The organism is Streptomyces sp. NPDC107562 (assembly GCF_055657325.1).
On record NZ_JBVKBE010000004.1, the window covers coordinates 341467 to 399137 of the forward strand.

The following is a 57671-nucleotide window of genomic DNA, read 5'->3' on the forward strand; positions in this document are numbered from 1 at the left end:
GCGGGAGGCGTCGCAGATGCTGTCGGTCGTGGTGCCCGTCTGTCTCTCGAAGCTGGGCCCCGACCATCCCACCACCCTCACCAGCCAGTACTGGCAGGCCGTGTGCCTTGCCCGCCTGGGCGCCGGGGGAGAGGCGCTGGACCTCTTCTCCCGGGTCAACAAGCGGCTCGGCCGACGAACGGACGGAACCGATGACTGACCTGATCGTGGAGCTCGGGGACTCCTCGCAGGCCGAGGAAGACCTCCGCTCCCTGCGACGCTGGCTGCACGACGACGAGGTCGTCGACGGACACGCACGCGTGGCCGCCGGCGCGCCGCCCGCCCCGGGAGCCATGGGCGGCACCGGCTTCGACGCGCTCCAACTGGCCCTCGGCAGCGGCCTGTCCACCGCCTCGCTCGTCGTCTCGGTGCTGCAGTGGCAGACCTCCCGGCGCGGCGCCCCAGCCGTCACCCTGCGCCGCGGCGGGGTGGAGGTCCTGCTGACCAAGGAGATGGCGCGGGACCAGGAGACGGTGCGTGGCCTTGTCGAACTTCTCGACACGTCCGCACCGCCCGCCCCCGTCCCCGCCCCTCGGAGCGAGGAGACCGGGGGCGATGACGGCACTGCCTGATCCGGCCCGCTCGCGGGCCGTCCTGATCGGCACCGCGTCCTACCGGCACCTGCCGCAACTGCCGGCCGTGGAGGCGAACGTCGTGGACCTCGCCGCCGAACTCTGCGACGCCACGGTGTGGGGGCTGCCCGTACAGAACTGCGTGGTCGTCACGGACCCGCTGAGCCCGCACACCATCCTCGACCCGGTGCACCGGGCAGGCGAGGAGGCCACGGACACGCTGTTCGTCTACTTCGCCGGTCACGGCATGCGCGACGCCGACTCCGACGATCTGTACCTCGCCCTCGGTGACACTCGCGAGCACCTCGGCTACACCGCCGTCGCGTACCAGCACATGAGAGCGGCCCTGCGCACGGCCCGCGCCCGACGCAAGATCGTCGTTCTCGACTGCTGCTTCAGCGGACGCGCCGCCCGCGCACTCGCGGGTGAGGAGGTCCTGGCCGCTCAGGCAGCGGTCGACGGCGCCTACGTCCTGACCGCCTCACCCCGGGACCGGATCGCGCTGGCCCCCGACGGCGAGCGGTACACCGCCTTCACCGGGGAGCTGCTCGCCGTCCTGCGCGGTGGCATCAGGAACGGCCCCGAGCTCATCGACCTGGACACCCTCTACCGCGTCCTCGAAGAGCGCCTGCGCGCCAAGAACCGTCCGACCCCGCAACGCTCCCAGGAGAACAGCGTCGGGCGGCTCCCGCTGGCCCGCAACAAGGCACGGGCCTCCCGGCTCGCCCCCGCGGGCCCCGTCCTGGCCGCCGACGTGCGTGCGGCGATCGTCGCCACCGGCCTCGCCCTCGCCCGCATGCTGCGCGCCGCGGGCAACGCCCGGGACGCCCTGGCCGTACTGCGCCTCGCGCTCCAGGAACAGCAGACGGCCGGGGCCTACGGCGACCTCCTCGCCGTGCAACTGGAACTGTCGGAGCTGCTCACCGAGACGGGCCAGGTCAAAGACGCCATCGAGGTGCTGGAGCTCGCGTTCCAGCGCGTGCACAAGGTGTACGGACCCGAGGCGGTCCTGGTCTGCCGGCGGCTGGCCGATCTGCTCCAGGAGTCCGGCAATCATCTTCAGGCCTGCGAGGTCCTCAAGCACGCCCTGGACATCAGCGAGCGGGGCGGCCGGGACTGAGACCCGGCCGGGTGCGTCGGCGCGAACACGGCCCGGACACGACGACGGCCCGGTGATCTCGGGTGCGAGATCACCGGGCACGTACGAGCGGACGGGCGCTGAGGGTCAGCCGCCGAACTCCTGGAGACCCTTCAAGGCCTGGTCCAGGAGTGCCTGGCGGCCCTCCAGCTCACGCTCCAGCTTGTCGGCCTTGGCGTTGTTGCCCTGGCCGCGCGCCTGCTCGATCTGCTTCTGGAGCTTGTCGACCGCCGCCTGGAGCTGACCGGTCAGACCCTCGGCACGCGCGCGTGCCTCCGGGTTAGTCCGGCGCCACTCGGCCTCCTCGGCCTCCTGGATGGCCCGCTCCACGGCGTGCATCCGGCCCTCGACCTTCGGGCGGGCGTCGCGCGGGACATGCCCGATGGCCTCCCAGCGCTCGTTCACCGAGCGGAAGGCGGCTCGTGCGGCCTTCAGATCGCTGACCGGGAGGATCTTCTCGGCCTCCTCGGCTAGTTCCTCCTTGAGCTTGAGGTTCTCCGACTGCTCCGCGTCCCGCTCGGCGAAGACCCCGCTGCGGGCGGCGAAGAAGACGTCCTGGGCGCCGCGGAAGCGGTTCCACAGGTCGTCCTCGTGCTCGCGCTGGGCGCGGCCCGCCGCCTTCCACTCCGTCATCAGCTCGCGGTAGCGCGCGGCCGTCGGACCCCAGTCCGTCGAGCCCGACAGCCCCTCGGCCTCGGCGACCAGCCGCTCCTTGGTCTTGCGGGCGTCCTCGCGCTGCGCGTCCAGCTGCGCGAAGTGCGCCTTGCGGCGCTTGGAGAACGCCGACCTGGCGTGCGAGAAGCGGTGCCACAGCTCGTCGTCCGACTTGCGGTCCAGCCGCGGCAGCCCCTTCCAGGTGTCCACCAGGGCCCGCAGCCGCTCACCGGCGGCCCGCCACTGGTCGGACTGGGCGAGCTCCTCCGCCTCGGCGACCAGCGCCTCCTTGGAGTGCCGGGCCTCGTCGGTCTGCCGCGCCCGCTGCGCCTTGCGCTCCTCGCGGCGCGCCTCGACGGTCTGCACGAGCTTGTCCAGCCGGGTCCGCAGCGCGTCCAGATCACCGACGGCGTGGTGCGCGTCGACCTGCTCGCGCAGATGGTCGACGGCCGCCGTCGCGTCCTTCGCGGACAGGTCGGTGGTCTTGACTCGCTTCTCGAGGAGGCCGATCTCGACAACCAGGCCCTCGTACTTGCGCTCGAAGTAGGCCAACGCTTCCTCGGGGGAGCCGGCCTGCCAGGAACCGACGACCTGCTCGCCGTCGGCCGTACGCACGTACACGGTCCCCGTCTCGTCGACGCGGCCCCACGGGTCGCTGCTCACAGCGCCTCCTCCACATGATGCCTGCGGGGGGCCTCAGCTCCCCCGGGCATCGTCCACAGTTTCGTCACGGCCAACATAGGCGACCGGCGGGTTGCCTGTCCGCATCCCGCGCGACCGAAATTTCGCAGTTGGGGGTCAGGATTTCGTGACGGTTGCCTTGTTGACCACGACCGTCGCGTTGGGTGCTCCGTCACCGGCGCCGGTGTTCTCACCCGCTTCGGCGATCTTCTTCAGAACCGCCATACCGGCCTCGGAAACGGTACCGAACGGCGTGTAGCTGGGCGGCAACTGGCTGTCCTGGTAGACGAGGAAGAACTGGCTGCCGCCGGTGTTCGGCTGGCTGGTGTTCGCCATCGCCACGGTACCGGCGGGGTAGATGTTGTCCTTGAGGCTTTTGTCCTTCAGGTTCTCGTCCGGAATCGTGTACCCCGGGCCGCCGCTGCCGCTGCCCGTCGGGTCGCCGCACTGCAGGACGTAGATCCCGTTGGTCGTCAGCCGGTGGCACTTGGTGTGGTCGAAGTAGCCCTTGCCCGCGAGGAAGTTGAACGAGTTCACGGTGTGCGGGGCCGCCGACGTCTTCAGGGCGAGGTCTATGTCACCGCAGGTCGTCGCGAGCTTCATGGCGTAGTCGGCCGACTTGTCGATACTGATCGCCGGCTCCTTCTTCCAGGTCTGCGTCTTGACCTTGCCCGCGGCCGGCTTGTCGCACGGGTCCGGGGCCTTGGACGGCGACGCGCTCTCCGTGACCTCCGCGCCCGCGTTGGTCTTGCCGTCGTCCTTGAGGACACCGGTCGTGTACAGCGCGAGGCTGCCGATCAGGACCACGCCGAGCGCCGACGCGATCACGGCATTGCGCATGCGCGACTTGCGCCGGGCGTCGGTGCGCCGCTGCTGCTGCCGCAAGAACTTCTCCCGGGCGAGCTGACGCCGCCGCTGTTCCTGGCTGACCACCGGATCTACTCCTCATGCGTCTAGAACGTCGACCGGTACATGTGCGTCCTGTGGGCCGACCGCCTGCGTGTGCCCCGTACCGTATATGGGTTCGCTGAGGAATCGGCAGCGCCGGTAGGCTCTTGACGTCAGGCGCAGCCGTCGCCGAATCCGCCCGAATCGACACAACGAAGGACGATCGTGCTCATTGCCGGGTTCCCCGCCGGGGCCTGGGGGACGAACTGTTATCTCGTCGCCCCCGCCGCCGGTGAGGAGTGCGTGATCATCGACCCGGGCCACCAGGCGGCCCCCGGAGTCGAGGAAGCGCTGAAGAAGCATCGGCTCAAGCCCGTCGCCGTCGTCCTCAGCCACGGCCACATCGACCATGTGGCCTCGGTCGTCCCGGTCTGCGGAGCACACGACATACCGGCCTGGATCCACCCCGCGGACCGCTACATGATGAGCGACCCGGAGAAGGGTATCGGCCGGTCCGTCGGGATGCCGCTCATGGGCGAGCTCACCGTGGGGGAGCCGGACGACGTGAGGGAGCTGACCGACGGGGCGAAGCTGGAGCTGGCCGGACTGGAGTTCTCCGTCGCGCACGCGCCGGGCCATACCAAGGGGTCGGTGACCTTCCGGATGCCCGAGGCCGCGGACGTGCCGTCCGTGTTCTTCTCCGGGGATCTGCTGTTCGCCGGCTCCATCGGACGCACCGACCTGCCCGGTGGTGACATGGCCGAGATGCTCGACTCGCTGGCCCGCGTGTGCCTGCCGCTCGACGACTCGACCGTGGTGCTGTCCGGCCACGGCCCCCAGACCACCATCGGCCAGGAACGCGCCACCAACCCGTATCTGCGGCAGGTGGCCGCCGGCCAGGGAGTCCCCGGGACTCCCCGACGAGGAATGTGACGAGAGACTTCCCGTGAGCACCTTCAAGGCCCCCAAGGGCACGTACGACCTGATCCCGCCGGACAGCGCCAAGTTCCTGGCCGTCCGCGAGGCGATCGCCGCCCCGCTGCGCAACTCCGGCTACGGCTACATCGAGACGCCCGGCTTCGAGAACGTCGAGTTGTTCGCGCGCGGTGTCGGTGAGTCCACCGACATCGTCACCAAGGAGATGTACGCCTTCGAGACCAAGGGCGGCGACCGGCTCGCGCTGCGTCCCGAGGGCACGGCGTCGGTGCTGCGCGCCGCGCTGGAGGCCAACCTGCACAAGGCGGGCAACCTGCCGGTCAAGCTCTGGTATTCGGGCTCGTACTACCGCTACGAGCGCCCCCAGAAGGGCCGTTACCGCCACTTCTCCCAGGTCGGTGCCGAGGCGATCGGCGCGGAGGATCCCGCCCTGGACGCCGAGTTGATCATTCTGGCGGACCAGGCGTACCGGTCCCTCGGCCTGAGCGACTTCCGCATCCTGCTCAACAGCCTCGGCGACAAGGAGTGCCGCCCCGTCTACCGGGCGGCCCTCCAGGAGTTCCTGCGCGGCCTCGACCTCGACGAGGACACCCTGCGCCGGGCGGACATCAACCCGCTGCGCGTGCTGGACGACAAGCGCGAGTCGGTGCAGAAGCAGCTCGTGGGCGCCCCCCTGCTGCGCGACTACCTCTGCGACGCCTGCAAGACGTACCACGAGGAGGTCCGCGAGCTGATCACGGCGGCCGGCGTCGCCTTCGAGGACGACCCGAAGCTGGTGCGCGGCCTCGACTACTACACGCGGACCACCTTCGAGTTCGTCCACGACGGGCTCGGCTCGCAGTCCGCGGTGGGCGGCGGCGGCCGCTACGACGGCCTGTCCGAGATGATCGGCGGCCCCGCGCTGCCGTCCGTCGGCTGGGCCCTCGGCGTCGACCGCACGGTGCTCGCCCTGGAGGCGGAGGGCGTCGAGCTCGAACTGCCCGCCGTCACCAGCGTGTTCGCGGTGCCGCTCGGCGAGGAGGCACGCCGCGTGCTGTTCGCCAAGGTCACCGAGTTGCGCAAGCAGGGTGTCGCCGCCGACTTCTCCTACGGCGCCAAGGGCCTCAAGGGCGCGATGAAGAACGCCAACCGCAGTGGCGCCCGCTACACGATCGTGGCCGGCGAACGCGACCTCGCCGAGGGCGTCGTCCAGCTCAAGGACATGGAGTCCGGCGAGCAGACGGCCGTCGGCGTGGGAGAGATCGTGGCCGAACTCGAAGCCCGCCTGGGCTGATCACGGCGACGAGGGCGCCGCAGGTCCCACGGGGCCCGCGGCGCCCTCCCGCGTGTCCGGAACCGATCGGCGGGCGGTGGGTCCTTATGTGCAGCGAACGGTGGACATGCGCGCGCGTGCGGCACAATGTCCCCTGCCGGAAGCAGGCCCCCCACTCAAGTGACGGAATCGGCGTGATGAGCAAGACGACAGTCAAGGACGTCTCCAGCGAGCCGGAGCCGCGCGACGCGGCCGCCGAGCCGCGCACGGTCGGCGGCAGCCGGGCCTTCGCCCTGCTGCTGGTGATCACGGGCGCGGCGGGGCTGCTCGCCGCGTGGGTCATCACGCTCGACAAGTTCAAGATCCTGGAGGCCAAGGCCCGGGGCGAGACGTTCACGCCGAGCTGCAGTCTCAACCCGATCGTCTCCTGCGGCAGCGTCATGGAGAGCGCCCAGGCCTCCGTCTTCGGGTTCCCCAACCCGATGCTGGGCCTGGTCACCTACGGCATCGTGATCTGCGTCGGCGTGAGCCTGCTCGCCCGGGCCCGCTTCCCGCGCTGGTACTGGCTCACCTTCAACGCGGGCACGCTCTTCGGCGTCGTCTTCTGCGCCTGGTTGATGTTCCAGTCGCTGTACCGGATCAACGCGCTGTGCCTGTGGTGCTCGCTGGCCTGGGTCGCCACGATCGTCATGTTCTGGTACGTCACCTCGTTCAACGTCCGAAGCGGCTTCCTGCCGGCCCCGGACGGCCTCAAGCGCTTCTTCGCCGAGTTCACCTGGGTGCTGCCCGTCACGCACGTCGGGATCATCGTCATGCTGATCCTGACCCGCTGGGGCAGTCAGCTCTGGGCCTGAGCCCACGGGGGCGGGCGGCGCTGTCAGTGCCGTGATTTAGGGTTTCCAGCGTGGAGCCCGACCTGTTCACCGCCGCCGCCGAAGACCGCCAGGAGAAGGACCCGAGCGCGAGTCCCCTGGCGGTTCGGATGCGCCCCCGTACCCTCGACGAGGTGGTGGGCCAGCAGCACCTGCTGAAGCCCGGCTCACCCCTGCGCCGCCTGGTCGCCGCGGGCGCCGGGGGACCTGCGGGGCCCTCCTCGGTGATCCTCTGGGGCCCGCCCGGCACCGGCAAGACGACCCTGGCCTACGTCGTCTCCAAGGCGACCGACAAGCGGTTCGTGGAGCTGTCCGCGATCACCGCCGGCGTCAAGGAGGTCCGCGCGGTCATCGACGGCGCCCGCCGCGCCACCGGCGGCTTCGGCAAGGAGACCGTCCTCTTCCTGGACGAGATCCACCGCTTCAGCAAGGCCCAGCAGGACTCGCTCCTGCCGGCCGTCGAGAACCGCTGGGTCACGCTGATCGCGGCGACGACCGAGAACCCGTACTTCTCGATCATCTCGCCCCTGCTCTCCCGCTCCCTGCTGCTGACCCTGGAGCCCCTGACCGACGACGACGTGCGCGACCTGATCCGGCGCGCCCTCGCCGACGAGCGCGGTCTCGCCGGCGCCGTGGCCCTCCCAGAGGACACCGAGGCCCACCTCCTGCGGATCGCCGGCGGCGACGCCCGCCGTGCGCTGACCGCCCTGGAGGCCGCCGCCGGAGCCGCCCTCGACAAGGGGGAGGCCGAGATCGGCCTCACGACCCTGGAGGAGACCGTCGACCGCGCCGCGGTCACGTACGACCGCGACGGCGACCAGCACTACGACGTGGCCAGCGCCCTCATCAAGTCGATCCGCGGCTCCGACGTGGACGCCGCGCTGCACTACCTGGCCCGGATGATCGAGGCGGGCGAGGACCCCCGCTTCATCGCCCGCCGCCTGATGATCTCCGCCAGCGAGGACATCGGCCTGGCCGACCCGCAGGCCCTGCCGATCGCGGTCGCCGCCGCCCAGGCCGTCGCCATGATCGGCTTCCCCGAGGCCGCCCTCACCCTCAGCCACGCCACCATCGCGCTGGCCCTGGCGCCGAAGTCCAACGCCGCGACGACCGCGATCGGCGCCGCCCTGGAGGACGTACGCAAGGGGCACGCGGGGACGGTGCCCGCGCATCTGCGGGACTCGCACTACAAGGGCGCGGGCAAGCTGGGCCACGGGCAGGGCTATGTGTACCCGCACGACCTGCCCGAGGGCATCGCCGAGCAGCAGTACGCGCCGGACGCCCTCAAGGACCGGGAGTACTACACCCCGACCCGGCACGGCGCCGAGGCGCGGTACGCGGACGCCGTCGAGTGGACCAGGAAGCACCTCGGTCGTAAGCGGTCCTGAGCACCCTGTAGAATCCCTCGCAGTGCTGAGTCCCGTGCCGTCAGAGCGGGACAGCCAGTCGGAGATCCAGTCCCCCGTGGACTGACTCCAGGAGCGTCGCGCACCGTCGAATGGTGTCGCGGGCAGCCCACCACCACCCCAGCATGACGGGACCGGTCGGTGGGCCGTTCGTGTGCTGCACGTATGTGCCCAGACCAGGGGAGCGGCTGCCCAGTGGGTCCCTCGTGGACCTGGTGGGTTTCCCCGGCTGCGGATGCGACCTCCCTCGATCTGACAAGCCGGAAACCAGGAAAGAGAACACACAGTGGCGAACCAGTCCCGCCCCAAGGTCAAGAAGTCGCGTGCCCTCGGCATCGCGCTGACCCCGAAGGCCGTCAAGTACTTCGAGGCCCGCCCCTACCCGCCGGGTGAGCACGGCCGCGGCCGCAAGCAGAACTCGGACTACAAGGTCCGTCTGCTGGAGAAGCAGCGTCTGCGCGCGCAGTACGACGTGTCCGAGCGTCAGCTCGTCCGCGCCTACGAGCGTGCCTCCAAGGTTCAGGGCAAGACCGGTGAGGCCCTGATCATCGAGCTGGAGCGCCGTCTCGACGCCCTGGTCCTGCGTTCGGGCATCGCCCGCACGATCTACCAGGCCCGTCAGATGGTCGTCCACGGCCACATCGAGGTCAACGGCCAGAAGGTCGACAAGCCCTCGTTCCGCGTCCGTCCCGACGACGTCGTGATGGTCCGCGAGCGCAGCCGCGAGAAGACCCTCTTCTCCATCGCCCGTGAGGGCGGCTTCGCCCCCGACGGCGAGACCCCGCGCTACCTCCAGGTGAACCTCCGCGCCCTGGCCTTCCGCCTGGACCGCGAGCCGAACCGCAAGGAGATCCCGGTGATCTGCGACGAGCAGCTCGTCGTCGAGTACTACGCCCGCTGATCAGGACGTAGCACCACCGCGCATCAGCCCGTCGTCTCGCCGCCCTTCCGGGTGGGCGAGGCGGCGGGCTCTCGCATGTGCGCGACGCCCCGCGCCTGCCGCGCGGGCCCCCGCGGCTCCGGAACCACCGCGACCGGCCCCGGCCGGCCGAGCGCCAGAGCCACCGCCTCCTCCCGGCCGAGCCGCGCCCCTTGGCGTACGCACGCCTCGTACCGCTCGTCGCCGAGCAGTTGCCGGGCCGTCGCCTCGCACAGCTCGTGCGGGGTGTTGTAGTACGCCGAGCCGAACAGCGGCAGCCCCACCGACGGCCACATCCCTTGTGCCGCTCCCTGGAGCACCGCGGCCTCGGCCGGATCGCCGTCCGCCGTGGTCACCAGCGCGAGCAACTCGATCGCCAGCACCGAGCCGAGCAGATCGTGGAAGGCGTGGGCGCCGGACAGGCAGTCGGTGAGCAGGGCGCGGGCACCGGCCGGGTCGCCCTCGTTCCAGGCGGCGTACGCCAGGACGAACAGCGCGTAGCCCCGGGCCCAGCGCTCGCCGTGGTCCTCGCACACCCGGCGCACGTCGTCGCACAGTTTCACCGCGTCCGCCAGATCGCCCTGGAAGGCGCGCGCCATCGCCAGCTCCACCTGACCCATCAGGACGTTGCTGTTCAGCTCGCCGATCTCCTGGTAGCGGTCGAGCGCCGAGCGCAGCAGCGTTTCTGCGCGGGGCATGTCGTCCGTGACCAGCGCCAGACAACCGGTGCGGTGCTCCGCGTACGCCAGCGCCGTGTCGTTCCCGGAATGTTCCGCCTCCTCCCGGCACTCCTGGAGCGCGGCCAGCGCCGCGACCGGATCGCCCTGGAGGACGGCGACGTAACCGAGCACCCACAGCGCCTTCAGCCGCGAGTGCTCGTTCCCGGAGTCCAGTTGCAGGCCCCGCTCCAGCCAGTGCCGGCCCTCCGACAGCCGGCCGCAGCCCGCCCAGCAGAACCACAACGAGCCCGCCAGGTACTGGCCGAGGTGCGCCTCGTCCGGCTCGGTCAGGCAGTAGTCCAGGGCGGAGCGCAGATTCGGAAGTTCCACGTCGACGCGCGCCGCCACCTCGCCCTGGCGCGGCGAGAACCAGTCCAGCTCGCACCAGGTCGCCAGGCCCACGTACCAGTCGCGGTGCCGCCGGCGCAGCCGCGCCGCGTCCCCGGCCGCCGCCAGCCACTGGGTGCCGTACGCCCGGAGCGTGTCCAGCATCCGGTAGCGCAGCCCCGCCGCGGTCTCCTCGCGGGTGACCACGGACTGCTCGATCAGCGCGGTCAGCACGTCGAGGACGTCGTCCGCGTCCAGCCCGCCGCCGCTGCACACGTACTCGGCGGCCTCCAGGTCGAAGGCGCCCGCGAAGACCGACAGGCGCGCCCACAGCAGCCGCTCCCCGGGCGTGCACAGCTCATGGCTCCAGCCGATCGCGGTGCGCAGCGTCTGATGCCGGTGCGGCGCCTTTCGCCCGCCGCCGGTCAGCAGCCGGAACCGGTCGTCGAGCCGTTCCAGCAACTGCCCGGGGGACAGCGCCCGCAGCCGACCCGCCGCCAGCTCGATCGCCAGCGGGATCCCGTCCAGACGCCGGCACACCTCCCGTACGGCCACGTCGTCGTCGCACGCCGCCCCGTGCTGCGCGGCGCGCTCCGCGAACAGCTCGACCGCCTCCGGCTCGCCCAGCGGCGCCAGCGGGAAGAGCCGTTCGCCCGCCACCCCCAGCGGTCTGCGGCCCACCGCGAGCACCCGCAGCCCCGGGGCCCGCCGCAGCAGCTCCGTCACCAGCGCGGCACAGGCGTCCACCAGATGCTCGAACCCGTCCAGGAGCAGCAGGAGTTGGCGCTCGGCGAGTTGAGCGAGGAGGGTCTCGCGCGGCGGCCGCGTGGTGTGGTCGCTCAGCCCCAGCGCCTCCGCGACCGCGTGGTCGACCAGTTCCGGGTCGCACACCGGCTCCAGCTCCACGCGCCACACCCCGCCCGGCGCCGCGTACCCGGCGGCCGCCCGGGCCGCCAGCCGCGACTTGCCGACCCCGCCGGTGCCCGTCACGGTCACCAGCCGGGAGGAGTCCAGCGCCCGGGCCAGCCCGGCGAGTTCGGCCGACCGGCCCACGAACGCGTCCAGCTCCAGAGGAAGATTGCCGAGAGTGGGCCCGCCGTCGCGCTGAGGTGCTCGCATAGGACACGGAGCGTACTGAACCGTGTTCATTCCGTACAATCGCTTCGCGCAACCCGGCCGCGGCCGCGCCGTAATCCGGTACGGAGCGCGATCCCCGGCGCGATAGGCTCGGTGCACGACTTTTTCGATGTTCAGGCACGTTTAGGGAGCGGGTGCGCAGTGTCCGGTGGAGAGGTGGCCGGCATCCTGGTGGCCGTCTTCTGGGCGATCCTGGTCTCCTTCCTCGCCGTGGCTCTGGCGAGGCTGGCCCAGACGCTCAGGGCGACCACCAAGCTGGTGGCGGACGTGACCGACCAGGCGGTGCCGCTGCTGGCGGACGCCTCCTCGGCGGTGCGCTCCGCGCAGACCCAGATCGACCGGGTCGACGCCATCGCCTCGGACGTCCAGGAGGTCACGTCGAACGCGTCGGTGCTGTCCACGACCGTCGCCTCCACCTTCGGCGGCCCGCTGGTCAAGGTCGCCGCCTTCGGTTACGGCGTGCGCCGGGCCCTCGGCGGCCGCAAGGAGGACGCGCCCGCGAAGTCGTCGAGGCGTACCGTGATCGTGGGCCGGACCGTCCCGGCCGCGCGGCGGGCCAAGCGGAAGAAGGACTGAGGCCAGCGATGTTCCGCCGTACGTTCTGGTTCACCACGGGTGTCGCCACCGGCGTGTGGGCCACCACCAAGGTCAACCGCAAGCTGAAGCAGCTCACCCCCGAGAACCTCGCCGCCACGGCGGCGAACAAGGCGATCGAGGCGGGGCACCGGCTCAAGGACCGGGCGGTGGGCTTCGCGCTCGACGTCCGCGCCAACATGGCCCAGCGCGAGGCCGAACTCCAGGACGCACTGGGTCTGGACGCCGATCCGGAGCTGCCCCCCGCGCGGCGGTACGCCGCCATCGAGAACCGCACCAAGCCGAAGACGTACGTCATCGACCGCACGACGTACACGTACAACCGGAATGAGGACCACTGATGGAGTCGGCTGAGATCCGCCGCCGCTGGCTGAGCTTCTTCGAGGAGCGCGGGCACACCGTCGTCCCTTCGGCGTCGCTCATCGCGGACGACCCGACTCTGCTCCTCGTCCCCGCCGGCATGGTGCCCTTCAAGCCCTACTTCCTGGGCGAGGTCAAGCCGCCGTTCCCGCGCGCCACCAGCGTGCAGAAGTGCGTGCGCACCCCGGACATCGAAGAGGTCGGCAAGACCACCCGGCACGGCACCTTCTTCCAGATGTGCGGCAACTTCTCCTTCGGCGACTACTTCAAGGAAGGCGCCATCAAGTACGCCTGGGAGCTGCTCACCAGCCCCCAGGACAAGGGTGGTTACGGCCTGGAGCCGGAGAAGCTCTGGATCACCGTCTACCAGGACGACGACGAGGCCGAGCGCATCTGGCACGAGGTCGTCGGCGTGCCGAAGGAGCGCATCCAGCGCCTCGGCATGAAGGACAACTACTGGTCCATGGGCGTCCCCGGCCCCTGCGGCCCCTGCTCCGAGATCAACTACGACCGCGGCCCCGAGTTCGGCGCCGAGGGCGGCCCCGCCGTCAACGACGAGCGGTACGTGGAGATCTGGAACCTCGTCTTCATGCAGTACGAGCGGGGCGAGGGCATCGGCAAGGACAACTTCGAGATCCTCGGCGAACTGCCGAGCAAGAACATCGACACGGGCCTCGGCCTGGAGCGGCTCGCCATGATTCTGCAGGGCGTGCAGAACATGTACGAGATCGACACCTCGATGGCGGTCATCAAGAAGGCCACCGAGCTGACCGGCGTCGCCTACGGGGACGCCCACGGCTCGGACGTCTCGCTGCGCGTCGTCACCGACCACATGCGCACGTCCGTGATGCTGATCGGCGACGGCGTCACCCCCGGCAACGAGGGCCGCGGCTACGTGCTGCGCCGCATCATGCGCCGCGCCATCCGCAACATGCGCCTGCTCGGCGCCACCGGCCCGGTCGTCAAGGACCTGGTCGACACGGTCATCGCGATGATGGGCCGGCAGTACCCCGAGCTCGTCACCGACCGCGAGCGCATCGAGAAGGTCGCCGTCGCCGAGGAGAACGCCTTCCTCAAGACGCTGAAGGCCGGCACCAACATCCTCGACACCGCCGTCACCGAGACCAAGCGGTCCGGCGGCACCGTCCTCGCCGGCGACAAGGCGTTCCTGCTCCACGACACCTGGGGCTTCCCGATCGACCTCACCCTGGAGATGGCCGCCGAGCAGGGCCTGTCCGTGGACGAGGACGGGTTCCGGCGCCTGATGAAGGAGCAGCGGGAGCGCGCCAAGGCCGACGCCCAGGCCAAGAAGACCGGGCACGCCGACGTCGGCGCCTACCGCGAGATCGCCGACAGCGCCGGCGAGACCGACTTCATCGGCTACACCGACACCGAGGGCGAGAGCACCGTCGTCGGCATCCTCGTCGACGGCGTCTCCTCCCCGGCCGCCACCGAGGGCGACGAGGTCGAGATCGTTCTCGACCGCACCCCCTTCTACGCCGAGGGCGGCGGCCAGATCGGCGACACCGGCCGCATCAAGGTGGACTCCGGTGCCGTGATCGAGGTCCGCGACTGCCAGAAGCCGGTCCCGGGTGTCTACGTCCACAAGGGCGTCGTCCAGGTGGGCGAGGTGACCGTCGGCGCCAAGGCCCACGCCGCCATCGACGGCCGTCGCCGCACGGCCATCGCCCGCGCCCACTCGGCCACCCACCTCACCCACCAGGCCCTGCGCGACGCGCTCGGCCCGACGGCCGCCCAGGCCGGTTCCGAGAACCAGCCCGGACGCTTCCGCTTCGACTTCGGCTCGCCGTCCGCCGTCCCGACGGTCGTGATGACCGACGTCGAGCAGAAGATCAACGAGGTGCTCGCCCGCGACCTCGACGTGCACGCCGAGGTCATGGGCATCGACGAGGCCAAGAAGCAGGGCGCGATCGCGGAGTTCGGCGAGAAGTACGGCGAGCGCGTGCGCGTCGTGACCATCGGCGACTTCTCCAAGGAGCTGTGCGGTGGCACGCACGTCCACAACACCGCCCAGCTGGGTCTCGTGAAGCTGCTCGGCGAGTCCTCCATCGGCTCGGGTGTGCGCCGTATCGAGGCCCTGGTCGGCATGGACGCCTACCACTTCCTCGCCCGGGAGCACACGGTCGTCGCCCAGCTCCAGGAGCTGGTCAAGGGCCGCCCGGAGGAGCTTCCGGAGAAGATCTCCGCCATGCTCGGCAAGCTGAAGGACGCCGAGAAGGAGATCGAGAAGTTCCGCGCCGAGAAGGTGCTCCAGGCGGCGGCCGGTCTCGCCGGGTCCGCCCGGGACGTACAGGGTGTGGCCCTCGTGACCGGTCAGGTCCCCGACGGCACCAGCGCCGACGACCTGCGCAAGCTGGTGCTCGACGTGCGCGGGCGCATCCAGGGCGGCCGGGCCGCCGTGGTGGCCCTGTTCACGACCGTCGGCGGAAAGCCGCTGACCGTCATCGCCACCAACGAGGCCGCCCGTGAGCGCGGCCTCAAGGCCGGCGACCTGGTCCGCGCGGCCGCCAAGACCCTCGGCGGCGGCGGTGGCGGCAAGCCGGACGTCGCCCAGGGCGGCGGCCAGAACCCGGCGGCCGTCGGCGAGGCCGTCGACGCCGTCGAGCGGCTCGTGGCGGAGACGGCCAAGTAAGGGCTTGGTGAAGATGCGCAGAGGACGCCGTCTCGCGATCGACGTCGGGGACGCCCGGATCGGGGTCGCCTCGTGCGACCCCGACGGGATCCTCGCCACGCCCGTCGAGACGGTCCCCGGCCGGGACGTCCCCGCGGCGCACCGCCGGCTGCGGCAGATCGTCGTGGAGTACGAGCCGATCGAGGTCGTGGTCGGACTCCCTCGCTCCCTCAAGGGGGGCGAGGGCCCGGCCGCGGTGAAGGTCCGTGGCTTCGCCCAGGAGCTGGCCAAGGGCATCGCCCCGGTCCCGGTACGCCTCGTGGACGAGCGGATGACGACCGTGACGGCAGGTCAGAGCCTGCGGGCGTCCGGCATGAAGTCCAAGAAGGGCCGGGCGGTCATCGACCAGGCGGCCGCCGTCATCATTCTGCAGCAGGCGCTGGAATCCGAACGGGTGTCAGGTAAAGCCCCGGGCGAGGGCGTCGAAGTGGTCATCTGATCGCGATACGGTAACGTTCCGCGCGATGCGGCAGTGTTCGAACAGCCGCCGCACAGCAAGAGGCGGAACGGGAGCCGAGCCGGAAGCCACGCGACCCGCCGCCTCGCGGCTCTAGGGGATCGATGACTGAGTATGGCCGGGGCCAAGGCTCCGAACCGTGGCATCCGCAGGACCCGTTGTACGGGGACGGCGGATGGGGAGGACAGCAGGCCGGCCCGGGCCAGCAGTCCCCCTACGGCGGCCAGCCGCAGCACTATCCAGAGCAGCCGCAGCAGCCGCAGTACGGCGACTGGGGCACCGGCGAGCACCCCGGCTACGGCCAGGCGCAGCAGCACTACCAGCAGCAGTACGAGCAGCAGCAGTACGCCGCGCAGGCGCAGCAGTCGTACGGCACCCAGCAGCAGTACGACACGGGCGCCTGGGCCACCGGTGCGCAGCCGCATCTGCCCTACGGCGGCGACCCGACCGACCCCGTGTATCCCCAGCAGCAGGCGGCCTACGGGGGTGAGCAGCCCGACTTCTACGGCACTCCCGACGCCTACCCCCCGCCCGAGCCGCCCAGCCGGCGGCGCGCCGAACCGGAGCCCAGGACCGACTGGGACCCCGGCCCGGACCAGGGTGAGCACGCGTTCTTCTCGGGGGAGGACGAGGACGACGACGAGCCCGCGGACCGGCGCGGGCGCGGTGAGCGACGGGGCCGCGGCGGCAAGGGCAAGGGCAAGAAGAGCCGCAACGGATGTGCCTGCCTGGTGGTCGCCCTGGTGTTCGGTGGCGGTCTGGCCGGCGTCAGCTACTTCGGCTACCAGTTCTACCAGGATCGTTTCGGCGCGGCCCCGGACTACGCGGGCGAGGGCACGAGCGAGCAGGTGACCGTCGAGGTCCCCAAGGGCGCGAGCGGCGCCGAGATCGGACGTCGGCTGAAGGACGCCGGCGTCGTCAAGAGCGTCGACGCCTTCGTGGCCGCGCAGTCGCAGAACGCCGACGGCGAATCGATCCAGGCGGGCGCGTATCTGCTGAAGAAGCAGATGTCGGCGGCGAGCGCCGTCGAGATGATGCTCGACCCGAAGAGCCAGAACAACGTGATGGTCACCCCGGGCCAGCGCAACGGGGGCGTCTACAACGCCATCGACGAGAAGCTCGGCCTGGAGGCCGGCACCACCCAGGACGTCGCCGAGAAGCAGTACAAGAAGCTCGGCCTGCCCGCTTGGGCGAACAACGACCCCGACATCAAGGATCCGCTGGAGGGCTTCCTCTACCCGGGCACCTATCCCGCGGCCAAGGGCATGAAGCCCGAGGCGGTCCTGAAGGAAATGGTCGGCCAGGCGAGCCGCCAGTACTCCCAGTACGACCTCGCGGCCAAGGCCAAGGCGCTGGATCTGGAGGACCCGCTGCAGGTCATCACGGTCGCCAGCCTCGTCCAGGCCGAGGGCAAGACCGAGGACGACTTCCGCAAGATGGCCGAGGTGGTCTACAACCGCCTGAAGCCGGACAACACGGAGACCAACCAGCTCCTCCAGTTCGACTCGACCTTCAACTACCTGAAGGGCGAGAGCAACATCAACATCAGCGAAGCCGAGATCCAGAGCAACCAGGACCCGTTCAACACATACACCCAGAAGGGTCTGCCGCCCGGACCGATCGGCAACCCCGGCGCCGACGCGCTGAAGGCGACGCTGAACCCGACCGACGAGGGCTGGATGTACTTCGTGGCGACCGACGGCCGCCACAACACCGAGTTCGCCCGCACGCACGACGAGTTCCTGGAGCTCAAGGAAAAGTTCAATGAGAGCTCGGGCAACTGACGCCCGCCGGGCCGCCGTCCTCGGCTCGCCCATCGCCCACTCCCTGTCCCCGGTGCTGCACCGGGCGGCGTACCGGGAACTGGGGCTGACGGGCTGGACCTACGACCGGTTCGAGGTCGACGAGGAGGGGCTGCCGGGCTTCTTCGCGCAGCTCGGCCCCGAGTGGGCCGGGCTGTCGCTGACCATGCCGCTGAAGCGGGCCGTGATCCCGTTGCTCGACGAGATCAGCGACACCGCCGCCTCGGTCGAGGCGGTCAACACCGTCGTCCTCACCGACGACGGCCGCCGCCTCGGCGACAACACCGACATCCCCGGCATGGTCGCCGCCCTGCGCGAGCACGGCATCGAGCAGACCGGCACGGCCGCGATCCTCGGCGCCGGCGCCACCGCCTCGTCGGCGCTGGCCGCGCTCGCCCGGATCTGCACCGGCGAGGTCGTCGTCTATGTCCGCAGCGCCGCCCGGGCCGCCGAGATGCGCCGCTGGGGCGAGCGGCTGGAGGTCGACGTCCGGGTCGCCGACTGGGCGGACGCGGCCGAGGCCCTGCACCATCCGCTGGTCGTGGCGACCACACCGGCCGGTACCACCGACGCGCTCGCCGCCGCCGTGCCGGAGCGGCCCGCGACGCTCTTCGACGTGCTGTACGACCCGTGGCCGACCGTGCTGGCGGCGCGCTGGGCCGCGTACGGCGGTGCCGTCGTCAGCGGGCTCGACCTGCTGGTCCACCAGGCGGTGCTCCAGGTCGAGCAGGTGACGGGTTGTGCGCCCGCGCCGCTGGAGGCGATGCGCAAGGCCGGCGAGCACGCCCTGACCGGTCGCTAGGACGCCCGGCTCGGGTACGGCACGGGGCACGACCCGTGGCCGACCGTGCTGGCGGCGCGCTGGTCGGCGTACGGCGGGGCCGTCGTCAGCGGGCTTCACCTGCTGGTCCACCAGGCCGTGCTTCAGGTCGAGCAGGTGACGGGCCGTGCGCCCGCGCCGCTGGAGGCGATGCGCAAGGCCGGCGAGCACGCCCTGACCGGTCGCTAGGACGCCGCGCTCGGGTACGGCACCGGACACGCCCCGTGACCACCCGCTGACACGGTCCGTCCGACTGCTGGACCGGCGGCCTGACCGGATGCCGGGACGTGGGAGGATCGAACGTGGCGGGCCAGGGCCGCGCACCCGGGTCGCGCCACCGCGCTACGCGAGCAGACGCGTACGCCGGTCGGTAACGGGCGCGAGCACAGAGGAGCACCGTTGAGCAGGTTGCGCTGGCTGACCGCGGGGGAGTCCCACGGCCCCGCACTCGTCGCGACGCTGGAGGGCCTTCCCGCCGGCGTGCCGATCACCACGGAGATGGTGGCGGACCACCTGGCGAGGCGGCGGCTCGGCTATGGACGCGGCGCGCGCATGAAGTTCGAGCGGGACGAGGTCACCTTCCTCGGTGGGGTCCGGCACGGGCTGACCCTGGGTTCGCCGGTCGCGGTCATGGTCGGCAACACCGAGTGGCCCAAGTGGGAGAAGGTCATGGCGGCCGACCCCGTGGACCCGGACGAGCTGGCCGCGCTGGCCCGCAACGCGCCGCTGACCCGCCCCCGGCCCGGCCACGCCGACCTCGCCGGCATGCAGAAGTACGGCTTCGACGAGGCCCGCCCGATCCTGGAGCGGGCCTCGGCCCGGGAGACCGCGGCCCGGGTGGCGCTGGGCGCGGTCGCGCGGTCGTACCTGAAGGAGACCGCGGGCATCGAGATCGTCAGCCATGTCGTGGAGCTCGCGGCGGCCAAGGCCCCCTACGGCGTCCACCCCACCCCGGCCGACGTCGAGAAGCTGGACGCCGACCCGGTGCGCTGCCTGGACGCCGACGCGTCGAAGGCGATGGTCGCGGAGATCGACCAGGCCCACAAGGACGGCGACACCCTCGGCGGGGTCGTCGAGGTGCTCGCGTACGGGGTGCCGGTGGGCCTCGGCTCGCACGTGCACTGGGACCGCCGCCTCGACGCCCGGCTGGCCGCCGCGCTGATGGGCATCCAGGCGATCAAGGGCGTCGAGGTCGGCGACGGCTTCGAGCTGGCCCGGGTGCCGGGCTCCAAGGCGCACGACGAGATCGTCACCACGGACGACGGCATCCGGCGCGCCACCGGCCGCTCCGGCGGCACCGAGGGCGGGCTGACCACCGGTGAGCTGCTGCGGGTGCGCGCGGCGATGAAGCCGATCGCGACCGTGCCGCGCGCGCTGCGCACGGTGGACGTCGTGACCGGCGAGACCACCCAGGCCCACCACCAGCGCTCGGACGTGTGCGCGGTCCCGGCCGCCGGCATCGTCGCCGAGGCGATGGTGGCGCTGGTCCTAGCGGACGCGGTCGCGGAGAAGTTCGGCGGCGACAGCGTGACCGAGACCGCCCGCAACGTGCGCTCCTACCTCGACAACCTGGCGATCCGATGAGCGGGCCGCTGGCCGTGCTCGTCGGCCCCATGGGTGTCGGCAAGTCCACCGTCGGCCATCTGCTGGCCGAGCGGCTCGACGTCGGCTTCCGGGACACCGACGACGACATCGTCGCGCAGCAGGGCCGTACCGTCGCCGACATCTTCGTCGAGGACGGCGAGGCCGCCTTCCGCGCGCTGGAGAAGCAGGCGGTGCGCACGGCGCTGGCCGAGCACACCGGCGTGCTGGCGCTGGGCGGCGGGGCCGTCCTCGACGCCGGCTCGCGCGAGCTGCTCGCCGGACACCAGGTCGTGTACCTCTCGATGGACGTCGAGGAGGCGGCCCGCCGCACCGGTCTGAACGCGGCCCGGCCGCTGCTGGCCGTCAACCCGCGCAAGCAGTGGCGGGAGCTGATGGAGGCGCGGCGGCACCTGTACGAGGAAGTGGCGCGCTCGGTGGTGGCCACCGACGACCGTACGCCCGAAGAGGTCACCCAAGAGGTGCTGGACGCCCTGGAGTTGAAGGAAGCATGAGCGAGTCAGTGACGCGGATCCAGGTCGGCGGCACCGCGGGCAGTGAGCCGTACGAGGTCCTGGTGGGCCGTCAACTGCTCGGGGAACTCGGCGCCCTGATCGGCGACCGGGCCAAGCGGGTCGCCGTCATCCACCCCGAGGCCCTGGCCGAGACCGGCGAGGCGCTGCGCGCCGACCTGGCCGAGCAGGGCTTCGAGGCGGTCGCCATCCAGGTGCCGAACGCGGAGGAGGCCAAGACGGCCGAGGTCGCCGCGTACTGCTGGAAGGCGCTCGGCCAGTCCGGCTTCACCCGCACCGACGTCGTCGTGGGCGTCGGCGGCGGCGCGACCACCGACCTCGCCGGCTTCGTGGCCGCGACCTGGCTGCGCGGGGTGCGCTGGATCGCGATCCCCACCACGGTCCTCGCCATGGTCGACGCGGCCGTCGGCGGCAAGACCGGCATCAACACGGCCGAGGGCAAGAACCTGGTCGGCGCCTTCCATCCGCCCGTCGGTGTCCTGTGCGACCTCGCCGCCCTGGACTCGCTGCCGGTCAACGACTACGTCTCCGGGCTCGCCGAGGTCATCAAGGCGGGCTTCATCGCCGACCCCGCGATCCTGGAGCTCATCGAGTCCGACCCGGAAGCGGCGCGCACCCCGGCCGGTCCGCACACGGCGGAGCTGGTCGAGCGCTCCATCCGCGTCAAGGCCGAGGTCGTCTCCTCCGACCTGAGGGAGTCGGGGCTGCGCGAGATCCTCAACTACGGGCACACCCTCGGCCACGCCATCGAGAAGAACGAGCGCTACCAGTGGCGGCACGGCGCCGCGGTCTCCGTGGGCATGCACTTCGCCGCCGAGCTGGGCCGGCTCGCGGGCCGACTGGACGACGCCACGGCCGACCGGCACCGCACGGTCCTGGAGGCGGTCGGGCTGCCGCTGCACTACCGCTACGACCAGTGGCCCAAGCTGCTGCAGACGATGAAGGTCGACAAGAAGTCGCGCGGCGACATGCTGCGCTTCATCGTCCTGGACGGCCTCGCCAAGCCGACGGTCCTGGAGGGACCCGACCCGGCGATGCTGCTGGCGGCGTACGGCGAGGTCGGCCAGTAGATCCGGCGCGGGGTCCGGTACGTCCCGCAGAGCCCCTTCCGTCCGATTCCCCTTGCCCCGCCGGGCACTTCGGGCCGCCCCCCGGCGTTCACCAAAGGACGACGGGGGACGGTACCGTTCGGTAGCGAGCGCCAATTGCCTGTACGAGACGGAGTGGCACCGGATGCAGCACGCAGTGGGGTCTCCGCTGCCGCCGCCCCACCAGCCGGGGCAGGGACCGGCCGACGGCTGGTCGCCGGCCGCACAACACCCGGGTCCGGGTCCGCACCCCCAGGGACCCGCGCCCGTCCCGCCGGGGCCCATGCCCCTCCCGCAGGGCTCCGCTCCCGTGCCGCCGCCCCCCGGCTTCTCCGGCCCCCCGCCCTCGGCTCCGCACCATCCGCCGACGGCCCCGCCGCCCCCGGACACCACAGGTCACGTCCGGCTGCCACCCGGCGGTCCGGTGACGATGCCCACCGCACCGGCCACCACCACCGTCCCCGACCCGGGGGCCACCACCCTCGCGGTGCTGCTCATCGGCCCGGCGGGCGCGGGCAAGACCAGCGTGGCCAAGTACTGGGCGGACCACCGCCGGGTGCCCACGGCCCACATCAGCCTCGACGACGTGCGCGAATGGGTCCGCTCGGGCTTCGCCGACCCCCAGTCGGGCTGGAACGACAGCTCCGAGGCCCAGTACCGGCTGGCCCGCCGTACCTGCGGCTTCGCCGCGCGCAACTTCCTGGCCAACGGCATCTCGTGCATTCTCGACGACGCGGTCTTCCCCGACCGTCCCGTCGTGGGCCTGGGCGGCTGGAAGCGCCATGTGGGCCCCGGCCTGCTGCCCGTCGTCCTCCTCCCCGGCCTGGACATCGTCCTGGAACGCAACGCGGAACGCTCGGGCAACCGACGCCTCACCGACGAGGAGGTGGCCCGCATCCACGGCCGCATGGCCGGCTGGTACGGCTCGGGCCTGCCCATCATCGACAACTCCCAGTTGGACGTCCCCGCCACGGCCCGCGTCCTGGACGAGGTCCTCACCCGCTCCATAGCGAGCCCTCCGGCCTGGTGACCCGGCAAGAACCGGGGGAGTGAACGCCCGCCGCCCGGGTCCCGGCGGACAACCGGCCGGTCCACGTCGGGACGCGCCGCGCCGCTCAGGGGCGCGGGGAACGGCGCGCCGCCCCCGGCCGTCAGCCGTGGCAGACACCCCTCGGGGCCCGTCGCGGGGAATTGTCCACGCCGGGCCCGGCAGCACCTTTCAGGGGCGCGGGGAACTGCGCGATCAGCCCCACCGGCCCTCAGCCCTTCAAGACAGCGCCCTTCAAGACAGCCGACACCCCTCCCTGGCGGACTCCACGCCCGGGCACCGCCACGAACGGGCCGCGCGGGCCGCGCGACCCCCTCCTGCCCACGGCGGGCCGCCACGGCGCCCCCGCCGCCCACTCGGCCTCCCCGAGCGGCGCCCCCGGCCCAAAGCTCTTACGCTCGGCACATGTCAGAGGTGTACGCGACCCGCCGGACCCGGCTACGGGAGCGCTGCAACGCGGCCGGCAGCGCGGCGGCGCTGATCTCCCGGCCCGCCAACGTGCGCTACCTCGCGGGCGCGGCCCCCAAGGGCGCCGTACTGCTGCTGGGCAAGCAAGAGGACCTGCTGGTCAGCCCAGGTCCCCCGGACGACCGCCCCACCGAGGGCCGGCTGGACGAGACCCTGCCGCTGCGCACGCTGCCCGCCCCCGGCGGCGACTCCGCCGTCGCCGCCGCCGACCTCGCCACCGACCAGGGCGCCGACTCCCTCGCCGTGGAGGAGCACCACCTCACGGTCGCCCGCCACCGGGCCATCGGCTCGGCCGCCCCCGCCCTGCGCCTCGCCGATCTCGGCAACGCCGTCGAGCAGCTCAGGGTCGTCAAGGACGAGGAAGAGATCTCCTGCCTGCGCATCGGAGCCGAGATCGCCGACCAGGCCCTCGGTGAGCTGCTGGAGTCGATTCTCGTGGGCCGCACCGAGCGCCACCTCGCCCTGGAACTCGAACGCCGCCTCGTCGACCACGGCGCCGACGGCCCCGCCTTCGCCACCTCGGTCGCCACCGGCGCCAACGCCGGCCGACGCGGCCACCGCCCCACGGACCGCCGCGTCGAGGAGGGCGACTTCCTCTCCGTCTGCCTGGGCGCCACCTACCGCGGCTACCGCTGCGAGATCGGCCGTACGTTCGTCATCGGCACCTCCCCGGCGGACTGGCAGATCGAGCTCTACGACCTGGTCTTCGCCGCCCAACGGGCCGGCCGCGAGATGCTCGCCCCCGGCTCCGCCTACCGCGACGTGGACCGCGCGGCGCGCCAGGTCCTGGACTCCGCCGGGTACGGGCAGGGTCTCCCGGAGCTGATCGGTCACGGTGTGGGGCTCGAAATCGACGAGGACCCGCAGCTGGCCCCCACGGCCATGGGTAAACTGGACGCTTGCGTGCCGGTCACCGTCGAACCGGGGGTCCACCTCCCGGGCCGGGGCGGTGTCCGGATCGATGACACGCTCGTCGTGCGCCCTGAGGCGGACGGCGGACCCGAGCTACTCACCATCACGACCAAGGAGCTGCTCGCGCTCTAGCCTCAGAGCTGTCGCGCCTGCCCCCGGGTCGTCCACGTAAGTCCAGGAGATTGAAGCAACCGTGGCTTCCACGAACGACCTCAAGAACGGCATGGTGCTCAAGCTCGACGGCGGCCAGCTCTGGTCCGTCGTCGAGTTCCAGCACGTCAAGCCCGGCAAGGGCCCGGCCTTCGTGCGCACCAAGCTCAAGAACGTGCTCTCGGGCAAGGTCGTCGACAAGACCTTCAACGCCGGCGTGAAGGTCGAGACGGCCACCGTCGACAAGCGCGACATGCAGTTCTCCTACATGGACGGCGACTACTTCGTCTTCATGGACATGGAGACCTACGACCAGCTGATGGTCGACCGCAAGGCCGTCAGCGACGCCGCCAACTTCCTGATCGAGGGCTTCACCGCCACCGTCGCGCAGCACGAGGGCGAGGTGCTCTTCGTCGAGCTGCCGGCCGCCGTCGAGCTCGTCGTCCAGGAGACCGAGCCGGGCGTGCAGGGCGACCGTTCCACCGGCGGCACCAAGCCCGCCACCCTGGAGACCGGTCACCAGATCCAGGTCCCGCTCTTCATCACCACCGGTGAGAAGATCAAGGTCGACACCCGCACCAGCGACTACCTCGGCCGGGTGAACAGCTAACCGTGGCTGCCCGCAACACGGCCCGCAAGCGCGCCTTCCAGATCCTCTTCGAGGCCGACCAGCGCGGTGTCGACGTCCTGACGGTGCTCGCCGACTGGATCCGGCTCTCGCGGACCGACACCCGGCAGCCGCCGGTGAGCGAGTACACGATGGAGCTGGTCGAGGGCTACGCGGGGCACGCGACGCGCATCGACGAGCTGATCGCCCAGTACTCGGTCGGCTGGACGCTCGACCGGATGCCGGTGGTCGACCGCAACATCCTGCGGCTCGGCGCGTACGAGCTGATCTGGGTCGACGACACCCCGGACGCGGTCGTGCTGGACGAGATGGTGCAGCTCGCGAAGGAGTTCTCGACGGACGAGTCGCCCTCGTTCGTCAACGGCCTGCTCGGCCGGCTGAAGGACCTGAAGCCCTCGCTGCGGCGTACCGCCGAGGACTGAACGCCCGAGAACGCCGGAGGGCCGCAGCCCGCGCTGCGGCCCTCCGGCCTTCTCATACGACCGGGGTGCCGGAGGGACGTCCGGGACCCACGAGGCGCTCAGAAAGCCGCCGGGGTGGCCGGAACCATGAAGTTCCGGCCACCCCGGCGGCACGTTTCTGCTGAAGCGGTGAGGGGCTCAGGCCTCCTCGTGCGACGCCACCGCGCGACGCGCGTCCGCGTCCAGCACACCCCAGCCGATCAGCTGCTCGGTCAGGACCGAGGGCGACTGGTCGTAGATGACGGCGAGGGTGCGCAGGTCGTCCTGGCGGATCGAGAGCACCTTGCCGTTGTAGTCACCGCGCTGCGACTGGATCGTGGCCGCGTAGCGCTGCAGGGGGCCCGCCTTCTCGGCCGGCACCGTGGCCAGCCGCTCCAGGTCAAGGACCAGCTTCGGCGGCGGCTCGGCGGCGCCACCCGGGGTCGTGCCCGGAAGCAGCTCCTGCACGGGAACGCCGTAGAAGTCCGCCAGCTCGGCGAGGCGCTGCACGGTCACGGCGCGGTCGCCGCGCTCGTACGACCCGACCACGACCGCCTTCCAGCGCCCCTGTGACTTCTCCTCGACACCGTGGAGGGAAAGGCCCTGCTGGGTGCGGATGGCCCGGAGCTTGGCCCCGAGCTGTTTGGCGTATTCGCTGGACATATGGCTCCCCGGACACTGTGTCGACGCGACTGGTGTGGTTCCAGGCCGCGCGGCTGGTAACTCACTGTGAGGTTACGCAGCGTTACTCTCCTGCGTCAAGCCGAATGGTCCGCACCGACTCTTCCGTGCTATCGGCCGCCGCTTGGGCCGATCGGGTGATTCCGTGACCCCGTGGGGGGTGATCTGGGGTGTCGCCGGGGGCTGCTACGGTGGATGGCGCAATCCCGACGTCCTTTAAGGTCCGTCCCGTGAGGCGGAGAAGGAGGTCCGTTTCGTATGGACACGCAAGAGTCCGATGCGCGGCCCGTGCTCGAAGGCCCCGACATCGCGCGGGTGCTGACCCGCATCGCCCACGAGATCGTCGAGCGCGCCAAGGGCGCCGACGACGTGGTGCTCCTCGGCATTCCGACCCGGGGCGTCTTCCTCGCCCAGCGGCTCGCGGTCAAGCTGGAGGAGATCACCGAGCGCAAAGTGCCGTGCGGTTCGCTGGACATCACCATGTACCGCGACGACCTGCGCATGCACCCACCGCGCGCGTTGGCCCGCACCGACATCCCCGGTGACGGCATCGACGGCAAGCTGGTCGTCCTCGTCGACGACGTGCTCTTCTCCGGCCGTACCATCCGCGCCGCCCTCGACGCCCTGAACGACATCGGGCGCCCCCGCGCGGTCCAACTCGCGGTCCTCGTCGACCGGGGCCACCGCGAACTGCCCATCCGCGCCGACTACGTCGGCAAGAACCTCCCCACGTCGTTGCGGGAGACGGTCAAGGTCCAGCTCGCCGAGGAGGACGGTCGCGACACCGTGCTGCTCGGTGTGAAGCAGACCGCCCAGTAGCAACGGAAGGCGTACGGCCGCCGCCGTACGCCGGCTCGGCACGCCCCGGCGTGCTCCTGGTTGCCCGAATCCTCCCGAATGAACTGCCTTACGGAGCCTGAAAGATGCAGCGCCATCTCATCTCGGCCGCCGACCTCACCCGCGACGACGCCGTCCTGATCCTCGACACCGCCGAGGAGATGTCCCGGGTCGCCGACCGGCCGATCAAGAAGCTGCCGACCCTGCGCGGCCGCACCGTGGTCAACCTCTTCTTCGAGGACTCGACCCGCACCCGGATCTCCTTCGAGGCCGCCGAGAAGCGGCTGTCGGCGGACGTCATCAACTTCACCGCCAAGGGATCCTCGGTCTCCAAGGGCGAGTCCCTGAAGGACACCGCGCAGACCCTGGAGGCCATGGGCGTCGACGCGGTCGTCATCCGGCACGGCGCCTCCGGGGCCCCGTACCGGCTGGCGAACTCCGGCTGGATCGACGCGGCCGTCATCAACGCCGGCGACGGCACCCACCAACACCCCACCCAGGCGCTGCTCGACGCCTTCACCATGCGCCGCCGCCTGGTCGGCCGGGACGCCGGGCTCGGCCACGACCTGGCCGGCAAGCGGGTCACCCTCGTCGGCGACGTCCTGCACAGCCGGGTCGCCCGCTCCAACGTCGACCTGCTCCACACCCTCGGCGCCGAGGTCACCCTCGTCGCCCCGCCCACCCTGCTGCCGGTCGGCATCGAGACCTGGCCCTGTCAGGTCTCCTACGACCTCGACAGCACGTTGCCCAAGTCGGACGCCGTGATGCTGCTGCGCGTGCAGCGCGAGCGCATGAACGCCGCGTTCTTCCCGACCGAGCGCGAGTACTCGCGGCGCTACGGCCTGGACGGCGACCGGATGGCGAAGATGCCCGAGCACGCCATCGTGATGCACCCCGGTCCGATGGTCCGCGGCATGGAGATCACCGCCGAGGTCGCCGACTCCGATCGCTGCACCGCGATCGAGCAGGTCGCAAACGGAGTCTCCATCCGGATGGCCGTTCTGTATTTGCTGCTCGGTGGAAACGAACCCGCCACCACCACCCGTACCGAGGAGAAGTAAGAAAGATGAGCAAGATCCTGATCCGTGGTGCGAAGGTGCTCGGCGGCGAGCCGCAGGACGTGCTGATCGACGGCGAGGCCGTCGCCGCGGTCGGCACCGGCCTGTCGGCCGAGGGCGCCGAGGTCGTCGAGGCCGGCGGCAAGGTGCTGCTGCCGGGCCTGGTCGACCTGCACACCCATCTGCGCGAGCCCGGCCGCGAGGACTCCGAGACCGTGCTGACCGGCACCCGCGCGGCCGCCTCCGGCGGCTACACCTCCGTGTTCGCCATGGCCAACACCTTCCCCGTGGCGGACACCGCCGGTGTGGTCGAGCAGGTCTGGCGGCTGGGCCGGGAGCACGGCTACTGCGACGTGCAGCCGATCGGTGCCGTCACCGTCGGCCTGGAAGGCAGGAAGCTCGCCGAGCTGGGCGCCATGCACGAGTCGGCGGCCGGGGTGACCGTCTTCTCCGACGACGGCAAGTGCGTCGACGACGCCGTGATCATGCGCCGGGCCCTGGAGTACGTGAAGGCCTTCGACGGGGTCGTCGCCCAGCACGCGCAGGAGCCGCGGCTGACCGAGGGCGCCCAGATGAACGAGGGCGTCGTCTCCGCCGAGCTGGGCCTCGGCGGCTGGCCCGCGGTGGCCGAGGAGTCGATCATCGCCCGGGACGTCCTGCTCGCCGAGCACGTCGGCTCCCGCGTGCACATCTGCCACCTGTCGACCGCCGGGTCGGTGGAGATCGTGCGCTGGGCCAAGTCCCGCGGCATCCGCGTCACCGCCGAGGTCACCCCGCACCACCTGCTCCTCACCGACGAGCTGGTGCGCAGCTACAACCCGGTCTTCAAGGTGAACCCGCCGCTGCGCACCGAGCGGGACGTGCTGACGCTGCGCGAGGCGCTGGCCGACGGCACGATCGACATCGTCGCCACCGACCACGCCCCGCACCCGCACGAGGACAAGGACTGCGAGTGGGCCGCCGCCGCCATGGGCATGGTCGGCCTGGAGACCGCGCTGTCGGTGGTCCAGGAGACGATGGTCGACACGGGGCTGCTCGGCTGGGCGGACGTGGCCGACCGGATGTCCTTCGCGCCGGCCCGGATCGGCCGGGCCGGCGGGCACGGACGGCCCGTCTCGGCAGGTGAGCCCGCGAACCTCACCCTCGTCGACACGGCATACCGTGGGCCGGTGGACCCCGCGGGCTTCGCCTCGCGCAGCCGCAACACCCCCTACGAGGGCCGCGAGCTGCCGGGCCGTGTCACGCACACCTGGCTCCGGGGCAAGGCCACGCTCGTCGACGGGAAGCTCACGTGACACCTGTAATTCTGCTCGCCGCCGGTAAGGAATCGGCGGAAGTGACCGACTGGGCCGCCCGCATCGGCTGGGTCGTCGGCCTCGCCCTGTTCGTCGCGCTCGTCTACTGGCTGATGCGCGAGGGCTGGAAGTGGCGCGGCACGCTCCAGGGCGACCTGCCGGAGCTGCCCGGCGCGCCGGAAGAGCCCGGCACGGCGAGACTGACGTTGAGCGGCCGCTACCACGGCTCCACCACCGCCGGTCAGTGGCTGGACCGCATCGTGGCGCACGGCCTGGGCACCCGCAGCAGGGTCGAGCTCACGCTGACGGACGCGGGCCTGGACGTCGTACGCCCCGGGGCGAGCGACTTCTTCGTCCCGGTGGCGGCGCTGCGCGAGGCCCGGCTGGACAAGGGCATCGCCGGCAAGGTCCTCACCGAGGGCGGACTGCTCGTCGTGACCTGGGCGCACGGGGAGCGGCTGATCGACTCCGGTTTCCGCTCCGACCGCGCGGCCGAGCACAACGAGTGGGTCGACGCAATCAACTCCATGATCACCACCAGCACCACGGAAGGCGCCGAACGATGACGACCTCCACTGGGGAAACCACGAAGGTCCCCGCCGTACTCGTCCTGGAGGACGGCCGGGTCTTCCGCGGCCGCGCCTACGGGGCCGTGGGGGAGACCTTCGGCGAGGCCGTGTTCTCCACCGGCATGACCGGCTACCAGGAGACCCTCACCGACCCGTCGTACCACCGCCAGGTGGTCGTGATGACCGCCCCGCACGTCGGCAACACCGGTATCAACGACGAGGACCCCGAGTCCCGGCGCATCTGGGTCGCCGGCTACGTCGTGCGCGACCCCGCGCGCGTGCCCTCCAACTGGCGCTCCCGCCGCTCGCTCGACGAGGAACTGCGCCGCCAGGGCGTGGTCGGCATCTCCGGCATCGACACCCGCGCGCTGACCCGGCACCTGCGTGAGCGCGGCGCCATGCGCGTCGGCATCTTCTCCGGCAACGCGCTGCCCGACGAGGGCACCATGCTCGCCGAGGTGCGCCAGGCCCCCGAGATGAAGGGCGCCGACCTCGCCGCGGAGGTCGCCACCGATGAGCCGTACGTCGTCCCCGCGATCGGCGAGAAGAAGTACACCGTCGCCGCCGTCGACCTCGGCATCAAGGGCATGACCCCGCACCGGATGGCCGAACGCGGCATCGAGGTGCACGTGCTGCCGGCCACGGCGAGCGTCGAGGACGTCTACGCCGTGAACCCCGACGGCGTCTTCTTCTCCAACGGCCCCGGTGACCCGGCCACCGCCGACCACCCGGTCTCCGTGATGCGCGGCGTCCTGGAGCGCGGCACGCCGCTGTTCGGCATCTGCTTCGGCAACCAGATCCTGGGCCGCGCCCTCGGCTTCGGCACCTACAAGCTGAAGTACGGCCACCGTGGCATCAACCAGCCGGTGCAGGACCGTACGACCGGCAAGGTCGAGGTCACCGCGCACAACCACGGGTTCGCCGTCGACGCCCCGCTCGACGAGGTGTCCGACACCCCCTTCGGCCGTGCCGAGGTCTCCCACGTCTGCCTCAACGACAACGTGGTGGAGGGTCTCCGGCTCCTCGACAAGCCGGCTTTCAGCGTCCAGTACCACCCCGAAGCGGCAGCGGGCCCGCACGACGCCGCCTACCTGTTCGACCGCTTCGTGAAGCTCATGGAGGGCCAGCGTGCCTAAGCGCACCGATATCCAGTCCGTCCTGGTCATCGGCTCCGGCCCGATCGTCATCGGCCAGGCCGCCGAGTTCGACTACTCCGGCACCCAGGCGTGCCGCGTACTGCGGTCCGAGGGGCTGCGGGTCGTCCTCGTCAACTCCAACCCGGCGACGATCATGACCGACCCGGAGATCGCCGACGCCACCTACGTCGAGCCGATCACCCCGGAGTTCGTCGAGAAGATCATCGCCAAGGAGCGGCCCGACGCGCTGCTGCCCACGCTGGGCGGCCAGACGGCGCTCAACACGGCGATCTCGCTGCACGAGAACGGCGTGCTGGAGAAGTACGGGGTCGAGCTGATCGGCGCCAACGTGGCGGCGATCCACAAGGGCGAGGACCGCGACCAGTTCAAGGACGTCGTGGCCGAGGTCCGGCGCAAGATCGGGCACGGCGAGTCCGCGCGCTCGGTGATCTGCCACTCCATGGACGACGTGCTCGCCGGCGTCGAGGAGCTCGGCGGCTACCCCGTGGTGGTCCGCCCGTCCTTCACGATGGGCGGTGCCGGTTCCGGCTTCGCGCACGACGAGGAGGAGCTGCGCCGCATCGCCGGCCAGGGCCTGACGCTCTCCCCGACCACCGAGGTGCTCCTGGAGGAGTCCATCCTCGGCTGGAAGGAGTACGAGCTGGAGCTGATGCGCGACAGGCACGACAACGTCGTGGTGGTCTGCTCCATCGAGAACTTCGACCCGATGGGCGTGCACACCGGCGACTCGATCACGGTCGCGCCCGCGATGACGCTCACCGACCGCGAGTACCAGATCCTGCGCGACATCGGCATCGCCGTCATCCGTGAGGTCGGCGTCGACACCGGCGGCTGCAACATCCAGTTCGCCGTCAACCCGGTCGACGGCCGGGTGATCGTCATCGAGATGAACCCGCGTGTGTCGCGTTCGTCCGCGCTGGCCTCCAAGGCGACCGGCTTCCCGATCGCCAAGATCGCCGCCAAGCTCGCCGTCGGCTACACCCTCGACGAGATCCCCAACGACATCACCCAGGAGACCCCGGCGTCCTTCGAGCCGACCCTGGACTACGTCGTCGTCAAGGCGCCCCGGTTCGCCTTCGAGAAGTTCCCGCAGGCCGACTCGACCCTGACGACCACGATGAAGTCGGTCGGCGAGGCCATGGCCATCGGCCGCAACTTCACCGAGGCCTTCCAGAAGGCGCTGCGCTCGCTGGAGAAGAAGGGCAGCCAGTTCACCTTCGTGGGCGAGCCCGGCGACAAGGCCGAGCTGCTGCGCGAGGCGGTGCGCCCGACCGACGGCCGGATCAACGCCGTGATGGGCGCCATCCGGGCCGGCGCGACGCCCGAGGAGGTCTTCGAGTCCACGAAGATCGACCCCTGGTTCGTCGACCAGCTCTTCCTGCTCAAGGAGATCGCCGACGAGCTGGCGAGCGCGCCCGAGCTCACCACGGATCTGCTCGCCGAGGCCAAGCGGCACGGCTTCTCCGACCAGCAGATCGCCGAGATCCGCGGGCTGCGCGAGGACGTCGTCCGCGAGGTCCGGCACGCGCTCGGTGTGCGCCCGGTCTACAAGACGGTGGACACCTGCGCCGCCGAATTCGCCGCGCGCACCCCGTACTTCTACTCCTCCTACGACGAGGAGACCGAGGTCGCGCCGCGCGAGAAGCCCGCCGTGATCATCCTGGGCTCGGGTCCCAACCGCATCGGCCAGGGCATCGAGTTCGACTACTCCTGCGTGCACGCCTCGTTCGCGCTGAGCGACGCCGGGTTCGAGACCGTGATGGTCAACTGCAACCCGGAGACCGTCTCCACCGACTACGACACCTCCGACCGGCTGTACTTCGAGCCGCTCACGCTGGAGGACGTGCTGGAGATCGTGCACGCCGAGCAGCAGGCCGGGCCGGTCGCGGGCGTCGTCGTGCAGCTCGGCGGCCAGACCCCGCTGGGCCTGGCGCAGGCGCTCAAGGACAACGGCGTGCCGATCGTCGGCACACCCCCGGAGGCCATCCACGCCGCCGAGGACCGCGGCGCCTTCGGCCAGGTCCTCAAGGAGGCCGGCCTGCCGGCCCCCAAGCACGGCACGGCCACCACCTTCACCGAGGCCAAGGCCATCGCCGACGAGATCGGCTACCCGGTCCTCGTCCGCCCCTCGTACGTCCTGGGCGGCCGCGGCATGGAGATCGTCTACGACGAGGCGCGGCTGTCGTCCTACATCGCCGAGTCGACCGAGATCAGCCCCTCCCGGCCGGTGCTGGTCGACCGGTTCCTCGACGACGCGATCGAGATCGACGTGGACGCCCTCTACGACGGCGAGGAGCTCTACCTCGGCGGTGTCATGGAGCACATCGAGGAGGCCGGCATCCACTCCGGCGACTCGGCGTGCGCCCTGCCCCCGATCACGCTCGGCGGCTTCGACATCAAGCGCCTGCGCGCCTCGACCGAGGCGATCGCCAAGGGCGTGGGCGTCCGCGGCCTGATCAACATCCAGTTCGCGATGGCGGGCGACATCCTCTACGTCCTGGAGGCCAACCCGCGCGCGTCGCGCACGGTCCCCTTCACCTCGAAGGCGACCGCGGTGCCGCTGGCCAAGGCCGCCGCGCGCATCTCGCTGGGCGCGACCATTGCTCAGCTGCGGGCCGAGGGACTGCTGCCCGGGCGCGGGGACGGCGGCGAGCTGCCGCTGGACGCGCCCATCTCCGTCAAGGAGGCCGTGCTGCCCTGGACCCGCTTCCGGGACACCTCCGGGCGCGGCGTGGACACCGTCCTCGGCCCGGAGATGCGCTCCACCGGCGAGGTCATGGGCATCGACTCCGTCTTCGGAACGGCGTACGCCAAGTCGCAGGCCGGCGCCTACGGCCCGCTGCCCACCAAGGGCCGTGCGTTCATCTCGGTCGCCAACCGCGACAAGCGCTCGATGATCTTCCCGGCCCGTGAACTGGTCGCGCACGGCTTCGAGTTGCTCGCCACGTCCGGCACGGCCGAGGTGCTCAAGCGCAACGGCATCCACGCCACCGTGGTGCGCAAGCAGTCCGAGGGCACCGGCCCGAACGGCGAGAAGACGATCGTCCAGCTCATCCACGACGGCGAGGTCGACCTCATCGTCAACACCCCGTACGGCACCGGCGGCCGTCTCGACGGCTACGACATCCGCACCGCGGCCGTGGCCCGGTCCGTGCCGTGCCTGACGACCGTCCAGGCGCTCGCCGCCGCCGTCCAGGGCATCGACGCGCTCAACCACGGGGACGTGGGCGTGCGCTCGCTCCAGGAACACGCGCAGGTGCTGACCGCGGCCCGCGACTGACCGCCCTGAGGGGGACACCGAAGACGGTGTCCCCCTCTTCGTGAGGACACCTGTCTTCGTGAGGACACATGTACAAGATCTTCTTCCGTCTCGTCTTCCGGCGCATGGACGCCGAGCGGGCGCACCACCTCGCCTTCCGCTGGATCCGCCTCGCCGCGCGCGTCCCCGTGCTGCGCACCTTCGTCGCGGCCGTGCTGGCACCCCGCCACAAGGAGCTGCGCACGGAGGCCCTCGGCCTGCGCATGCACGGTCCCTTCGGGCTCGCGGCCGGCTTCGACAAGAACGCGGTGGCCATCGACGGCATGTCGATGCTGGGCTTCGACCACGTCGAGATCGGCACGGTGACCGGTGAGGCGCAGCCCGGCAACCCGCGGCAGCGGCTGTTCCGGCTGGTCCCGGACCGTGCACTGATCAACCGGATGGGCTTCAACAACGACGGCTCGCTGGCCGTGGCCGCCCGCCTCGCCTCACGTGAGCCGGTCTTCCGGACCGTCGTGGGTGTCAACATCGGCAAGACCAAGGTGGTCCCCGAGGCCGAGGCCGTCCTGGACTACGTGAAGTCGGCGGAGCGGCTGGCGCCGTACGCCGACTACCTGGTCGTGAACGTCTCCTCGCCCAACACGCCGGGGCTGCGCGACCTCCAGGCCGTCGACCACCTGCGCCCCCTGCTGACCGCCGTGCGTGAGGCCGCCGACCGCATGGTCACCTCCCGGCGGGTTCCGCTCCTGGTGAAGATCGCACCCGACCTGGCCGACGAGGACGTCGACGCCGTCGCCGACCTCGCCGTCGAGCTGGCCCTGGACGGGATCATCGCCACGAACACCACCATCGCGCGCGCCGGACTGGGCCTGAAGGCCGACCCGGCGCTGGTCGAGGAGGCCGGCGGCCTGTCCGGCGCCCCGCTGAAGGCCCGCTCCCTGGAAGTGCTGCGCCGCCTGTACGCGCGCGTGGGCGACCGCATCACCCTGATCGGCGTCGGCGGCGTCGAGAACGCCGAGGACGCCTGGCAGCGCATCCTGTCAGGCGCCACCCTGGTGCAGGGCTACAGCGCCTTCATCTACGAGGGCCCCTTCTGGGCCCGCGCGATCCACAAGGGCCTCGCCGCCCGTCTGCGCACGAGCCCGTACGCCACGCTCGCCGACGCCGTCGGCGCCGATGTGAGGAAGGACACATGAGCCCGGAACCCTTCGGCGCACGACTGCGCCGCGCCATGGACGAGCGGGGCCCCCTCTGCGTCGGCATCGACCCGCACGCCTCCCTGCTCGCCGACTGGGGCCTGAACGACGACGTCGCCGGCCTGGAGCGGTTCAGCCGCACCGTGGTGGCGGCCACGGCCGACCGGGTCGCCGTCCTCAAGCCGCAGAGCGCCTTCTTCGAGCGCTTCGGGTCGCGCGGCGTCGCCGTGCTGGAGAAGACGGTCGAGGAGGCGCGGGCGGCCGGCGCGCTGGTCGTCATGGACGCCAAGCGCGGCGACATCGGCTCCACCATGGCCGCCTACGCCGAGACCTTCCTGCGCAAGGACGCCCCGCTGTTCTCCGACGCGCTGACCGTCTCGCCGTACCTCGGCTACGGGTCGCTGAAGCCGGCCGTGAAGCTGGCACGGGAGAACGGCGCGGGCCTGTTCGTGCTGGCCCTGACCTCCAATCCGGAGGGCGCGGAGGTCCAGCACGCGGTGCGCGCCGACGGCCGTACGGTCGGCGCGACCGTGCTGGCCCACCTGGCCGCCGAGAACGCGGGGGAGGAGCCGATGGGCTCCTTCGGCGCGGTTGTCGGCGCCACGCTCGGTGACCTCTCGTCGTACGACCTCGCCGTCGGCGGTCCGCTGCTCGCCCCCGGCATCGGTGCCCAGGGGGCCACTCCGGCCGACCTGCCCGCGGTTTTCGGTGCCGCCGTGCGCAACGTGGTGCCGAACGTCAGCCGGGGGGTGCTGCGGCACGGTCCCGACGTGGTCGCTCTGCGTACCGCCGCGGAGCGCTTCGCGGAGGAGATCTCGGCCGCGCTGGCGACGGCCTGAAGGCCCCGACCAGGGGTTCCGGAAGCGCTTGAGGCTGGATACATCCTCAAATCCAGGGCAGTATGTCTGAAATATCCTGTCCTGAAGAGGCTGACCAGGACTTTTCCGCTGTTCTCGCTGACTCTGGCGGACTTGACCGCTAGTCTCCGACGAGAGTCAACGGGCAAGCGTGTTGCTCGTAGCTCCCCTGGTGTGGGGCCACTAGGTTCCTCACCGGTCCGTATCCGACAGTTCGACATCCGAGGTGACGTAGGCGTGGCTCTTCCGCCCCTTACCCCCGAACAGCGCGCAGCCGCGCTCGAGAAGGCCGCCGCGGCTCGCCGGGAGCGGGCCGAGGTCAAGAATCGACTCAAGCACTCCGGCGCCTCCCTTCACGAGGTCATCAAGCAGGGCCAGGAGAACGACGTCATCGGCAAGATGAAGGTCTCGGCTCTCCTCGAGTCCCTGCCGGGCGTGGGCAAGGTCCGCGCCAAGCAGATCATGGAGCGACTCGGTATCTCCGAGAGCCGCCGCGTGCGTGGTCTCGGCTCCAACCAGATCGCCTCGCTCGAGCGCGAGTTCGGCAGCACGGGTTCCTGACCCTCCGGAGGACTCCGGGCATGGTCCCGGGCACTCCGGGACAGCTGGAATAATCGCTGCATGAGTGAACGTCCGCGGCTGACCGTGCTCTCCGGACCCTCCGGGGTCGGCAAGAGCACGGTCGTCGCCCATATGCGCAAGGAACACCCCGAGGTCTGGCTCTCGGTGTCGGCGACGACCCGCAGGCCGCGCCCCGGCGAGCAGCACGGTGTCCACTACTTCTTCGTCACCGACGAGGAGATGGACAAGCTGATCGCCAACGGTGAACTGCTGGAGTGGGCCGAGTTCGCCGGCAACCGTTACGGCACGCCCCGCGCGGCCGTGCTGGAGCGGCTGGAGAGGGGCGAGCCCGTCCTGCTGGAGATCGACCTCCAGGGCGCCCGGCAGGTGCGGGAGTCCATGCCCGAGGCCCAGCTGGTGTTCCTCGCTCCGCCCTCCTGGGAGGAGCTGGTGCGCAGGCTCACCGGCCGGGGCACCGAACCGCCCGAGGTCATCGAGCGCCGTCTGGCGGCCGCGAAGGTCGAGCTGGCGGCGGAGCCGGAGTTCGATCAGACCCTGGTCAACACCTCCGTCGAGGACGTGGCGCGTGAGCTGCTAGCCTTGATGGACGTTGTGTGATCGTGATTGATCGTGCATCCTGAATCTTTCCCATCCATCGGAAGGTAGAGCGTGTCCTCTTCCATCTCCGCGCCCGAGGGCATCATCAACCCGCCGATCGACGAGCTCCTCGAGGCCACCGACTCGAAGTACAGCCTCGTGATCTACGCGGCCAAGCGGGCCCGCCAGATCAACGCGTACTACTCGCAGCTCGGCGAGGGCCTCCTCGAGTACGTCGGTCCGCTCGTCGACACCCACGTCCACGAGAAGCCGCTCTCGATCGCGCTTCGCGAGATCAACGCGGGGCTGCTGACGTCCGAGGCCGTCGAAGGCCCGGCCCAGTAGCACGACCTGCTTGCGGCAGACCTGCCCACAGGCCCGGCGGCGCGTCCGCCGGGCCTGTGGTGTGTCATAGACGCGTACCCGGCGCACACCGCGCACGCGGTACAACGCGGTAGTCGAGTCCGGGGAGACACGGTGGACAAGCCCAAGGTCGTTCTGGGGGTGAGCGGCGGCATCGCCGCGTACAAGGCCTGTGAGCTGCTGCGGCGGCTGACGGAGTCGGGCCACGACGTACGCGTCGTCCCCACCGCCTCCGCGCTGCACTTCGTGGGCGCGGCGACCTGGTCGGCGCTGTCCGGGCACCCGGTCTCCACCGAGGTCTGGAACGACGTCCACGAGGTGCCGCACGTGCGCATCGGCCAGCACGCCGACCTCGTGGTCGTCGCGCCCGCCACCGCCGACATGCTCGCCAAGGCCGCCCACGGCCTCGCCGACGACCTGCTCACGAACACCCTGCTCACCGCCCGCTGCCCGGTCGTGTTCGCCCCCGCGATGCACACCGAGATGTGGGAGCACCCGGCCACCCAGGAGAACGTGGCGACGCTGCGCCGCCGGGGCGCCGTCGTCGTCGAGCCCGCCGTCGGCCGCCTCACCGGCGTCGACACCGGCAAGGGCCGGCTGCCCGACCCGGGCGAGATCTTCGAGGTCTGCCGCCGGGTGCTGGCCCGCGGTGTCGCCGCACCGGACCTCGCGGGGCGCCACGTCGTCGTCAGCGCCGGAGGCACCCGCGAGCCGCTCGACCCGGTCCGCTTCCTCGGCAACCGCTCCTCCGGCAAGCAGGGCTACGCGCTGGCCCGCACGGCCGCCGCCCGGGGCGCCCGCGTCACGCTGGTGGCCGCGAACACCTCCGGGCTGCCCGACCCGGCGGGCGTCGACGTGGTGCAGGTCGGCACCGCCGTGCAGCTGCGGGAGGCGGTGCTGAAGGCGGCCGCGGACGCCGACGCGGTCGTCATGGCCGCCGCGGTGGCCGACTTCCGCCCGGCGACGTACGCGTCCGGGAAGATCAAGAAGCAGGACGGCCAGGACCCCGAGCCCGTCGTCCTCGTCCGCAATCCGGACATCCTCGCGGAGATCTCGGCCGACCGCGCCCGACCGGGGCAGGTGGTCGTCGGCTTCGCCGCCGAGACCGACGACGTGCTCGCCAACGGGCGCGCGAAGCTGCGGCGCAAGGGCTGTGACCTGCTCGTGGTGAACGAGGTGGGCGAGCGCAAGACCTTCGGCTCGGAGGAGAACGAGGCGGTGGTGCTGGCCGCCGACGGCAGCGAGACGCCCGTGCCGTACGGACCGAAGGAAGCGCTGGCCGACACGGTCTGGGATCTGGTCGCCGCGCGTCTCGGGTGAGCGGCGCCGGCCCGTGCCGCGCCCCCTGGATGCCTCCATTCGGGGCGTGGCGCCCCTGGCCAACATCGCCGCACATTGGGCAGAATGCCCGTGCCGCAGGTCACAGCGCTCCCGAGAGGCGAGACGGTGGCCCCGTGGCGAAGAGCGACCGATAAACTGTGTCTCGGACGTCGGCGGGCGCAGCCCCCGTCCCGTCCACCCATGATCAGCCAGCAGCCGCTGCAACCCCAGGGAGCGTTGTGTCCCGTCGCCTGTTCACCTCGGAGTCCGTGACCGAAGGTCACCCCGACAAGATCGCTGACCAGATCAGCGACACCATTCTCGACGCGCTGCTGCGCGAGGACCCCTCGTCCCGCGTAGCCGTGGAGACCCTGATCACCACCGGTCTGGTGCACGTGGCCGGAGAGGTCACGACCAAGGCCTACGCGCCGATCCCGCAGCTGGTCCGGGAGAAGATCCTGGACATCGGCTACGACTCCTCGAAGAAGGGCTTCGACGGCGCCTCCTGCGGTGTCTCGGTGTCGATCGGCGCGCAGTCCCCGGACATCGCGCAGGGTGTGGACACGGCGTACGAGAGCCGGGTCGAGGGCGACGACGACGAGCTGGACCGGCAGGGCGCCGGTGACCAGGGCCTGATGTTCGGCTACGCCTCGGACGAGACGCCCACCCTGATGCCGCTGCCGATCTTCCTGGCGCACCGCCTGTCGAAGCGCCTGTCCGACGTGCGCAAGAACGGGACGATCCCCTACCTGCGCCCCGACGGCAAGACCCAGGTCACCATCGAGTACGACGGCGACAAGGCCGTCCGTCTCGACACGGTCGTCGTCTCCTCGCAGCACGCCAGCGACATCGACCTGGAGTCGCTGCTCGCGCCCGACATCCGCGAGTTCGTCGTCGAGCCGGAGTTGAAGGCGCTCCTGGACGACGGCATCAAGCTCGACACCGAGGGCTACCGTCTGCTGGTCAACCCGACGGGCCGTTTCGAGATCGGTGGCCCGATGGGTGACGCGGGCCTGACCGGCCGCAAGATCATCATCGACACCTACGGCGGCATGGCCCGCCACGGCGGCGGCGCCTTCTCCGGCAAGGACCCGTCCAAGGTGGACCGCTCGGCGGCGTACGCGATGCGCTGGGTCGCCAAGAACGTGGTCGCCGCCGGTCTGGCCTCCCGCTGCGAGGTCCAGGTGGCGTACGCCATCGGCAAGGCCGAGCCGGTCGGTCTGTTCGTCGAGACCTTCGGCACCCACAAGGTGGAGCCCGAGAAGATCGAGAAGGCGATCGAGGAGGTCTTCGACCTCCGTCCGGCCGCGATCATCCGCGACCTCGACCTGCTCCGCCCGATCTACGCCCAGACCGCGGCGTACGGCCACTTCGGCCGCGAGCTTCCCGACTTCACCTGGGAGCGCACCGACCGCGTGGACTCGCTGCGCGCGGCCGCGGGGCTGTAGGCTCCCGCTCGCTCGACGAGGTCCGGTCCCTTCGGGGGGCCGGGCCTCGCCGTCTCCCGGGTCCCCTTCCGGACACAGGCCCGTCGGTTGTCAGTGGCGTTTGGTAAGAATGCAAGCGTGAGCAGCGAGAACAGCCAGGGGGACGGCGGCGCGCAGGGCGCGCCGCCGGAGCAGCTCGCGTTCATCCGGGACAGCGTCCGCAAGGCCACGACACCGCGGGCCAAGCCCCGTACGTGGCGAGGCGCCGCGCTGGCCGGGGAGCTGCCCGTCGCGCGCGTGCTCGTGGACAAGGGTGTGCTGCACCTCGACCGCTATTTCGACTACGCCGTGCCCGAGGAGCTCGACGCCGACGCTCAGCCCGGTGTGCGGGTGCGGGTGCGGTTCGGGGCCGGGCGGCACCGGGTGCGCGAGGGGCGCCGTGAGGGCGGGGGCCTGATCGACGGTTTCCTCGTCGAACGGCGGGCCGAGTCGGACTACGCGGGCCCCCTGGCGGCGCTCGCCCAAGTGGTGTCCCCCGAGCCGGTGCTGAGCGAGGAACTGCTGGGACTGGCCCGGGCTGTCGCCGACCGGTACGCCGGGAGCCTCGCCGATGTGCTCCAGCTCGCCGTGCCGCCGCGCAGCGCCCGGGCCGAGCAGCGGCCGTCACCCACGCCGCTGCCGCCGCCCCCGGCGCCCGAGGCGGGGTCCTGGGCCCGCTACGAGAACGGGGCGGCGTTCCTGGAGGCGCTGGCCTCCGGCGGCGCGCCACGGGCCGTCTGGAACGCCCTGCCCGGACCCGCGTGGAGTGCCGAGCTGGCCCGGGCCGTCGCCGCCGCACTGGCCGCGGGGCGCGGCGCGCTGGTTGTCGTACCGGATGGACGGACCGCCTCCCGGGTCGACGCGGAGTTGACGGCTCTGCTGGGTGAGGGCCGGCATGCCCTGTTGACCGCCGACGCGGGCCCCGAGAAGCGGTACCGGGAGTGGCTCGCCGTGCGGCGCGGATCGGTACGGGCCGTGGTGGGCACGCGCGCCGCGATGTTCGCGCCCGTGCGGGACCTCGGGCTGGTCGCGATCTGGGACGACGGGGACGACAGCCACAGCGAGCAGCACGCGCCGCAGCCGCATGCGAGGGACGTGCTGTTGCTGCGTGCCGCCCAGGACAAGTGCGCCTTCCTGCTGGGCGGTTGGAGCTGCACCGTGGAGGCCGCGCAGCTGGTGGAGAGCGGGTGGGCGCGGCCGCTGGTCGCCGTGCGGGAGCAGGTGAGGGCCGCCGCGCCGCTGGTGCGCACCGTGGGGGACCAGGAGCTGGCACGGGACGAGGCCGCGCGGGCCGCGCGGCTGCCGAGTCTGGCCTGGCAGGTGGTCAGGGACGGGCTGCGGCAGGGGCCGGTGCTGGTGCAGGTGCCGCGACGGGGCTATGTGCCGCGGATGGCCTGCGCGCAGTGCCGGGCGCCGGCGCGGTGCCGGCACTGCGCGGGGCCCCTGGAGGCGCGGGACACGGGGGCGCTGCGCTGCGGGTGGTGCGGGCGCGAGGAGGGCTCGTGGCACTGCCCGGAGTGCGGGTCGTTCCGGTTGCGGGCGCAGGTGGTGGGCGCGCGGCGGACCGCCGAGGAACTGGGGCGGGCGTTTCCCGCCGTGCCGGTGCGGACGTCCGGGCGGGAGCATGTGCTGGACACGGTGCCGGGGGCACCGGCGCTGGTGGTGAGCACGCCGGGGGCCGAGCCCGTGGCCGAGGGCGGGTACGCGGCGGCGCTGCTGCTCGACGGATGGGCCATGCTCGGACGGCCGGATCTGCGGGCCGGTGAGGACGCGCTGCGGCGGTGGATCGCGGCGTCGGCGCTGGTGCGTCCGCAGGGCGACGGGGGGACCGTGGTCGTCGTCGCCGAGCCGACGTTGCGGCCCGTGCAGGCGCTGGTGCGGTGGGATCCCGTGGGCCACGCGGTGCGGGAGCTGGCCGAGCGGGCCGAGCTGGGCTTCCCGCCGGTGTCGCGGATGGCGGCCGTGTCGGGCCCGCCGGAGGCGGTGGCCGAGTTTCTGGCGATGGTCGAACTGCCGCCACAGGCAGAGGTGTTGGGTCCGGTGCCGCTGCCCGTCACACCGGTCACGGCGGGCCGCTCGCGGCGGGCCGGGTCGCCGCCGCCCGGGGAGCACTGGGTACGGGGCCTGGTCCGGGTGCCGCCCGGGCGGGGCTCGGCCCTGGCCGCCGCGCTGAAGGCCGCGCAGGCGGCACGGATGGCCCGGGGGAGCGGACCGCCGGTGTGGGTACGGATCGATCCGCCGGACATCGGGTGAGGCACCGGCGCTGAAGGGCTGCCGGCACCCGGGCGCGTCGAGGGCGCGAGGCGGGGCCCTGCCCCCTGACATACGGCTGCCCTCCCGGCGTTGCCGGGAGGGCGGGTCTGGCAGCCGTGGGGTGGGGGGTGGGTCAGCCGTTGCGGGGGCCGGGGAAGGCCGTCGGCCTGATCTCCTCGCGCAGCGACGGACTGCCCGCCGTCGGCTGGGTCGGCATCGCGCGGGCCGCGGGAACGGTCGGCACGGTGGGGAGGCCGGCGCCCACGTTCACCGCGCGGGTCGTCGCCGGTTCCGTGCTGCGCTCGGCCTCCGCCGCGGCTTGCGTGGTGGCGCGGCGGGAGCCGTAGCGGCGGTGCACCGCCTGCTTGGTGACGCCGAGGGCGGAGCCCACCGCGTCCCACGAGAAGCCGAGCGACCGGTCGAAGTCGACCGCCGCCGTGACCAGGGTCTCGACACTGTCCCGCAGCTCCTGGGCGAGACGGACCGTCGGGGCGGGGGCGCGTCCGTAGACGACGAAGCCCGTGGCGGGACCGGAGCGGCGCGGGCGGTAGACGTTGCCCAGCTGGGCGGTGAGGGTGCGCAGTGCGTCCACCTGCCGGCGGACCCGCTCGATGTCCCGCACCAGCAAGTGCAGGCTGGCCCGAGCCTGGGCGTCGTGGGTTGCGTGGTCGGCCATGAACAAGCCTCTCGAACCGGCGTTGAGGAGAAAGGATCGGGCCGCTGGGGCGGCCCGTTGGTCAACTCTTTCTTGACCAACGCGTTCGGGGGCCGGTGGTCACGGTAAGGGGGCGCGGGGGCATATGCGTGCGCCGTCCCGTGGGAGGTGCGCCGGGGCCCGTCGCCACCCGTGCCACCCCCGTCGCCTGCGGGGCGGGAGGCTGAGCGGGCAATCGCCGGACCGCGCAATAGACTTGTGCGCTGCCCCGACCACCCCCAGCCGAGAGGCCCGTGTCCGCACATGAAGCTCGTCTTCGCCGGTACCCCCGAGGTCGCTGTTCCCGCCCTGGACGCCCTGCTCGACTCCGGGCGGCACGAGGTGGTCGCCGTCGTCACCCGGCCGGACGCGCCTGCCGGGCGCGGGCGCCGGCTGGTCGCGTCGCCCGTGGCACAGCGGGCCGAGGAGGCCGGCATCGAGGTGCTGAAGCCGGCCAGGCCCCGGGAGCCGGAGTTCCTGGAGCGGCTGCGCGAGATCGGGCCCGACTGCTGTCCCGTCGTGGCGTACGGCGCGCTGCTGCCCCGGGTCGCCCTGGACATCCCCGCCCACGGCTGGGTCAACCTGCATTTCTCGCTGCTGCCCGCCTGGCGCGGCGCCGCCCCCGTGCAGCACTCCCTCATGTCCGGCGACGAGATCACCGGCGCCTCCACCTTCCTCATCGAGGAGGGCCTCGACTCGGGGCCCGTCTACGGCACCGTGACCGAGACGATCCGGCCCACCGACACCAGCGGCGACCTGCTGACCCGGCTCGCCTTCGCGGGCGCCGGGCTGCTCGCGGCGACCATGGACGGCATCGCGGACGGCACCCTGAGGGCCGTACCGCAGCCCGCGGACGGGGTGACCCTCGCGCCGAAGATCTCCGTCGACGACGCCCGCGTCGACTGGGCCGCCCCCGCCCTGCGCGTCGACCGGGTCGTGCGCGGCTGCACCCCCGCGCCCGGGGCCTGGACCACCTTCCGGGGCGAGCGGCTAAAGCTCGTGCAGGTCTCGCCCGCGCCCGACCGGACGGACCTCGCCCCGGGGCAGCTGTCCGTCGGCAAGAACGACGTGTACGCCGGGACCGGTTCGCACGCCGTCGAACTGCTGTGGGTGCAGGCCCAGGGCAAGAAGCCGATGCGGGCCGCGGACTGGGCGCGCGGGGTGCGGATCGCGGACGGGGAGACGCTCGGGGGCTGAGCCGCCGCCCAGCGACCTGCGACGTAGGCTGGAGTGCACACCGCAAGACAGAGATCCGGAGCACCTTTACGTGAGCGACACCCCCCGTCGGCCCCGTACGCACGGCAAGCCCTATCGCCGGCCCAAGAAGGACCCCGTCCGCATCCTCGCCTTCGAGGCGCTGCGGGCCGTCGACGAGAGGGACGCCTACGCCAACCTCGTGCTGCCGCCGCTGCTGCGCAAGGCGCGCGAGGGCGGGGACTTCGACGGGCGGGACGCGGCGCTGGCGACCGAGCTGGTGTACGGGACGCTGCGCCGCCAGGGGACGTACGACGCCGTGATCGCGGAGTGCGTCGACCGGCCGCTGCGGGAGGTCGACCCGCCGGTCCTCGACGTGCTGAGCCTCGGCGCGCACCAGCTGCTCGGGACGCGGATCCCCTCGCACGCGGCGGTCTCCGCCACCGTGGAGCTGGCCCGGGTCGTGCTCGGCGACGGGCGGGCCAAGTTCGTGAACGCCGTGCTGCGCAAGGTCGCGCAGCATGATCTCGACGGCTGGCTGGAGCGGGTCGCGCCGCCCTACGACGAGGATCCCGAGGACCATCTCGCCGTGGTGCACTCGCACCCGCGCTGGGTCGTCTCCGCGCTGTGGGACTCGCTCGGCGGCGGGCGGGCCGGCATCGAGGACCTGCTGGCGGCGGACAACGAGCGGCCCGAGGTGACGCTGGTCGCGCGGCCCGGGCGGGCCACCGCCGAGGAGCTGCTGCGCGAGGACGCCGCCGTGCCGGGGCGCTGGTCGCCGTACGCCGTGCGGCTCACCGAGGGCGGCGAGCCCGGTTCGATCGAGGCCGTGCGCGACGGGCGGGCCGGTGTCCAGGACGAGGGGAGCCAGCTGGTCGCGCTGGCGCTCGCGAACGCGCCGCTCGACGGGCCCGACGAGAAGTGGCTGGACGGGTGCGCGGGCCCGGGTGGCAAGGCGGCGCTGCTGGCCGCCCTCGCCGCCGAGCGGGGGGCCTCGCTGCTCGCCTCGGAGAAGCAGCCGCACCGGGCGGGGCTGGTGGCCAGGGCGCTCGACGGCAATCCCGGCCCGTACCAGGTCATCGCCGCCGACGGGACCCGGCCGCCGTGGCGGCCCGGCTCCTTCGACCGGGTGCTGATGGACGTGCCGTGCACCGGGCTCGGCGCGCTGCGCCGACGCCCCGAGGCCCGCTGGCGGCGCCGCCCGGAGGACCTCGACGGGTTCGCGCCGTTGCAGCGCGGCCTGCTGCGCACGGCGCTGGAGTCCGTGCGGGTCGGCGGCGTCGTCGGGTACGCCACCTGCTCGCCGCACCTGGCGGAGACCCGGGCGGTGGTCGCGGACGTGCTCAAGCAGTTCCCCGAGACGGAGCTCGTCGACGTCCGGCCGCTGCTGGCGGGCGTGCCGGACCTCGGTGACGGGCCGGACGTACAGCTGTGGCCGCACCGGCACGGGACGGACGCGATGTATCTGGCGCTCGTGCGGCGCACGGGCTGACGGACCCGGACACGGGCGGAACATCCGAAGAGCGTCCGATATCCCGACCGACGCGAACATCCGTGCAAGGACATGGCACGCTTAGGTCATGGCCGCGCAGATCAACCCCAGCATCCTGTCCGCCGACTTCGCCCGTCTCGCCGACGAGGCGCGGGCGGTCGAGGGGGCCGACTGGCTCCACGTGGACGTCATGGACAACCATTTCGTCCCGAACCTCACGCTCGGCGTGCCGGTCGTGGAGTCGCTGGCCCGTGCGACGGACACCCCGCTGGACTGCCATCTGATGATCGAGGCCCCCGACCGGTGGGCCCCGCAGTACGTGGAGGCGGGCGCCTCTTCCGTCACCTTCCACGTCGAGGCGGCCGCGGCGCCGGTCCGGCTGGCCAGGGAGATCCGGGCCCAGGGCGCCCGGGCGTCCATGGCGCTGAAGCCGGCGACACCCATCGAACCGTACGAGGATCTGCTGCCCGAGCTCGACATGCTGCTGATCATGACCGTGGAGCCGGGCTTCGGCGGACAGGCGTTTCTCGACATCATGCTGCCGAAGATCCGCCGCACCCGTGAACTGATCCAGAAGCACGGCCTGGAACTGTGGCTCCAGGTCGACGGCGGGGTCTCGGACGCGACCGTCGAGCGCTGCGCGGAAGCCGGCGCCGATGTGTTCGTGGCCGGATCCGCCGTGTACGGGGCCGACGACCCGGCCGCCGCGGTGCGGGCCCTGCGCGCCAAGGCGGAGGCCGCGACGAAGCACGCGGCATGGGCGTGCGACCACTGAGCCACGGTTACGTGAACGGCGCCCGTCGGGCGCCCAGCAGGGCTGATCAAGAGCGCCGTATCTGCAAGGATGAACGGCGAATCCAGAGTGTGAACAGCAGTGAGGAGATCGCCGTGTCGGGTATGTCGGCGGGCCGGTCAGCCATGCGGATGGGACCCGCAGAGCTGGTGCAGGCGGCGGCCATGGCCCGCCGCTTCTACCTCGAGGGAAAGTCCAAGATCCAGATCGCGGAGGAGTTCGGCGTCAGCCGCTTCAAGGTGGCCCGGGTCCTGGAGACCGCCCTCGAACGGGATCTCGTACGCATCGAGATCCGTGTCCCGGCCGAACTGGACGCCGAGCGCTCGGACGCGCTGCGCGCCCGGTACGGCCTCAGGCACGCCGTCGTGGTCGAGTCCCCGGCCGAGGCCGAGGAGACCCCGGACCCCGAGAACCTGGGCGAGGTGGCCGCCGAACTGCTCGGCGAGCTGGTCGACGAGGGCGATGTGCTCGGGCTGGCCTGGGGCCGGTCCACCATCCACATGGCCGCCGCCCTCGACAAGCTGCCGCCCTGCACGGTCGTGCAGCTGACCGGTGTCTACGACGCCGGTACCGCCGAGCGCGGCTCCGTCGAGGCGGTCCGCCGGGCCGCGCAGGTCTCCGGAGGCGACGCCCACCCCATCTACGCGCCGATGCTGCTGCCGGACGCCGCGACCGCGGCCGCGCTGCGTCACCAGACCGGGATCGCCCGGGCCTTCGAGTACTTCGACAAGGTCACGGTCGCCTGCGTCTCCATCGGCTCCTGGGAGCCCGGCATCTCCACGGTGCACGACATGCTCAGCGACGAGGAGCGCTCGCACTACGCCTCCCTCGGCGTCGCCGCCGAGATGTCCGCGCACCTCTTCGACGCCGACGGCCGCCGGGTCGGACGGGACCTGGGGGAGCGGTGCATCACGGTCAAGGCCGACCAGCTGCGCCGTGTCCCCGAGGTCGTCGCGATAGCGGGCGGGCAGCGCAAGGCGGCCGCCATCGACGCGGTGCTGCGGTCGGGCCTCGTCACCAGCCTGGTCACGGACACGTCCGCGGCCGACTACCTGATGGCGGCCGGGCCGACGCCGCGGCCGGCACTGAACAGGGCCGACCCGGACGGCCCCTGACGGATGGTCGGACGGGAGAGCCGGGCCGGCGCGCCGCCGCGGCTCTCCCGTGCGTGACGACGAGGGGTGCGGATGACGGATCGCGTGGTGACCCTCGACCTCGACGGGGTCGTGGACAAGGCGGGGCTGATGGACCGCTGTGCCGGGGCGCTCCAGCTGCCCGGCTGGTTCGGCCGCAACTGGGACGCGCTCGCCGACAGCCTGTCCGACCAGGGCGTATGGCCCGGGGACGCCGCCGAGCGGGGGCTGCTGGTCGTCGTACGGAACTGGCGGGGTTACGCGCGGGAGCGGCCGAAGGAGTGGGAGACGGCGCAGGAGGTGTTCGCGCAGGCCGCGGACGCGGCGCCGGGGCTGACCGTGGCCCTCGCTCTTGGAGGATCCTCCTAAAGACCCCCTGACCTGCCTGGACGAAGTCACCGGGCATCGCATTCCGGTCGCCATGGGACAATGAAGTACGTGCTCTTCTCCCCTGGCTGACCTGTCCGGGGGCCACCTCTGATCGACTGGGATGTGCAGCACGTGCGTTTCCTCAACGACATCCAGCCCTCGTACGACCTCACGTACGACGACGTCTTCATGGTGCCGAGCCGCAGCGCGGTCGGCTCCCGTCAGGGCGTGGACCTCAGCTCCCCGGACGGCACGGGCACCACGATCCCCCTCGTCGTCGCCAACATGACCGCCATCGCCGGCCGCCGCATGGCCGAGACCATGGCCCGGCGCGGCGGCCTCGTGGTCGTCCCGCAGGACATCCCGATCGACGTCGTCACCGAGGTCGTCTCCTGGGTGAAGAGCCGCCACCTCGTCCTCGACACCCCCATCGTGCTCGCCCCGCACCAGACCGTCGCCGACGCGCTCTCCCTGCTCCCCAAGCGGGCCCACAACGCCGGAGTGGTCGTCGACGAGGACAACCGGCCGATCGGTGTCGTCACCGACCGCGACCTCACCGGCGTGGACCGCTTCACCCAGCTCGAAGTGGTCATGTCCAAGGACGAGCTGCTGCTGCTCGACGCAGACATGGACCCGCGCGAGGCCTTCAACACCCTCGACCACCACAACCGGCGCTACGCCCCCGCCGTCGACGCCGACGGCAAGCTCGCCGGCATCCTCACCCGCAACGGCGCGCTGCGCGCCACGCTCTACACGCCGGCCGTCGACGCGCACGGCAAGCTGCGGATCGCCGCCGCCGTCGGCATCAACGGCGATGTGGCGGGCAAGGCCAAGCAGTTGCTCGACGCGGGCGTCGACACGCTCGTCATCGACACCGCGCACGGCCACCAGGAGTCGATGATCAGCGCCATCAAGGTGGTGCGCGCCCTCGACCCGCAGGTGCCGGTCGTGGCCGGCAACATCGTCTCCGCGCAGGGCGTGCGCGACCTGATCGAGGCGGGCGCCGACATCATCAAGGTCGGTGTGGGCCCGGGTGCCATGTGCACCACCCGGATGATGACCGGCGTGGGCCGGCCGCAGTTCTCGGCGGTGCTGGAGTGCGCGGCCGAGGCGAAGAAGTACGGCAAGCACGTGTGGGCCGACGGCGGTGTCCGCCACCCTCGTGACGTGGCGATGGCGCTGGCCGCCGGTGCCTCCAACGTGATGGTCGGCTCCTGGTTCGCGGGGACCTACGAGTCGCCGGGCGACCTCCAGCAGGATGCGGGCGGCCGCTTCTACAAGGAGTCGTTCGGCATGGCCTCCGCGCGTGCGGTGGCCAACCGCACGTCCGAGGAGTCGGCGTACGACCGCGCCCGCAAGGGCCTGTTCGAGGAGGGCATCTCCACCTCCCGCATGTTCCTCGACCCGGCACGCCCCGGTGTGGAGGACCTGATCGACTCGATCATCGCGGGCGTCCGCTCCTCCTGCACCTACGCCGGCGCGGCTTCCCTGGAGGAGTTCGCCGAGAAGGCCGTCGTCGGTATCCAGAGTGCCGCGGGCTACGCCGAGGGCAAGCCGCTGCACGCCAGCTGGAGCTGAGTCAGCTTCCTTCCGTACGGCCCCCGTTGTCCCGTCCACCGGGAACGGCGGGGGCCGTGGGGCATGTCCGGGCGCCCGTGGGTGCGCCGGGGCGGGGGCGGCCACGGGGCCGTGCGGCGCAGGTCGCGCGCAACGCTGCACAGCCGCATCTACGTCGGCGCGGCCTCGCCGAGAAGGCCGTCGTCGGTGTCCAAAGTGCCGCGGGCACGCCGCTGCATGCCAGCTGGAGCTGAGGCAACTTCCTTCCGCGCGGCCTCCGTTGTCCCTCCACCGGGAACGGCGGGGGCCGGGCGGCGCAGGGCCGGCGCAGGGCGCGCGCAACGCCGCACAGCCGCCGTGCAACGAAGACCCACCGAGCCCGGAGGAACGCAATGATCTTGCACGCATACGCAAGGTTGCTGCATTACACCGGCAACGCCCCTGCTCATAGGCTGTCGCCTCGTACGTGGCGTGGCGGGGACCCCGCTCGGCGGGTCCCCTGACGTCGAGGGGTGCCGCCTGTCCCCGTCGGCCTCACCGGCAGCAACGAAGGAGCCAGCGCGTGCTCGACCAAGGCGCACCCCCGCAGCACAGCAGTCGGATCGACCCCGCGTCCCCAGGGGTCGGCGCGCGTCTGCTGCGCCGCAAGCCCGTGGAACGCCTGGTCGCGGAGGGCGGCCAAGGGGAGGGGGGCTCGCTGCGGCGCTCCCTCGGGATGTGGCAGCTCACCATGATCAGCATCGGTGCCACCCTCGGCACCGGCATCTTCGTGGTGCTCGGCGACGCCGTTCCCGAGGCCGGACCGGCGGTCACCCTGGCATTCGTCATCGCGGGTCTCACCGCCCTGTTCTCGGCCCTGTCGTACGCGGAGCTGGCGGGCAGCATCCCGGTCGCGGGCTCCTCCTACTCGTACGCTTACGCAACGATGGGCGAACTCGTCGCCTGGGTCTGCGGCTGGTGCCTGGTCCTGGAGTACGGCGTGTCGGTCGCGGCCGTGGCGGTCGGCTGGGGCGAGTACCTCAACGAACTGCTCGACGGGACGATCGGCGTCACCCTTCCCTCCGCGCTGTCCTCGGCGCCGGGCGAGGGCGGCATCATCAACCTGCCCGCGCTGATCGTCGTCCTGCTGGCGATGGTCTTCCTGCTCGGCGGCGTCCGCGAGTCCGCCCGCGCCAACACGGTCATGGTCGCGGTGAAGATCGCCGCGCTGGTGCTCTTCTGCGCCGTCGGCTTCACCGGCTTCAAGTCCGGCAACTACGCCGACTTCATGCCGCTCGGCATGGCGGGCGTCAGCGCCGCCGGCGCCACCCTGTTCTTCTCCTACATCGGCTTCGACGCCGCCTCCACCGCCGGTGAGGAGGCCAAGAACCCCAAGCGGGACCTGCCGCGCGCGATCATGCTCTCGCTGATCATCGTCACCGCGCTCTACGTGCTCGTCGCGGCGGTCGCCGTCGGCGCCTGGCACTGGACCGAGTTCGAGGGCTCGAACGCCTCCCTCGCCGCGATCATGAACGATGTCAGCGGCCAGAGCTTCTGGGGCACCCTGCTCGCCCTCGGCGCGGTCATCTCCATCGCCAGCGTCGTCCTGACCGTGCTCTACGGCCAGACCCGCATCCTCTTCGCCATGTCCCGCGACGGCCTGGTGCCCAAGGCGCTCGGCAAGGTCCACGAGAAGACCGGCGCGCCCCGCCTCAACACCGTCCTCGTGTCCCTGTTCTGCGGGGTGCTCGCCGCCATGATCCCGCTCGGCAAGCTCGTCGACGCCACCAGCATCGGCACGCTGTTCGCCTTCGCGCTGGTCAACATCGCGGTGATCGTCCTGCGCCGCCGGCGTCCGGAGCTGGAGCGCACCTTCAAGGTGCCGTTCGGGCCCGTGCTGCCGGTGCTGGGCTTCGTCTTCTGCGCGTACAACATGTTCAGCCTCGACACCGTGACCTGGGTGGTCTTCGGGTGCTGGATGGCCGCCGGTCTCGTGTTCTACTTCCTGTACGGCTACCGCCGTTCCCGTCTCGCCGTACCCGAAGCGAAGTGAACCACCCGCAGTGCTGAACGATCTCGACGAACGCATCGTGCACGCCCTCGCCGAGGACGCCCGCCGCTCCTACGCGGACATCGGGCAGCTCGTCGGCCTGTCCGCGCCGGCCGTCAAACGCCGCGTGGACCGGCTGCGCGCCACCGGCGCCATCACCGGGTTCACCGTCCGGGTGGACCCGTCGGCGCTCGGCTGGGAGACCGAGGGGTTCGTCGAGATCTACTGCCGGCGCAACACCTCGCCGGAGATCATCCAGCGGGGCCTGGAGCGCTACCAGGAGGTCGTGGCCGCGTCCACCGTCACCGGGGACGCGGACGCGATCGCCCAGGTCTTCGCCTCCGACATGCGTCACTTCGAACGGGTCCTGGAGCGGATCGCGGGGGAGCCGTTCGTGGAGCGGACCAAGTCCGTGCTCGTCCTGTCGCCGCTGCTGCGCCGCTTCTCCTCGGGATCGCCCACCTGATCCCGGCGCGGCGTCTACCCTCGCATGCATGACGTGGCGACATTGACCTTCACCCGCCCCTGAGCCAGGCGTCCGGCGACTGACCCGGACGCTGTACTGCTACGCCTTCCTGGACGACTTCGTCCTGCTGTACCCGGTCTACGCGCTGCTCTTCGGCGACACCGGGCTGTCCCTCGGACAGATCTCCTCCCTCTTCGCGCTGTGGTCGGTCACCGGCGTGCTCTTGGAGGTCCCCTCCGGTGCGTGGGCCGACGCCGTCTCGCGTCGGCTGCTGCTGCGCGTCGGCCCCCTGCTGACCGCCGTCGGCTTCGCCCTGTGGGTGCTCACCCCGTCGTACGGGGCGTTCGCGCTCGGGTTCGTCCTCTGGGGCGCCGGCGGGGCGCTCGGCTCGGGCGCGCTGGAGGCACTGGTCTACGAGGAACTGGACCGGCTCGGCGCGGCCGGCGCCTACGCGCGGGTGACGGGCCGGGCGCGTGCCGCGGGCCTGGTGGCCGTCATGGCGGCCATGGGGCTGGCCGGACCGGTGCTCGCCATGGGCGGATATCCGCTGGTCGGGGCGGCGAGCGTACTGACCTGTCTGCTGACCGCGGCCGTGGCTGCCCGATTCCCGGAGCACCGGCCCGCGGCGGAGGAGAGCGGGAGCTGGTGCGCCACGCTGCGCGCCGCCGGGCGTCCCGGGCGGCCGGTCATCGGCGCCCTGCTGCTCGTCGCGGCCGTCGGCTCGGTGTGGGGCGCGCTCGACGAGTACACCCCTCTCCTCGTCCGCGACACCGGCGTACCGGACTGGGCCGTGCCCTGTCTGCTGCTGATGATCTGGGCGGGGGCCACCGGCGGCAGCCTGCTCGCGGGGCCGGCCGAGCGCCTCGGCACAGCCGGGTTCGCGGGCCTGCTGGCCGGTTCCGCGCTGGCCCTCGCCGTGGGCGCGACGGCCCGGTCCCCGGCCGGACTCGTGCTCGTGGCCGTCGCCTTCGGCGGCTTCCAGCTGGCGAACGTGCTGGCCGACGCCCGCCTCCAGCGACGGATCGACGACGGCGCGCGCGCCACGGTCACCTCGCTCGGGGGACTGGGTACCGAACTGGCCGCGGTCGCGGTGTTCGGCGCCTACGCGGTGATCGGCTCGGCGACCGGGCACGGCACCGCCTTCGCCGTGTTCGCGGTGCCCTACCTGGTGACCGCCGCACTGGTGGCGCTCGGACGGGGCCGGCGACGCACTCCTCGGGACTGACGTCGAGGCATTGTTTCCGCAGGTGAACCGGGCGGAGCGGGCGTCCGGCGGGGGGTGCGCAACGAATCGCCGGATGGCGCGCGACGGACGCAACGAACCGGCCGTCGGCGCGCAACGGCTCCGCCTTGTCCGGCCGTGCCCGCCGCCCGTACCGTCTACGTGGCCCCCACACCCATTCGTCCCGGTGAGGAACACGCATGCGCACCGCCCTGCTCCAGAGCTCCGGCCGGCCCGGCTCGACCGTCGAGAACCTGAAGGTCCTCGACGAGGCCGCGGGCCGTGCCGCCGCGTCCGGCGCGGGGCTGCTGGTCGCGCCGGAGATGTTCCTGACCGGCTACGCGATCGGCGACGACGTCGCCCGCCTCGCCGAGCCCGCCGACGGTGACGCCACCGACACCGTGGCCGAGATCGCCTCGCGGCACGGCCTGGCCATCGCGTACGGCTACCCGGAGCGCGCCGGGGACACGGTCTTCAACTCGGCCCAGCTGATCTCCGCCGACGGCACGCGCCTCGCCAACTACCGCAAGACCCACCTCTTCGGCTGCTTCGAGCGCGACCACTTCACGCCGGGCGAGCAGCCCGTCGTCCAGGCCGAGCTGGACGGGCTGCGGGTGGGGCTCATGATCTGCTACGACGTGGAGTTCCCGGAGAACGTCCGCGCGCACGCCCTCGCGGGCACCGATCTGCTGCTGGTCCCGACCGCGCAGATGCACCCGTTCCAGTTCGTCGCGGAGTCCCTGGTGCCGGTACGGGCCTTCGAGAACCAGATGTACGTGGCGTACGTCAACCGGGTCGGCCAGGAAGGCGAGTTCGAGTTCGTGGGGCTGTCCACCCTCGCCGGGCCGGACGGATTCGCCCGCACCCGTGCCGGACGCGGTGAGGAACTGGTCCTCGCCGAGGTGGACCCCGCCTTCCTCGCCGCCTCCCGCGAGGCCAACCCGTATCTGAAGGACCGCCGCCCCGGCCTCTACGGGTCCCTGGTCTGACGCCCCGCCCACCGCACCCTGATCTTCCGTTCCGCGCAAGGAGTCCGTACCCCATGACGTCCACGGTGCCCAACGCCGTCGAGCACGCCGACGAGCAGCAGCCGCCGATCACCATGTTCGGCCCGGACTTCCCCTACGCGTACGACGACTTCCTCGCCCACCCGGCGGGTCTCGGCCAGGTGCCGGCGACCGAGCACGGTGCCGAGGTCGCGGTCATCGGCGGTGGCCTTTCCGGCATCGTGGCCGCGTACGAGCTCATGAAGATGGGCCTGCGGCCCGTCGTGTACGAGGCCGACCGGATCGGCGGCCGGCTGCGCACCGTCGGCTTCGACGGCTGCGACCCCGAGCTCACCGCCGAGATGGGAGCGATGCGCTTCCCGCCCTCCTCCACCGCCCTCCAGCACTACATCGACCTCGTCGGCCTGCGGACCCGCCCCTTCCCGAATCCGCTGGCCGAGGGGACCCCGTCGACCGTCGTCGACCTCAAGGGCGAGTCGCACTACGCCGAGACCGTCGAGGACCTGCCGCAGGTCTACCGCGACGTGGCCGCGGCGTGGAACAGGTGCCTGGAGGAGGGCGCCGACTTCTCCGACATGAACCGGGCGATGCGTGAGCGCGACATCCCGCGCATCCGCGAGATCTGGGCCCGGCTCGTCGAGAAGCTCGACAACCAGACCTTCTACGGCTTCCTCTGCGACTCCGACGCCTTCAAGTCCTTCCGGCACCGGGAGATCTTCGGCCAGGTGGGCTTCGGCACCGGCGGCTGGGACACCGACTTCCCCAACTCCATCCTGGAGATCCTGCGGGTCGTCTACACCGAGGCCGACGACCACCACCGCGGGATCGTCGGCGGCTCGCAGCAGTTGCCGCTGCGGCTGTGGGAGCGCGAGCCGGAGAAGATCGTGCACTGGCCCCACGGCACGTCGCTGGCCTCGCTGCACGAGGGCGGCGAGCCCCGTCCGGCCGTGACCCGGCTGCACCGCACCGCCGGCAACCGGATCACGGTGACCGACGCTGACGGCGACATCCGCACCTACCGGGCGGCGATCTTCACCGCCCAGTCCTGGATGCTGCTCTCCAAGATCCAGTGCGACGACTCGCTCTTCCCGATCGACCACTGGACCGCCATCGAGCGCACCCACTACATGGAGTCGTCCAAGCTCTTCGTCCCGGTGGACCGGCCCTTCTGGCTGGACAAGGACGAGGCCACCGGCCGCGACGTCATGTCGATGACGCTCACCGACCGTATGACCCGCGGCACCTACCTGCTGGACGACGGCCCGGACAAGCCGGCCGTGATCTGCCTGTCGTACACCTGGTGCGACGACAGCCTGAAGTGGCTGCCGCTGTCCGCGAACGAGCGGATGGAGGTCATGCTGAAGTCGCTCGGCGAGATCTATCCGAAGGTCGACATCCGGGGGCACGTCATCGGCAACCCGGTGACCGTCTCCTGGGAGAACGAGCCCTACTTCATGGGCGCGTTCAAGGCCAACCTGCCCGGCCACTACCGCTACCAGCGGCGCCTGTTCACGCACTTCATGCAGGACCGGCTGCCCGAGGACAAGCGGGGCGTCTTCCTCGCCGGCGACGACATCTCCTGGACGGCCGGCTGGGCCGAGGGCGCCGTCCAGACCGCGCTGAACGCGGTCTGGGGCGTCATGCACCAGTTCGGCGGGGAGACCGACGCGGCCAACCCCGGCCCCGGCGACGTCTACGACGAGATCGCGCCGGTGGAGCTCCCGGAGGACTGAGGTCAGATCCCGGCCGCGCGGGCCTGTTCGTAGACCCGCGCGGCCACGTCCTTGAGTTCCTCGCCGTCCCTCGGGGTCCCCTGGAGGTCCAGCAGGAGCTCCTCCACGCCGATCCCGGCGTACGGCACCAGGTCCTCGACGATCTGCTCGACGCTGCCCTGGAAGGGCTGCCGGTCGGACCCCTCGTACGCCTTGGCGGAGTACGCGGCGTTCACGCGCACCACCGTCCGGATCGGTTCCGTGCGGCCGCGCTCCTCGGCCAGCTCCCGCAGCCTGCTCCACTGCGCGGCCAAGGCGTCGGACGACATGGCCACCGGCACCCAGCCGTCGGCGCGGTCGACGAGCCGGCGCAGCGCCCGCGGGCTGCTCCCGGCGAGCAGGACGGGGATCGGCCGGGCGGGCTTCGGGCCGACCAGGGCCGGCGCGATCTTCGTGACCCGCCCGTCGTACTCGACCGGGTCCGGACCCCACACCGCCCGGCACACGGCGATCAGTTCGTCCAGGACCTTGCCGCGCTCCTCGAACGGCCGGACCGACGCCGCCGCGTACTCGTCGTGGGACCAGCCGGTGCCGAATCCGGCGACCACCCGGCCGCCGGTCGCCGCGTCCAGGCTCGCCAGGGCCTTGGCCAGCTGGAACGGCACGTGCAGGGGCGCCACCAGCACGCTCGTGCCCACCTCGGCCCGCTCGGTGGCCGCGGCGGCCAGCGTGAGCGTCACCAAGGGGTCGGCGACATGCCGGTACTCGTCGGGCCAGGGGAGGCCCTCGATCCCGTACAGGCCCTGCGTGGCGGGCTCGGGGAACAGGGCGCGCTCGAAGACCCACAGGCTGCGGTAGCCGATGCGCTCGGCCTCGCGCGCCACGTCGGCACGTCCTTGCCGAGGTCGTACTGCCGCATCTGGGGGAGGCCGAGGCCGAGCCGGATCGCCATACCTTGTGCTCCTTCGCAGTAGGGGTACCCGACGGGCAACGCGTCGCGGACGCACGGGAGTTCCGTGTGCGGCGGCCGCGCGGGTCGGGGCCCTCGGGTCGTCGGTCAGTCGGGAAGCGGGGTGAGCAGCATGCGGCCCGCGAAGCCCACCGCCGCGTCCAGGCGGTCGGTGAACTCGGCGGCGAGGTCGGGCAGGCGGCGCAGCGCCCACAGGGCCCGCGCGGCCGACCAGGTCGCGTCCCGGGCGCGCTCCAGGCTCCACGCACCGAGCAGATGGGTGAGCGGGTCGGCGATCTGGAGCAGGTCCGGACCCGGCATCAGATCTTCGCGGATGCGCTCCTCCAGCGTCACGAGGAGGTCGCCCACCCGGTCGAACTCGTCCTCCAGCTCGACCGGGTCGCAGTCGAGCGTGCGGCAGGCGTCCACGACGGCGAGGGCCAGATCGTGCCCGATGTGCGCGTTGATGCCC

General features: G+C 71.8%; 52 protein-coding genes and 2 pseudogenes (2 of these 54 only partly in view). 47 read left to right on the plus strand and 7 right to left on the minus strand.

Going from position 1 to position 57671, the window contains the following annotated elements:
- The 3 genes in view from ACZ7LV_RS15890 to ACZ7LV_RS15900 are tightly spaced (each overlapping or abutting the next) and all read left to right on the plus strand, a layout consistent with a single transcriptional unit that may run on beyond the window.
- Window positions 1–199, plus strand: partial view of a protein kinase domain-containing protein gene (locus tag ACZ7LV_RS15890; RefSeq protein ID WP_471939892.1) — the end only. Its footprint begins 995 nt before the window's first position; only the last 199 of its 1194 coding nucleotides appear in the window; its start codon lies off the left edge, out of view; its stop codon occupies window positions 197–199.
- Window positions 192–611, plus strand: coding sequence for an effector-associated constant component EACC1 (locus tag ACZ7LV_RS15895; protein ID WP_471939702.1), 420 nt, complete (start codon window positions 192–194; stop codon window positions 609–611). Before ACZ7LV_RS15890 ends, ACZ7LV_RS15895 begins: the two co-directional genes overlap by 8 nt.
- A complete protein-coding gene (locus ACZ7LV_RS15900; protein WP_471939704.1) occupies window positions 595–1731 on the plus strand; it encodes a caspase family protein in 1137 nt (378 codons plus the stop codon). Before ACZ7LV_RS15895 ends, ACZ7LV_RS15900 begins: the two co-directional genes overlap by 17 nt.
- A gap of 105 nt (window positions 1732–1836) precedes the next feature.
- Here ACZ7LV_RS15900 and ACZ7LV_RS15905 read toward each other — a convergent pair whose 3' ends face one another.
- Together ACZ7LV_RS15905 and ACZ7LV_RS15910 are read right to left on the minus strand one after the other, a co-directional pair.
- Window positions 1837–3066: a DUF349 domain-containing protein gene (locus ACZ7LV_RS15905; protein WP_471939706.1), complete on the minus strand. Its 1230-nt coding sequence runs from the start codon at window positions 3064–3066 to the stop codon at window positions 1837–1839.
- 135 nt (window positions 3067–3201) lie between these two features.
- On the minus strand, window positions 3202–4017 hold the full coding sequence (locus ACZ7LV_RS15910; RefSeq protein ID WP_471939708.1) for a peptidylprolyl isomerase: 816 nt from the start codon (window positions 4015–4017) through the stop codon (window positions 3202–3204).
- 180 nt (window positions 4018–4197) lie between these two features.
- Between ACZ7LV_RS15910 and ACZ7LV_RS15915 the strand changes: the two genes are divergently transcribed.
- The 5 genes from ACZ7LV_RS15915 (at window position 4198) to rpsD (ending at window position 9339) form a co-directional block, all read left to right on the plus strand.
- Window positions 4198–4905 carry an MBL fold metallo-hydrolase gene (locus ACZ7LV_RS15915; protein ID WP_471939710.1) on the plus strand — a complete coding sequence of 236 codons (708 nt, stop codon included), beginning with the start codon at window positions 4198–4200 and terminating at the stop codon, window positions 4903–4905.
- A gap of 13 nt (window positions 4906–4918) precedes the next feature.
- Complete coding sequence (gene hisS, locus ACZ7LV_RS15920; RefSeq protein ID WP_401677461.1) at window positions 4919–6181, plus strand: histidine--tRNA ligase; 1263 nt, start codon at window positions 4919–4921, stop codon at window positions 6179–6181.
- 176 nt (window positions 6182–6357) lie between these two features.
- Entirely contained in the window at window positions 6358–7014 is a 657-nt protein-coding gene (locus tag ACZ7LV_RS15925) for a vitamin K epoxide reductase family protein (RefSeq protein WP_471939712.1), read from the plus strand.
- 50 nt (window positions 7015–7064) lie between these two features.
- Window positions 7065–8420, plus strand: a complete 1356-nt coding sequence (locus ACZ7LV_RS15930; RefSeq protein ID WP_471939714.1) for a replication-associated recombination protein A — start codon at window positions 7065–7067, stop codon at window positions 8418–8420.
- A 304-nt stretch (window positions 8421–8724) separates the two neighbouring features.
- A complete protein-coding gene (rpsD, locus tag ACZ7LV_RS15935; RefSeq protein WP_123987943.1) occupies window positions 8725–9339 on the plus strand; it encodes a 30S ribosomal protein S4 in 615 nt (204 codons plus the stop codon).
- A gap of 23 nt (window positions 9340–9362) precedes the next feature.
- On the opposite strand, the gene ACZ7LV_RS15940 is transcribed toward rpsD, so the two are convergent.
- Window positions 9363–11522 carry an ATP-binding protein gene (locus ACZ7LV_RS15940; protein WP_471939716.1) on the minus strand — a complete coding sequence of 720 codons (2160 nt, stop codon included), beginning with the start codon at window positions 11520–11522 and terminating at the stop codon, window positions 9363–9365.
- Between the two features lie 159 nt (window positions 11523–11681).
- Between ACZ7LV_RS15940 and ACZ7LV_RS15945 the strand changes: the two genes are divergently transcribed.
- The 14 genes and pseudogenes from ACZ7LV_RS15945 to nusB all read left to right on the plus strand — a co-directional run bounded on the left by ACZ7LV_RS15945 (window position 11682) and on the right by nusB (window position 25095).
- Window positions 11682–12116 carry a DUF948 domain-containing protein gene (locus ACZ7LV_RS15945; RefSeq protein ID WP_471939718.1) on the plus strand — a complete coding sequence of 145 codons (435 nt, stop codon included), beginning with the start codon at window positions 11682–11684 and terminating at the stop codon, window positions 12114–12116.
- 8 nt (window positions 12117–12124) lie between these two features.
- Window positions 12125–12475: a hypothetical protein gene (locus ACZ7LV_RS15950; RefSeq protein ID WP_471939720.1), complete on the plus strand. Its 351-nt coding sequence runs from the start codon at window positions 12125–12127 to the stop codon at window positions 12473–12475.
- Entirely contained in the window at window positions 12475–15147 is a 2673-nt protein-coding gene (gene alaS, locus ACZ7LV_RS15955) for an alanine--tRNA ligase (protein ID WP_471939722.1), read from the plus strand. Before ACZ7LV_RS15950 ends, alaS begins: the two co-directional genes overlap by 1 nt.
- Window positions 15148–15160: 13 nt before the next feature.
- Window positions 15161–15625, plus strand: a complete 465-nt coding sequence (gene ruvX, locus ACZ7LV_RS15960; RefSeq protein ID WP_471939894.1) for a Holliday junction resolvase RuvX — start codon at window positions 15161–15163, stop codon at window positions 15623–15625.
- Window positions 15626–15747: 122 nt separating this feature from the next.
- Window positions 15748–17427: an endolytic transglycosylase MltG gene (mltG, locus tag ACZ7LV_RS15965; RefSeq protein ID WP_471939724.1), complete on the plus strand. Its 1680-nt coding sequence runs from the start codon at window positions 15748–15750 to the stop codon at window positions 17425–17427.
- Window positions 17408–18247 carry a shikimate dehydrogenase gene (locus tag ACZ7LV_RS15970; protein ID WP_471939726.1) on the plus strand — a complete coding sequence of 280 codons (840 nt, stop codon included), beginning with the start codon at window positions 17408–17410 and terminating at the stop codon, window positions 18245–18247. Before mltG ends, ACZ7LV_RS15970 begins: the two co-directional genes overlap by 20 nt.
- A 27-nt stretch (window positions 18248–18274) precedes the next feature.
- A pseudogene (locus ACZ7LV_RS15975) lies at window positions 18275–18454 on the plus strand (shikimate dehydrogenase); the annotation flags it as partial.
- 210 nt (window positions 18455–18664) lie between these two features.
- Window positions 18665–19849 carry a chorismate synthase gene (gene aroC / locus ACZ7LV_RS15980; protein ID WP_471939728.1) on the plus strand — a complete coding sequence of 395 codons (1185 nt, stop codon included), beginning with the start codon at window positions 18665–18667 and terminating at the stop codon, window positions 19847–19849.
- Window positions 19846–20361 (plus strand): shikimate kinase, encoded by a 516-nt coding sequence (locus tag ACZ7LV_RS15985; RefSeq protein WP_471939729.1) that lies wholly within the window; start codon window positions 19846–19848, stop codon window positions 20359–20361. The genes aroC and ACZ7LV_RS15985 overlap by 4 nt, the downstream gene beginning before the upstream one ends.
- A complete protein-coding gene (gene aroB, locus ACZ7LV_RS15990) occupies window positions 20358–21449 on the plus strand; it encodes a 3-dehydroquinate synthase (protein ID WP_401677435.1) in 1092 nt (363 codons plus the stop codon). The genes ACZ7LV_RS15985 and aroB overlap by 4 nt, the downstream gene beginning before the upstream one ends.
- 163 nt (window positions 21450–21612) lie before the next feature.
- On the plus strand, window positions 21613–22497 hold the full coding sequence (locus ACZ7LV_RS15995) for a Pro-rich N-terminal domain-containing protein (protein ID WP_471939731.1): 885 nt from the start codon (window positions 21613–21615) through the stop codon (window positions 22495–22497).
- A 423-nt stretch (window positions 22498–22920) separates the two neighbouring features.
- Window positions 22921–24027 carry an aminopeptidase P family protein gene (locus ACZ7LV_RS16000; RefSeq protein WP_401677431.1) on the plus strand — a complete coding sequence of 369 codons (1107 nt, stop codon included), beginning with the start codon at window positions 22921–22923 and terminating at the stop codon, window positions 24025–24027.
- Between the two features lie 61 nt (window positions 24028–24088).
- A complete protein-coding gene (gene efp, locus ACZ7LV_RS16005) occupies window positions 24089–24655 on the plus strand; it encodes an elongation factor P (protein WP_471939733.1) in 567 nt (188 codons plus the stop codon).
- A gap of 2 nt (window positions 24656–24657) precedes the next feature.
- Complete coding sequence (nusB, locus tag ACZ7LV_RS16010) at window positions 24658–25095, plus strand: transcription antitermination factor NusB (RefSeq protein ID WP_471939735.1); 438 nt, start codon at window positions 24658–24660, stop codon at window positions 25093–25095.
- A gap of 177 nt (window positions 25096–25272) precedes the next feature.
- Here the strand turns inward: nusB and bldD are convergent, their stop codons facing one another.
- The gene (gene bldD / locus ACZ7LV_RS16015) at window positions 25273–25776 is read right to left on the minus strand and encodes a transcriptional regulator BldD (protein WP_037859999.1); all 504 of its coding nucleotides are present in this window, start codon (window positions 25774–25776) and stop codon (window positions 25273–25275) included.
- A 276-nt stretch (window positions 25777–26052) separates the two neighbouring features.
- On the opposite strand from bldD, the gene pyrR reads away from it, so the two are divergent.
- From pyrR to ACZ7LV_RS16085, 14 genes are all read left to right on the plus strand, one after another.
- Complete coding sequence (gene pyrR, locus ACZ7LV_RS16020; protein WP_401677425.1) at window positions 26053–26613, plus strand: bifunctional pyr operon transcriptional regulator/uracil phosphoribosyltransferase PyrR; 561 nt, start codon at window positions 26053–26055, stop codon at window positions 26611–26613.
- A 104-nt stretch (window positions 26614–26717) separates the two neighbouring features.
- On the plus strand, window positions 26718–27692 hold the full coding sequence (locus ACZ7LV_RS16025) for an aspartate carbamoyltransferase catalytic subunit (protein ID WP_471939737.1): 975 nt from the start codon (window positions 26718–26720) through the stop codon (window positions 27690–27692).
- 5 nt (window positions 27693–27697) lie between these two features.
- Window positions 27698–28984 carry a dihydroorotase gene (locus ACZ7LV_RS16030; RefSeq protein ID WP_471939739.1) on the plus strand — a complete coding sequence of 429 codons (1287 nt, stop codon included), beginning with the start codon at window positions 27698–27700 and terminating at the stop codon, window positions 28982–28984.
- Window positions 28981–29550 (plus strand): PH-like domain-containing protein, encoded by a 570-nt coding sequence (locus ACZ7LV_RS16035; RefSeq protein WP_471939741.1) that lies wholly within the window; start codon window positions 28981–28983, stop codon window positions 29548–29550. Before ACZ7LV_RS16030 ends, ACZ7LV_RS16035 begins: the two co-directional genes overlap by 4 nt.
- Entirely contained in the window at window positions 29547–30689 is a 1143-nt protein-coding gene (gene carA, locus ACZ7LV_RS16040) for a glutamine-hydrolyzing carbamoyl-phosphate synthase small subunit (RefSeq protein WP_471939743.1), read from the plus strand. Before ACZ7LV_RS16035 ends, carA begins: the two co-directional genes overlap by 4 nt.
- A complete protein-coding gene (gene carB, locus ACZ7LV_RS16045; RefSeq protein ID WP_471939745.1) occupies window positions 30682–33990 on the plus strand; it encodes a carbamoyl-phosphate synthase large subunit in 3309 nt (1102 codons plus the stop codon). Before carA ends, carB begins: the two co-directional genes overlap by 8 nt.
- A gap of 68 nt (window positions 33991–34058) precedes the next feature.
- Window positions 34059–35165, plus strand: a complete 1107-nt coding sequence (locus tag ACZ7LV_RS16050) for a quinone-dependent dihydroorotate dehydrogenase (protein ID WP_471939747.1) — start codon at window positions 34059–34061, stop codon at window positions 35163–35165.
- Window positions 35162–36004, plus strand: coding sequence for an orotidine-5'-phosphate decarboxylase (gene pyrF, locus ACZ7LV_RS16055; protein WP_471939749.1), 843 nt, complete (start codon window positions 35162–35164; stop codon window positions 36002–36004). Before ACZ7LV_RS16050 ends, pyrF begins: the two co-directional genes overlap by 4 nt.
- 255 nt (window positions 36005–36259) lie before the next feature.
- Complete coding sequence (locus tag ACZ7LV_RS16060) at window positions 36260–36583, plus strand: integration host factor (protein WP_003977346.1); 324 nt, start codon at window positions 36260–36262, stop codon at window positions 36581–36583.
- A 60-nt stretch (window positions 36584–36643) separates the two neighbouring features.
- Entirely contained in the window at window positions 36644–37201 is a 558-nt protein-coding gene (gene gmk, locus ACZ7LV_RS16065) for a guanylate kinase (protein WP_471939751.1), read from the plus strand.
- 51 nt (window positions 37202–37252) lie between these two features.
- The gene (gene rpoZ / locus ACZ7LV_RS16070; RefSeq protein WP_003988945.1) at window positions 37253–37525 is read left to right on the plus strand and encodes a DNA-directed RNA polymerase subunit omega; all 273 of its coding nucleotides are present in this window, start codon (window positions 37253–37255) and stop codon (window positions 37523–37525) included.
- Window positions 37526–37657: 132 nt separating this feature from the next.
- Complete coding sequence (gene coaBC / locus ACZ7LV_RS16075) at window positions 37658–38863, plus strand: bifunctional phosphopantothenoylcysteine decarboxylase/phosphopantothenate--cysteine ligase CoaBC (RefSeq protein ID WP_471939753.1); 1206 nt, start codon at window positions 37658–37660, stop codon at window positions 38861–38863.
- A gap of 239 nt (window positions 38864–39102) precedes the next feature.
- Window positions 39103–40311, plus strand: coding sequence for a methionine adenosyltransferase (gene metK, locus ACZ7LV_RS16080; protein ID WP_471939755.1), 1209 nt, complete (start codon window positions 39103–39105; stop codon window positions 40309–40311).
- Window positions 40312–40428: 117 nt separating this feature from the next.
- Complete coding sequence (locus tag ACZ7LV_RS16085) at window positions 40429–42582, plus strand: primosomal protein N' (RefSeq protein ID WP_471939757.1); 2154 nt, start codon at window positions 40429–40431, stop codon at window positions 42580–42582.
- A gap of 133 nt (window positions 42583–42715) precedes the next feature.
- On the opposite strand, the gene ACZ7LV_RS16090 is transcribed toward ACZ7LV_RS16085, so the two are convergent.
- Entirely contained in the window at window positions 42716–43258 is a 543-nt protein-coding gene (locus ACZ7LV_RS16090) for a hypothetical protein (protein ID WP_471939759.1), read from the minus strand.
- Window positions 43259–43540: 282 nt separating this feature from the next.
- Here ACZ7LV_RS16090 and fmt point away from each other — a divergent pair, with 282 nt between their 5' ends.
- From fmt to ACZ7LV_RS16145, 11 genes are all read left to right on the plus strand, one after another.
- Window positions 43541–44473, plus strand: coding sequence for a methionyl-tRNA formyltransferase (gene fmt, locus ACZ7LV_RS16095; protein WP_471939761.1), 933 nt, complete (start codon window positions 43541–43543; stop codon window positions 44471–44473).
- 70 nt (window positions 44474–44543) lie between these two features.
- The gene (locus ACZ7LV_RS16100) at window positions 44544–45962 is read left to right on the plus strand and encodes an RsmB/NOP family class I SAM-dependent RNA methyltransferase (protein ID WP_471939763.1); all 1419 of its coding nucleotides are present in this window, start codon (window positions 44544–44546) and stop codon (window positions 45960–45962) included.
- An 88-nt stretch (window positions 45963–46050) separates the two neighbouring features.
- Window positions 46051–46737, plus strand: a complete 687-nt coding sequence (gene rpe, locus ACZ7LV_RS16105) for a ribulose-phosphate 3-epimerase (RefSeq protein ID WP_471939765.1) — start codon at window positions 46051–46053, stop codon at window positions 46735–46737.
- Between the two features lie 89 nt (window positions 46738–46826).
- Window positions 46827–47870, plus strand: coding sequence for a sugar-binding transcriptional regulator (locus ACZ7LV_RS16110; protein WP_401677394.1), 1044 nt, complete (start codon window positions 46827–46829; stop codon window positions 47868–47870).
- 72 nt (window positions 47871–47942) lie between these two features.
- Window positions 47943–48257 (plus strand): barstar family protein, encoded by a 315-nt coding sequence (locus ACZ7LV_RS16115; RefSeq protein ID WP_401677392.1) that lies wholly within the window; start codon window positions 47943–47945, stop codon window positions 48255–48257.
- A 132-nt stretch (window positions 48258–48389) separates the two neighbouring features.
- Window positions 48390–49835 carry a GuaB1 family IMP dehydrogenase-related protein gene (locus tag ACZ7LV_RS16120; protein WP_471939896.1) on the plus strand — a complete coding sequence of 482 codons (1446 nt, stop codon included), beginning with the start codon at window positions 48390–48392 and terminating at the stop codon, window positions 49833–49835.
- Window positions 49836–50376: 541 nt separating this feature from the next.
- A complete protein-coding gene (locus ACZ7LV_RS16125; RefSeq protein ID WP_471939767.1) occupies window positions 50377–51846 on the plus strand; it encodes an amino acid permease in 1470 nt (489 codons plus the stop codon).
- Window positions 51847–51856: 10 nt separating this feature from the next.
- Complete coding sequence (locus tag ACZ7LV_RS16130) at window positions 51857–52309, plus strand: Lrp/AsnC family transcriptional regulator (RefSeq protein ID WP_385385848.1); 453 nt, start codon at window positions 51857–51859, stop codon at window positions 52307–52309.
- Between the two features lie 79 nt (window positions 52310–52388).
- Window positions 52389–53534 carry an MFS transporter gene (locus tag ACZ7LV_RS16135; RefSeq protein WP_471939898.1) on the plus strand — a complete coding sequence of 382 codons (1146 nt, stop codon included), beginning with the start codon at window positions 52389–52391 and terminating at the stop codon, window positions 53532–53534.
- Between the two features lie 197 nt (window positions 53535–53731).
- Entirely contained in the window at window positions 53732–54520 is a 789-nt protein-coding gene (locus ACZ7LV_RS16140; protein WP_471939769.1) for a carbon-nitrogen hydrolase family protein, read from the plus strand.
- 53 nt (window positions 54521–54573) lie between these two features.
- On the plus strand, window positions 54574–56271 hold the full coding sequence (locus ACZ7LV_RS16145; RefSeq protein ID WP_471939771.1) for a flavin monoamine oxidase family protein: 1698 nt from the start codon (window positions 54574–54576) through the stop codon (window positions 56269–56271).
- 2 nt (window positions 56272–56273) lie between these two features.
- Here the strand turns inward: ACZ7LV_RS16145 and ACZ7LV_RS16150 are convergent.
- Both ACZ7LV_RS16150 and ACZ7LV_RS16155 read right to left on the minus strand, forming a co-directional pair.
- Window positions 56274–57202, minus strand: a pseudogene (locus ACZ7LV_RS16150) (LLM class F420-dependent oxidoreductase).
- A gap of 105 nt (window positions 57203–57307) precedes the next feature.
- Window positions 57308–57671: the 3' portion of a DUF5995 family protein gene (locus tag ACZ7LV_RS16155; protein WP_471939773.1), read on the minus strand. Its footprint extends 323 nt past the window's final position; 364 of the gene's 687 nt are visible here — the last part of the coding sequence; the start codon falls outside the window, past its right edge; it ends in the stop codon at window positions 57308–57310.

What these genes read in the sequence shown, in the direction of transcription:
- ACZ7LV_RS15940 (WP_471939716.1), bottom strand. Translation starts at nt 11,522, where the DNA reads ATGCGAGCACCTCAGCGCGACGGCGGGCCCACTCTCGGCAATCTTCCT.
- aroB (WP_401677435.1), top strand. Translation starts at nt 20,358, where the DNA reads ATGAGCGAGTCAGTGACGCGGATCCAGGTCGGCGGCACCGCGGGCAGT.
- carA (WP_471939743.1), top strand. Translation starts at nt 29,547, where the DNA reads ATGACGACCTCCACTGGGGAAACCACGAAGGTCCCCGCCGTACTCGTC.
- pyrR (WP_401677425.1), top strand. Translation starts at nt 26,053, where the DNA reads ATGGACACGCAAGAGTCCGATGCGCGGCCCGTGCTCGAAGGCCCCGAC.
- ACZ7LV_RS16050 (WP_471939747.1), top strand. Translation starts at nt 34,059, where the DNA reads ATGTACAAGATCTTCTTCCGTCTCGTCTTCCGGCGCATGGACGCCGAG.
- ACZ7LV_RS15895 (WP_471939702.1), top strand. Translation starts at nt 192, where the DNA reads ATGACTGACCTGATCGTGGAGCTCGGGGACTCCTCGCAGGCCGAGGAA.
- alaS (WP_471939722.1), top strand. Translation starts at nt 12,475, where the DNA reads ATGGAGTCGGCTGAGATCCGCCGCCGCTGGCTGAGCTTCTTCGAGGAG.
- ACZ7LV_RS15995 (WP_471939731.1), top strand. Translation starts at nt 21,613, where the DNA reads ATGCAGCACGCAGTGGGGTCTCCGCTGCCGCCGCCCCACCAGCCGGGG.
- ACZ7LV_RS16000 (WP_401677431.1), top strand. Translation starts at nt 22,921, where the DNA reads ATGTCAGAGGTGTACGCGACCCGCCGGACCCGGCTACGGGAGCGCTGC.
- ACZ7LV_RS15985 (WP_471939729.1), top strand. Translation starts at nt 19,846, where the DNA reads ATGAGCGGGCCGCTGGCCGTGCTCGTCGGCCCCATGGGTGTCGGCAAG.
- gmk (WP_471939751.1), top strand. Translation starts at nt 36,644, where the DNA reads ATGAGTGAACGTCCGCGGCTGACCGTGCTCTCCGGACCCTCCGGGGTC.
- ACZ7LV_RS15925 (WP_471939712.1), top strand. Translation starts at nt 6,358, where the DNA reads ATGAGCAAGACGACAGTCAAGGACGTCTCCAGCGAGCCGGAGCCGCGC.
- ACZ7LV_RS16090 (WP_471939759.1), bottom strand. Translation starts at nt 43,258, where the DNA reads ATGGCCGACCACGCAACCCACGACGCCCAGGCTCGGGCCAGCCTGCAC.
- fmt (WP_471939761.1), top strand. Translation starts at nt 43,541, where the DNA reads ATGAAGCTCGTCTTCGCCGGTACCCCCGAGGTCGCTGTTCCCGCCCTG.
- mltG (WP_471939724.1), top strand. Translation starts at nt 15,748, where the DNA reads ATGACTGAGTATGGCCGGGGCCAAGGCTCCGAACCGTGGCATCCGCAG.
- ACZ7LV_RS16025 (WP_471939737.1), top strand. Translation starts at nt 26,718, where the DNA reads ATGCAGCGCCATCTCATCTCGGCCGCCGACCTCACCCGCGACGACGCC.
- ACZ7LV_RS15970 (WP_471939726.1), top strand. Translation starts at nt 17,408, where the DNA reads ATGAGAGCTCGGGCAACTGACGCCCGCCGGGCCGCCGTCCTCGGCTCG.
- pyrF (WP_471939749.1), top strand. Translation starts at nt 35,162, where the DNA reads ATGAGCCCGGAACCCTTCGGCGCACGACTGCGCCGCGCCATGGACGAG.
- rpe (WP_471939765.1), top strand. Translation starts at nt 46,051, where the DNA reads ATGGCCGCGCAGATCAACCCCAGCATCCTGTCCGCCGACTTCGCCCGT.
- ruvX (WP_471939894.1), top strand. Translation starts at nt 15,161, where the DNA reads ATGCGCAGAGGACGCCGTCTCGCGATCGACGTCGGGGACGCCCGGATC.
- ACZ7LV_RS16030 (WP_471939739.1), top strand. Translation starts at nt 27,698, where the DNA reads ATGAGCAAGATCCTGATCCGTGGTGCGAAGGTGCTCGGCGGCGAGCCG.
- ACZ7LV_RS16145 (WP_471939771.1), top strand. Translation starts at nt 54,574, where the DNA reads ATGACGTCCACGGTGCCCAACGCCGTCGAGCACGCCGACGAGCAGCAG.
- bldD (WP_037859999.1), bottom strand. Translation starts at nt 25,776, where the DNA reads ATGTCCAGCGAATACGCCAAACAGCTCGGGGCCAAGCTCCGGGCCATC.
- ACZ7LV_RS16115 (WP_401677392.1), top strand. Translation starts at nt 47,943, where the DNA reads ATGACGGATCGCGTGGTGACCCTCGACCTCGACGGGGTCGTGGACAAG.
- ACZ7LV_RS15900 (WP_471939704.1), top strand. Translation starts at nt 595, where the DNA reads ATGACGGCACTGCCTGATCCGGCCCGCTCGCGGGCCGTCCTGATCGGC.
- ACZ7LV_RS16140 (WP_471939769.1), top strand. Translation starts at nt 53,732, where the DNA reads ATGCGCACCGCCCTGCTCCAGAGCTCCGGCCGGCCCGGCTCGACCGTC.
- ACZ7LV_RS15950 (WP_471939720.1), top strand. Translation starts at nt 12,125, where the DNA reads ATGTTCCGCCGTACGTTCTGGTTCACCACGGGTGTCGCCACCGGCGTG.